This window comes from Amycolatopsis sp. NPDC051061 (genome assembly GCF_040682935.1).
GTDB lineage: Bacteria > Actinomycetota > Actinomycetes > Mycobacteriales > Pseudonocardiaceae > Amycolatopsis.
Map to the genome: position 1 here is coordinate 1 of NZ_JBFBBZ010000028.1, position 56,838 is coordinate 56,838.

The following is a 56,838-nucleotide window of genomic DNA, read 5'->3' on the forward strand; positions in this document are numbered from 1 at the left end:
ACCGGCATCGCCTACGACGAACACACTGCCTGGTCGCATCACGCCGAGAACGTCGCCGCTTGACATCTACGCTCCTGGGATGTCTTTCATGACGTCCCGCCCGGCAAACGCGACGTTGCCGGGGCCCTGTCGTCCGATGACATGGCCGAGTCGTTCATGTCATCCACAGCGGTGCGCGCCCCACTGGACCACCGCCCCGCCCTGCTCTGCCCCCGCCCCCGGCGCGGCTCAAGCCGGTGCCGTCACCCCGAACTCCACCTCCGAGGTCTGCACCGTCCCCGCCGTCCGGCCCGGCGCCGTGTGGAACTGCCAATACAGGTTCGTGTGCGCGATGACCGCGCCCGGCTCCGGATTCCCGTACGCCGACAAATCCTCCGTTGTGTGCGCGTCGGCCACCAATGTCGCGTCGTAGCCGCGGGTGATCGCGCCGTGGAGGGTGGACCTGATGCACGCGTCCGTCTGGGCTCCCGCCACCACCAGCTTGCCGATGCCGCGCGCCGCCAGCACCGCCTCCAGGTCGGTGTCCTCGAACGAGTCGCCGTAAGCCTTGTGCACCAACGGTTCCGGCTCGCGGCGCGCCAGCTCCGGCACGTACTCCCACACCTCGCTCCCGCGGGGGAGCTCCTCGCTCGTGTGCTGCACCCACACCACCTCGGCCCCGCCCGAACGCGCCTTTTCGACCAAGGCGACGAGGTTCGCGAGGACGGCCGAACGGTCGTGAGCCCCCTTCATCACGCCGTTCTGCACGTCGACGATCAGCAGAGCGGTGTTCGGGCGATCGGTCAATGTCGTCATGCCGCCCACCCTAAACGCGGGCACCGACAGTTTCCGCGACGTAGCATGACCCGCCATGGACTACGGGATGCTGCTGCTCGGGGTCGTCCTGCTCGTCGTGGTCGTCGGCTTGGGCTCGTCGGCCACCGAACGCAGGCTCAGCCGCCGGCTCGAGCGGATGGAACGGAAGCTGGACGCCATCGTCGCTCAGCTCGGCGTGACCGTCGAAGAGCCGGGGCTCGCCGAGGTCACCGCCCTGCTGCGCGACGGCAAGAAGATCCAGGCGATCAAGGCCTACCGCGAGAACACGGGCGCGGACCTCAAGGAAGCGCGCGACGCCGTGGAGCGGCTCGCTTAGGGCGCCCCGCCGACGTGCTTCGCCGACACCGCTTCCCACACGGAGTCGAAGTCGTCGTAGCGGTCGCCGTGGGGCAGGCCGCCGAGCGAGCCGAGCACGGAGTCGCCGCCGCCGGCCGCGGCCGCGCACCGCAGGAGCTCCGCGCGGTCGCACGGGTATTCGGTCTCGGCCAGGTGCTGTTCGAGGCTGGAACGGTCCGGTGCAGGCATGATCCTCGCGTACCCGCCGCGAACGGCCCGAAAACTCAGCCTACGACGATCGTGTGGTCCCCGCGCGGCACGAGCTCCCCGATCACCGGGTGGCCCGGCAGCTCCCCGGCGACCAGCAATCCGCCGGACGTCTGCGCGTCGGCCAGCAGCAACGCCTCGTCCTCGGAGATCCGGGACAGGTCGACGTGCGGGCGCACCCAGTCGAGGTTGCGGCGCGTGCCGCCGCTGACGTACCCGTCGCGCAGGGCCTCGCGCGCGCCGTCCAGGTAGGGCACGGCCGCCGGGTCCAGGCGGGCCGTGACGCCGCTGGCCCTGGCCAGCTTGTGCAGGTGGCCGAGCAGGCCGAAGCCGGTGACGTCGGTGGCGCAGACGGCCCCGGCGGCGAGTGCGGCGCGGGCAGCGTCGTCGTTCAACGTCGTCATGACGTCGATCGCCTGCGCGAACCGTTCGCCGGTGGCCTTGTGCCGCGAGTTCAGCACGCCGACGCCGAGCGGCTTGGTCAACGTCAGCGGCACGCCCGCGCGGCCGGCGTCGTTGCGCAGCAGCCGCGCGGGATCCGCGACGCCGGTGACGGCCAGCCCGTACTTCGGCTCCGGGTCGTCGATGCTGTGCCCGCCGGCCAGGTGGCAGCCCGCCTTGCCGCAGACGTCGAGGCCGCCGCGCAGCACCTCGCCCGCCAGCTCGAACGGCAGCGTCTCCCGCGGCCAGCCGAGCAGGTTGACCGCCACCACCGGCGTGCCACCCATGGCGTAGACGTCGGAAAGCGCGTTGGCCGCGGCGATCCGCCCCCAGTCGTAGGCGTCGTCGACGACCGGGGTGAAGAAGTCGGTGGTCGCGATGAGCGCGGTCGAGCCCGAGATCCGGACGACGGCCGCGTCGTCACCGGTGTCGAGGCCGACGAGCAGCTCGCCGGCCGGGTCGGTGGGGGAGCTGCCGGTGAGGCCGCGGACGGCCTCCTCCAGCTCGCCGGGCGGGATCTTGCACGCACAGCCACCGCCGTGCGCGAACTGCGTAAGTCGGAATTCCACGCTGTTCATCGTGCCCGCCGGGCGCAACCTTGGCAGGATGGCCGCATGGTGCAGGGAGGCGTATCCGGCCTGGTGACCGGCACGGTCTTCAAAACCGGTGAACGGCAGGTCCTGTCGTTGGCGGGTTCGATTCCCGTCCGCCTCCGCCATGCCTGACCCCCGCCGCGCGATCCCGCGGACCGACGCGGTGCTGGCCGAGCCCCGGATCGCCAAGGCAGCCGAGACACTCGGCCGGGACCTGGTCAAATCCGTCGTCACCGACGTGCAAAAGGCCGCGCGGGCCGGGGAGATCGGCCCGGCCGACGTCGTCGACGTCGTGCTCGCGCGGCTCCCGGCGAGCGCCGCGTCGCTGCGGCCGGTGGTCAACGCGACCGGCGTCGTCGTGCACACCAACCTCGGCCGGGCCCCGCTGTCGCCGGCCGCGCTCGACGCCCTGGTCGCGGCCGGCGGCGCCACCGACGTCGAGTTCGACCTGGCGACCGGCGAGCGGGCGCGGCGCGGGCGGGGCGCCCTCGCGGCGCTGGCCGCCGCCGTCCCGGACGCCGGGGGCGTGCACGTCGTCAACAACAACGCGGCCGCCCTGCTGCTCTGCGCGCTCGCGCTGGCCCCGGGCCGGGAGATCGTGGTCAGCCGGGGCGAGCTGGTCGAGATCGGCGACGGCTTCCGCATCCCCGACCTCCTGGCCTCGACCGGCGCCCGGCTCCGCGAGGTCGGCACGACGAACCGGACGTCCATCCGGGACTACGCCGGCGCCCTCGGCCCGGACACCGGGTTCGTGCTGAAGGTGCACCCGTCGAACTACCGGGTCACCGGCTTCACGTCGGAAGCGACGCTCGGCGAGCTGGCCGGCCTCGGGGTGCCCGTGGTCGCCGACATCGGGTCCGGCCTGCTGGCCCCCCACCCGCTCCTACCGGACGAGCCGGACGCCGCGAGCGCGCTGCGGGCGGGCGCCACGGTCGTCACGGCCAGCGGCGACAAGCTGCTCGGCGGCCCGCAGGCCGGCCTGCTGTTCGGCGCCGCGGACGTCGTCGAACGGTTGCGGCGGCACCCCGCCGCACGGGCGTTGCGCGTCGACAAGCTGACCCTCGCCGCGCTCGAAGCGACCCTTCGCGGGCCGCGGCCGCCGGTGCGCGCCGCTCTCGACGCGTCCGTCCCGCGTCTCCGAGAGCGGGCGGAGGCCCTGGTCGGGGCGCTGGACGGCGTCGACGCCCGGGTGGTCTCGGCCACCGCGGCCGTCGGCGGCGGGGGAGCACCCGGCGTCGAACTGCCCAGTGTCGCGGTGAGCTTGCCCGCGCGGTACGCCGTCGCGCTGCGGACGGGCGAGCCCGCGGTCGTCGGCCGGGTCGAGCGGGACCGGTGCCTGCTCGACCTGCGGACCGTGCGGCCGGAAGAGGACGCGAAGCTCCTGGAAGCCGTCCGCCGATGCGGGTGATCGTCACCGCCGGGCACGTCGACCACGGGAAGTCCACGCTGGTCCGCCGGCTGACCGGGATGGAGCCGGACCGGTGGGCCGAGGAGCGCCGCCGCGGGCTCACCATCGACCTCGGGTTCGCCTGGACGCGGATCGGCGGCGAGGACGTCGCGTTCGTGGACGTGCCGGGCCACGAACGGTTCGTGCCGAACATGCTGGCCGGCGCCGGACCCGCGCCGGCGGTGCTGTTCGTGGTCGCGGCCGACGAGGGCTGGATGCCGCAGTCGGCCGAGCACCTCGCCGCGCTCGACGCGTTCGGCGTCCGGCGCGGTCTGCTGGTCGTCACCAAGGCCGACCGGGCCGATCCGGCGGCCGCGACCGAAGCCGCCTTGCACGAGATCGGCGAGACGTCGCTGGGAGCCGTGCCGAGCGTCGCCGTCAGCGGGACCACCGGCGCGGGCTTCGACTCGCTGCGCGCGGCGATCGCCGCGCTGACCGGTGGTCTGCCGGCGCCCGACCCCGGCGCCGACGTGCGGTTGTGGATCGACCGGGCGTTCACCGTTTCGGGGGCGGGCACGGTCGTCACGGGCACCCTCGCCGCGGGGACGATCGCCGTCGGCGACGAGCTGCTGCTCGGGGACGCGCGGGTGAAGGTCCGCGGCCTGCAGGCGCTCGGCGAGCCGCACGATCGGGTGACGGCCGTGGCCCGGGTGGCGGTGAACCTGCGCGGTACCGCGCGCGCCGGCGTCGGCCGCGGCGATGTCCTGCTCACGCCGGGCCGGTGGCACGCGACGGCCGAGTTCGACGTCCGGCTGCGCGCCGCGGACGTCCACCGGAACCTGGTGCTGCACTTCGGTACCGCGGCGGTCCCGGTGCGCGTCCGTCCACTGGGGACGGACACCGCACGCCTCACGACGGCGTCCGCGCTGCCCCTGCGCGTCGGCGATCGCGGTCTGCTGCGCGACCCCGGCGAGCACCGGATCGCCGCCGGGTTCGACGTCCTGGACGTCCGGCCGCCGTCATTGGGCCGCCGTGGCGCGGCGCGGGCGCGGGGCGCTGAGCTGGCCTCGCCCGACCTCGCTCGGACTTACCTGCGTCGCCACGGTTTCGTGCCGGCCGCGGACTTCGCGGCGATGGGCCTGCCCGAGACGGGCGACCGGGTGAGCGGCTGGCGCGTCGACCCGCCGCGGTTCGCCGAGCTGCGCGTCGAGGCCGCGGCGATCGTGCGGGCCTGGGACGCCCTCGCCGCGGGCATGCCGGTGGAGGCGCTGCGGCAGCGGCTCGACTTGCCCGCCGCGGACCTGGTCGGCCCGCTGCTGGCGGGTAGCGGGTTCGAGGTGGCGGGCGGGCTCGTCCGGCGACCCGGCGCGGGCCTCGCCCCGGCCGTCGAGAAGGCCCTGGAGACGGTGGCGAAGAAGCTGGCCGAGCACCCGTTCCGCGCCCCGGAGGCCGACGAGCTGCGGGAGCTGGGCCTGGGCCGCCGCGAGCTGGCGGCGGCCGTCCGCCTCGGCCGGCTGACGGCGGTGGCCGACGGCGTGGTGCTGGGGCCGGACGCACCCGAGCGAGCGGTCGCCGAGCTGCGCGGGCTGCCCCAGCCGTTCACGGTTTCGGAGGCCCGGCGGGCGCTGGACAGCACGCGCCGGGTGATGATCCCGCTGCTGGAACGCCTCGACGCGGCCGGCTTGACGGAGCCCCTCGGCGACGGAACCCGCCGGATGCCGGACCGTCGCGAATGACTCATTCGCGGCATCTCGTCGGGCCCGGGCCGGGGTCGCTCCCGGCTGGAACGACATGAAAGGGTCGTTCATGTCGTCCGGCGCGGTGAACGACTCTTTCATGACGTCGCGGACCAGCAGCCGCCGCACGGGTGGTTGAACCTGCGTTTCGCGGGTATCGCTACTACCGTGCCAGGTATGAGCGTCCGGAAGTGGATCGAAGGCTGGCCGGTGTACCGGCAGCTGACCGGTCCCGACCGGACGGCGCGCGCGGCGGCGGCCAAATCGGATGGTTCGGAAAACTGGCACGCCCGCACCGAAGACGCCGACAAGGTGGTCAAGTCGATCTGCCCGTACTGCGCCGTCGGCTGTGGCCAGAAGGTCTACGTCAAGGACGGCCGCGTCACGCAGATCGAAGGCGATCCCGACTCGCCCATCTCCCGCGGCCGGCTGTGCCCGAAGGGGTCGGCCAGCAAGCAGCTCGTGACCAGCCCGAGCCGGGTCACCGAAGTCCTCTACCGCCGCCCGTACGGCACCGACTGGGAGCGCCTGCCCCTCGACCGGGCGATGGACATGATCGCCGACCGGGTCCTCAAGACCCGCGACGAGACGTGGCAGGACGCCGACGACCAGGGTCGCAAGCTCAACCGCACGCTCGGCTTCGCCAGCCTGGGCGGCGCGACGCTGGACAACGAAGAGAACTACCTGATGAAGAAGCTGTACACCGCGCTCGGCGCGATACAGATCGAAAACCAGGCTCGTATTTGACACTCCGCCACGGTTCCCGGTCTGGGGACCTCCTTCGGTCGTGGAGGCGCCACGACGTTCCAGCAGGACCTCGCCAACGCCGACTGCATCGTCATCCAGGGCTCGAACATGGCCGAGTGCCACCCGGTCGGGTTCCAGTGGGTGATGGAGGCGAAGGCCCGCGGCGCGAAGATCATCCACGTCGACCCGCGGTTCACCCGCACCAGCGCGGTTTCGCACGTCCACGCGGCGTTGCGCGCCGGGACGGACATCGCGTTCCTCGGCGGCCTGATCAACTACGTCCTGTCCGAAGAAAAGGACTTCCGGGAGTACGTGCTCGCCTACACGAACGCGGCCGCCATCCTGCGTGAGGACTTCGGAGACACCGAAGACCTCGACGGCGTCTTCTCGGGCTACGACCCCGAGCGCCGCCAGTACGACATGACGACGTGGGAGTACGAAGGCGCGGCGACGGTGCCGGCGGCCGGGTCGACCGACCCCGAGCAGCCGGGCGAGCCCGGCTCGGAGAGCCAGCACGGCGGCGAAGGCCACCAGAGCACAGCCCGGGCCGACACCTACGGCAGCGGCGGAGCGGCGGTCGGTGCCAAGCCGAAGACCGACGAGACCCTGCAGCACCCGCGGTGCGTCTTCCAGGTGCTCAAGCGTCACTTCGCCCGGTACACGCCGGAGATGGTCGCCGACGTCTGCGGCCTGCCGGTCGAGCAGTTCACCGAGATCGCCGAGGCGGTCACCGCGAACTCCGGCCGCGACCGGACGACGGCGTGGGTGTACTCGGTCGGCTGGACGCACCACACGGTCGGCGCGCAGTACATCCGCACGGCGTCGATCCTGCAGACGCTGCTCGGCAACATCGGCCGGCCCGGCGGCGGCATCCTCGCGCTGCGCGGCCACGCCAGCATCCAGGGCTCCACCGACATCCCGACGCTGTTCAACCTGCTGCCCGGCTACATCCCGATGCCGCACGCGCACCAGCACCAGAGCCTCGACGAGTTCGTCGCGGCCGACGCCGGCAAGACCGGGTTCTGGGGCAACATGCGCTCGTACACGGTCAGCCTGCTCAAGTCGTACTGGGGCGAGTCGGCGCAGCCGCACAACGACTTCCGGTTCGGCTACCTGCCGCGGCTGACCGGCGACCACGGCACGTACGCGACCGTGCAGAAGCAGATCGAGGGGGAGTGCAAGGGGTACTTCCTGGTCGGGGAGAACCCGGCGGTCGGCTCGGCCAACGGCAAGTTCCAGCGGCTCGGCCTGGCGAACCTCGACTGGCTGGTCGTCCGCGACCTGCAGATGATCGAGAGCGCCACGTTCTGGAAGGACGGCCCCGAGATCGAGACCGGCGAGCTGAAGCCGGACGAGATCGGCACGGAGGTCTTCTTCCTGCCCGCCGCCGCGCACACCGAGAAGGACGGCAGCTTCACCAACACCCAGCGGCTCCTGCAGTGGCACCACAAGGCCGTCGAGCCGCCCGGCGACGCCCGCAGCGACCTGTGGTTCTACTACCACCTGGGCCGGATCATCCGGGAACGGATCGGCGACGACCCGCGGGACGCGCCGATCCGCGACCTCACCTGGAACTACCCGGTCGAAGGCGAGACCGACGACCCCAGCGCCGAATCCGTGCTCGCCGAGATCAACGGCCACGGCCCGGACGGCCCGCTGTCGGCGTACACGCAGCTGAAGGACGACGGGTCGACCGCGTGCGGTTGCTGGATCTACTGCGGTGTCCGTGCCGACGGGAAGAACCAGGCCGCGAACCGGCAGCCGGGCAGCGAGCAGGACTGGGTCGCGAAGGGCTGGGCCTGGGCGTGGCCGGCGAACCGGCGGATCCTCTACAACCGCGCGTCGGCCGACCCGGACGGGAAGCCGTGGAGCGAGCGGAAGAAGCTGCTCAGCTGGGACGCCGAGCAGGGCAAGTGGGTCGGCCCGGACGTCCCGGACTTCGAGCCGACCAAGGCGCCGGACCACGTGCCGCCCGAGGGGGCGAAGGCACAGGACGCGCTCGGCGGGCGGGACCCGTTCATCATGCAGACCGACGGCAAGGCGTGGCTCTACGTCCCGGCGGGCCTGGCCGACGGCCCGCTGCCGGCGCACTACGAGCCGTTCGAGAGCCCGGTGGAGAACGCCCTGTACAGCCAGCAGGAGTCGCCGACGCGGCAGACCCTCGAGAGCCCGTCGAACCCGTACAACCCGGCGCGGAGCGCGGTCTACCCGTACGTGTTCACCACCTACCGGCTCACCGAGCACCACACGGCCGGCGGGATGAGCCGGACGCTGCCGTACCTGTCGGAGCTGCAGCCGGAGTTCTTCTGCGAGGTCTCCCCGGCCCTGGCCGCCGAACGCGGCCTCGAGAACGGCGGCTGGGCGACGATCGTCTCCGCGCGGACGGCGATCGAGGCCCGCGTCCTCGTGACCGACCGCGTGAAGCCGCTGAAGGTCCGCGGCCGGACGATCCACCAGATCGGCCTGCCGTATCACTGGGGCCCGAACGGCCTGTCCCGCGGCGACGCGGCCAACGACCTCCTCTCCATCGTGATGGACCCGAACGTGCACATCCAGGAATCCAAGGCGGCCACCTGCGACATCCGGCCGGGACGACGCCCGCGCGGCGCCGCGCTGCCGGAGTTCGTGGCCGAGTACCGGAAGCGAGCCGATGGCTGACTACGGCACCCAGCCCCGGATGGGGTTCTTCACCGACACGTCGGTGTGCATCGGCTGCAAGGCCTGCGAAGTGGCGTGCAAGGAGTGGAACGGCGTGCCCGAATCGGGCGGGCTCGACCTCCTGGGCATGTCCTACGACAACACCGGCGCGCTGGGTTCGAACACCTGGCGGCACGTGGCTTTCGTCGAGCAGCCGAAGCCGGTCGAATCCACTGAGCCCACCGAGTCCACAGTGGACCTCGGGATGCCGGACGTCGGCGCGCCGGGCCAGGACGACCCCGGCGTGCGCTGGCTGATGTCGAGCGACGTCTGCAAGCACTGCACCCACGCCGCCTGCCTCGACGTCTGCCCGACCGGCTCGCTGTTCCGCACCGAGTTCGGCACCGTCGTCGTGCAGCAGGACATCTGCAACGGCTGCGGCTACTGCGTCCCGGCGTGCCCCTACGGCGTCATCGAGAAACGCGAAAGTGACGGCCGCGCCTTCAAGTGCACGCTCTGCTACGACCGGCTCGGCGCGGGCATGGAACCGGCGTGCGCCAAGGCGTGCCCGACCGACTCCATCCAGTTCGGCGAGCTGGACGAGCTGCGCGAACGCGCCGACGAGCGGGTGAAGACGCTGCACGACTCGGGCGTGCCGGAGGCCCGGCTCTACGGCCGTGACCCGGACGACGGCGTCGGCGGCGACGGCGCGTTCTTCCTGCTGCTGGACGAACCCGAGGTCTACGGGCTGCCGCCGGACCCGGTGGTCACGACCCGGGACCTGCCCGCGATGTGGAAGCGGGCCGCGGTGACGGCGGCCGGCGTGGCCGTGGCGGTCGCGGCGTCGTTCCTGGGACGGCGTCGATGAGCCCGCGCCGTGAACGGACGATGGTCGAGCCCGCCGAATTCAAGTCCTACTACGGCCGGCCGATCCTCAAGGAGCCGGCCTGGAAGCAGCCGGACGTCCCGCTGTACCTGTTCCTCGGCGGCGCGGCGGGCACGTCGGCCATGCTGGCGGCGCTCGCCGACGTCACCGGGCGCCCGGGCCTGGCCCGCGTCGGCAAGCTGGTCGCATCCGGCGGGTCGATCGCGAGCGTCGGGGCGCTGGTCCACGACCTGGGGAAGCCGACGCGGTTCCTGCACATGCTGCGGGTGCTGAAGCCGACGTCGCCGCTGTCGGTGGGATCCTGGATCCTCTCGCCGTTCTCCGGGCTGGCCGCGGTGGCGGCGGCGTCCGAGGTGACCGGGCGCCTGCCGCGGATCGGCCGGCTGGCGGGGGCGGCCGCGGGCGTGCTCGGTCCGGCGATGTGCACGTACACGGCGGTCCTGCTGGCGGACACGGCGACGCCGTCGTGGCACGAGGCCCACGGCACGCTTCCGGTGCTGTTCGCGGGCAGCGCGCTGACGAGCGGCGCGGGTGCGGCCCTGCTGGCGGTTCCGGCCGGCGAGGTCGGCCCGGCGGTCCGGGCCGGTCTGGTGGGGGCGGTCGCGGAGCTGGTGGCCGAACACCACCTGGAGACCGGGCTGGGCCTGGTGTCGGAGCCGTACCGGACGGGCCGCGCGGGTAAGCTGCTGAAGGCGGCGAAGGCACTGACGGCGGCCGGGGCGGGTCTTTCCCTGCTGGCGCGGCGAAACCGGGCGGCGAGTGTCCTGGCGGGAGCGGCTTACCTGGCTTCCGGACTGTGCACGCGGTTCGGCGTCTACGCGGCGGGAGTGGAGTCCACAAAGGACCCAAAGTACGTGGTGATCCCGCAGCGGGAGCGGCTCGAACGCCGGTCCGAAGGGCGCTGAGACAAGAAACTGCCGCACCCCGGGTTCCGGGGTGCGGCAGCGGCAGGACTACGGATCAGTCCTTGTCCTTGACGCCCTTGACGGCGTCCTTGATCTTCTCGCCGGCCTGCTTGAGCGAGCCCTTGGCCTGGTCGGACTTGCCCTCGGCCTGCCACTGCTCGTTGCCCGTGGCGTCGCCGACGGTTTCCTTCGCCCGGCCCTTGAGCTCTTCGCCCTTGTTCTCGATCTTGTCGTTCATGGGTGCACCTTCCGTCATGGCGACATTTCCGGTTCGGCCAGTCGCCAAAAGGGCCTTGACCCTCGATTACCCACTTGCCGGGCGCGTACACATCACAACCGGACGAGCGCCGTGAGGACCGTCACCCCCACGAGGAGCCACGCGACGTAGTCCCCGACGTGGCCCGAATGGCCGCGGTGCAGGACATCGAGGGCCGCCCGGACCGGCCGCGGCCAGGACGGGAGCCGGTGCGGCCAGAGGGCCGCTGCGGCGATGCCGAGGGCCAGCAGCACCGTGATCCCGCTGAACAGCAGCCCGGACGACGTCCACTCCGCCGTCGCCGGTGGCAGCGACCCGGGTGACCCGGCGGCGGGCAGGACGTCGTGCAGGTACCCGGCGCGGTCCGCTTCCTGGCGCCCGGCCGTGACGGCGGCTCCTCGCAGCCAGGGGACGGCGAGTGCGGTGGCCAGCACCGCGACGATCGCGCCGGTCATCGTCGCCGGGGTGCGCTCGATGCGGCCGCCCGTCTCGGGCTCTTCGTCGGTCCCGTCGGTCCGCTCGCCGTCGTCCCGGCGCGGGGGCCGACCCAGTCCGAAGTAGACACCCAGGCCGGCGCGCAGCACCGCGGCCGCCGTCACCGCCGTGACGACCACGGACACCGCCACCAGCCAGCCGTACCCGGTGTGCTCGAGCGCGTGTTCCGCGACGTCGTTGCCGAACGCGACGCCGAACGGCGGCAACCCGGCCAGCACCAGCGCCGCGAGCACAAACAGCCCGCCTTCGAGGCGCGAATGCCCGCACTTGCCGAACAGCTCGTCCTCGTCGACGCTGCCGTAGCGGTCCTTGAGCACCCCGACGAGCAGGAACAGCGCCGCCTTGGCCCCGGCGTGCCCGGCCACCGCCAGCACGAACCCCGTGCCGGCCGCGCCGTCGGCGGCGGCCAGGCCGCAGAGGAACAGGCCGGTGTGCGCGATGGTCGAGTAGGCCAGCAGCCGTTTCAGGTGGCGCTGGGTGAAGCACAGGACGGCGCCGAGCAGCGCGCTGCCGATTCCGAGCACCAGCAGCACCCGGGCGAACGCGCCGTCGTCGAGCACGCCGCCGAACACCGTGCGCCGCACCCGCAGCACGCCGTAGACGCCCAGTTCGACCATCACACCGGAAAAGAGCACGCACACCGGCGTCGGCGCGACCGCGTGCGCGTCGGCGAGCCAGAAGTGGAACGGCACCGCGGCCGCCTTGACCAGCAGGCCGGTGCAGACGAGCACGAACGCGGCGAGCACCAGCGCGTCCGCGGGTTTCCCGTCGAGGGCGACGCCGAGCTGGGCCAGCCCGAGCTGCCCGCCGCGCGCGTAGAGCAGGCCGATGCCCATCAGCGTGAAGTACGCGCCGAGCGAGTTCACGACGCCGAAGTTCAGCGCGCCCTGGACGGAGTCGGCCTCCTCGACGCGGTACCCGGTCAGCGCGTAGGCGACGCCGCTCATCAGCTCGAAGAAGACGAACAGGGTGAACAGGTCCCCGGTGAGCAGGAAGCCGAGCATGCCGGTGAGGAACAGCAGCATCATCGCGTGGTAGCGGGCTTCGACCGCCTGGAAGTAGCGCCAGCTGTAGACGAGCGCGCACGTCGTCAGGAACGACGCCAGCAGGGCCAGCGTGGTGTTGAGACCGTCGGCGGCCATGACGATGCCGAGGGACCGGGCGCCGTCGGGCCGCTGGCCGCCGAGCCAGCTCACCACCCGGCCGTGCTGGACGCCCACGAGCAGCACCGCGGTCAGGACCGTGACGGCCAGCGCCGCGGTCGTCGCGATAGCGTCGGCCACCACCCGCGGCAGCTTCACGCCCAGTCCGAGCAGCACGCACGCGGCCAGCAGCGGCAGGGCGACGACGAGGGCCGGGAGCGCGGTCATCGCCTCAGCCGCGCAGCGCGCGCAGCTCGTCGGGATCGACCGTCCCGTGGCGCTGGGAGATCTGGATGGTCAGGCCGAGCAGGAGTGCGGTGATCGTCGCCGACACGACGATGTCGGTGAGCGTCATCGCCTGCACCATCGGGTCGACGACAGGCTGCCGCTGGTCCTGGACGACGATCGGCGCGCCGGCCCGGTCCTGGTAACCGATCCCGAGCAGCAGCACGTACGTCCCGGCTTGGGCCACCGAGAGCGAGACGACGGTGTGGACGAGGTGCCGGCTGCGCACGATGCCGATCGCGCCGATCAGCAGCAGCCAGCCGGCGACTCCATAACAGGCCATCCCCACCATCACGGGGTCTCCTCGCGGATCAGGCCCTGGCCGAGGAACTGCGCCAGCAGCACCACGAGCCCGGCGGCGACCTCGATCCCGATCAGGACGCTCAGGACCGGGACGGTGCCGGCCGACACCAGCGAGCCGAACTCGCCCTTCGGCAGGACGTTGGCGAGGAACGCGCCGCCGGCGACCAGCCCGGCGAGCCCGGCGACGACGTACAGGCCGGTCGCCGCCGCCTCGGCGTACTCGCACCAGTCGATCGGGCGCAGCCGCGCGAGCGCCGGGTAGCTGCCGGAGATGTAGAGCAGGTGCCAGCCGGTGGCCAGCACGACGCCGCCCTGGAAGCCACCACCCGGGGTGAGGTGGCCGTGCGCGACGACGTCGATGCCGAGCAGCAGGGTCACCGGCAGCATCAGGTAGCCGGCGAGCTTGACCACGGGCATGACGTAGCCGCGCTGGGGCCCGATCCGCTGTCGTTCCTCTTTGGACGGTTGCAGCAGCGAGAGCGTGCCCACGACCGCCGCGGCGACGATGGTCTCCTCACCGAGCGTGTCCAGCGCGCGCAGGTCGAAGTTGATCGACGACACGAGGTTCGGCGTCGCGCGCGCGATCGCGGCGGGCAGGGCGAGGTCGCGGTAGACGTGCAGGGTGCCGCCGAACTCCGGCATCCGCAGGAACGCCGTCACGAGCAGCACGGCCACGCCGAGCGCGCCGGCCGCGCACAGCCACGTCCGGGCCCGCAGCGTCATCGCCCGCCCACCTTCCGGATGGTGAGCAGCACGAGCAGCGGCACCACGGCCGACCCGATGGCCAGTTCGGACAGCGCGACGTCCGGGGCCTGGAGTGCGACGAACACCAGCGCCAGGCACAGGCTGAACAGCGAGAGCGTGATCGCCTGGCGCCGCGGGTCCGAGGTGGCCACCACCGCGAACCCGGCGACGGCGACGAACGCGAGGGCGACCAGCAGCACGACCGTCGTCACGACGGCAGGTCCTCGTCGATCGCACCCTGCCGCTGCGCCTCGACGCGCCCGGCCGCGGACTGCAGGACCGGGCCGGTCACCGCCAGCAGGACGATGGTGAGCAAGATGGCGCCCGACGTCAGGGTCCAGCCGTTCGCGAGCGTCAGCCCGATCCCGACCAGCGGTCCGCCCAGCGTGGTCACCGGGGCGAGCAGGTGCAGCCGGTCGAGCAGGGTCCGGGCCCGCAGCATCGCCAGCGCCGAGACCACGACGACGGCGACGCCGGCGAAGACCAGGACCTGCGCGACGACCGTCATTCCGTCGTCCCCAGCAGCCGGATGAACAGGAGCGTGCCGGCGAAGGCCAGCACCGTCAGCGTCAGCGGCAGGATCACCGCGCTCGACGGACCGTAGGCCTGCACGAGCAGCAGCAGCGTGAGGACGGTGACCGGGCCGGCGAGCTGCAGCCCGGCGAGGCGGCCGAGGGCGTCACCGCGCGCGGCGAGCCACAGCGCCGGGCCGAGCCCGCCCACCATGAGCAGCACGGCGGCGATCAGCCAGCCGGTCACCGGCGCACCTGGTCCAGCACGCGCGAGTCACCCTCGAGCAGGCGGTGGACGACCAGGTCACGGCCGTCCGGCGGAGTGGCGACGACCATCGTGCCGGGCGTGCTGCCGACGACGACAGCCGCGCAGGCCGCCCGGGCTTCGTGAACCGCGTCGGGTTCGCCGGGCAGGGTCACCGTGTCGAACCGGCCCGCACGCGGGTGCCGCGCCACCTTGACCATGGCCTGGACGGACTCGCGGACCGCGGCCGCGGGTACCGCGAGCAGCCAGCGGACCCAGCGCGCCCGGGGCCGCCAGGTGCCCTCGACGGCCTTGCGCGCGGCGCGGGCGGCGAAGGCGCACGGCACCGCCGCGACGGCCGCGGCCACCACCTCCGGCAGCGACGGCGTCGACAGCGTCAGGACCCACAGGCCGGTCAGGCCGAGCCACCAGGGCAGCACCTCGGATGTCACCCGCACGCCGGGCGGGGTACCCCGCGGCCGTCCTCGCCAACCGGGTTCAGTGGGCGGGCAGGTGGCCGCCCATGCGCTCGATCCGCTGGATGGCCGGTTCCGCGAGGACGCCGTGGACCACCACCGAGACGGCGACGGCGAGCGCGCCGACCCGCCACAGCACGTCCTGGTGGTCGACCGGCAGCCGGTTGATCGCGTACGCGAGGTAGTAGAGCGTGCCGATGCCGCGGACGCCGAAGAACGCGATCGCCAGCTTCGCCGGCCGGCCCGCCGAAGACCCGAGCAGTGTCACCCAGCCGACCAGGGGCCGGACCACCAGCACGGCGACCACCGCGATCACCACTTCGAGGGGGCGGAGGCCGAGGAGGAGGCCGTCCCCGATACCCAGCCCCAGCCCCAGCAGGGCCAGCGGCACGAAGAGCCGTTCGAGCTGGTGGCCGAAGGCGTGCAGGACGCCGTGGTAGTCGTGCTCCCGCTCCTGCTTGCGGACGCAGACCGCCGCGGTGAACACGGCGACGAAGCCGTTGCCGTGGGCCAGCTCCGCCAGCGCGTACGGCAGGAAGGCCAGGGCCAGCAGGACCAGACCGTCGCCGTACTCGGCGAGCCGCAGCCGGTCCGACGAGGTGTGGAAGATCGCCCAGCCGAGCCCGCGCCCGGCGAGCAGACCCAGCACCACGCCGGTCGCGACGGGCAGCAGCAGGTCCACGAGCACCCAGGAGAGGTCCAGGTTCGGCCTGCTGCCCGCCATCGCCAGCCCGAGCAGGACGAACGGCATCGCCAAGCCGTCGTTGAGCCCCGCTTCGGTGGTCAGCGTGAAGCGGATTTCGTTGTTCCGGGCCAGGTCCGGCTCGACGTCGGGGTGCGGCACGCCGATGTCGCCCGCCAGCACCGGGTCGGTCGGCGCCAGCGCCGCGGCCAGCAGCAGTGCCACGCCCGGCGCCAGCGCGAGCCACCAGTGTCCCAGCGCGGCGATCGCGAGGATCGACAGCGGCATGGTCAGCGCGAGCAGCCGCCACGTCGAGCCCCAGCGCTTCAGGCCGAACGGGCGGTCGACGGACAGGCCGGCCCCGGCGAGCGCGACGAGAATACCCAGCTGGGTGAAGGACTCGACGCCTTCCAGGTGGGCGGCGGGATCGCTCCAGCCGTTGCCGTAGGGCGCGGGCAGCGGCAACAGACCCAGCACGATCCCGGCGACCAGCATCACCAGCGGCACCGAGAACGGCCGGTCGGCCACGAGCTTCGGCACGATCGCCGCGGCCAGGGCGAGCAGGCCGGCCACGCCGAACAGCACCGTCAACGACGACAAAGGGTCCTCCTGCCCGCTCGTGCCGTGCCGCCCGGGCGGGAGGTCCGTGAGCGGGACCCGGCCGAGCGTGAGCCGGGTTCCGCCGACGCCGCCCAGCCGGTGCGGATGCGGGTAGCGTGACCGGCAGGTGGCGTCGCGCCTCGGGTTCCCGGTGTGCGCGCGGCGAAACCGGGAGGAGGTGCCGTGACGGCGGCGAACGGGGCCGGGCGGCCCTGCCGGTTCTGTGGCACGGTGCGCGGCCCGCGGGTCCCCGGCAAGGCCGGGCCGATCTGCGTGGACTGCGTGCGCGCCGGGCTGCGGGTGGCGCGCGACGGCGCCGACCGGGAGACCCCGGGCGGGAACGTGCTGGCGGCGGTGACGTCGCCGCTGGCCGCGGTCTGCGAGTTCTGCGGTCGCCGCGAACGCCGGACGTTCCTCGGCCTGCGCCGTCCGCTGCTGCGCGTCACCTGCGCCCAGCGGGATGCCGTGATCTGCGTCGACTGCCTGGACCACGCCGGTGACGTCCTGAACCTCGCGCTGCGTCACTGACGGCGTTTCCGCCCCGGCGATCACGGGTAGCCGGACGCCCATGACGTCCACTCGGAAAAAGCTCGCGCGCCCGGCGACCGCTTCGGTGGCCGAGACCCTCCAGGTCGCGCTCCAGGTGGCGTTGCCCACGCTGGCCGGCGGGGTGATCAAACGTCGTCCTTCGGCGATGGCCCTGATGGGCAAGCTGCGGGCGGACCGTGCGGGCGTGAAGCTGCTGACACGGCTGCGCGAGAAACACGACGGGCGTCCGTTGAAGCTGCGCGTCCCCGGCCGGTCGGTCGGGATGGCCCTCGCACGCGAAGACGTGGAGAAACTGCTCGCCGGCGCGCCGACGCCGTTCAGTCCGTCCACAGTGGAGAAACGAGCCGCACTGGGCCACTTCCAGCCGCACGGCGTGCTCATCTCCGACGCGCACGACCGCCGGCTGCGGCGCAGTTTCACCGAGGCCGTCCTCGAGCCGGGACGCCCGCTGCACGAGCTGGCGACACCGTTCGCGCGCGCGATCGCGGAGGAGTCCGCCGCGCTGCTCGGCGAAGTCACGCACGAGCTGACCTGGGACACCTTCAACGTCGCCTGGTGGCGGCTCGTGCGGCGCATCGTGCTCGGTTCGGGCGCCCGAACCGACGAAACGCTCACCGACCTGCTGGAACGCCTGCGGCTGGACGCGAACTGGGCGTACCTGCACCCGCGGCGCAAGCAGGCGCGGGAGCAGTTCCGCGCCCGGCTCAGCGCCCACCTCGGCCGCGCCGAGCCGGGCAGCCTGGCAGCGGCGATCGCGTCCGTGGGCGACGACGGCACGGCCGTGGACCAGGTGGCGCACTGGCTGTTCGCGTTCGACGCGGCGGGCATGGCGACCTTCCGGGCCCTGGCCCTGCTGGCGACCCACCCGGCCGAGCTGGAGCGCGTCCGCACCGACGTGTCCGGCCTGGACCTCGCCGAGCCGCACCAGCTGCGCTTCCTGCGCGCGTGCGTGCTGGAGTCGGTCCGGCTGTGGCCGACGACGCCGATGCTGCTGCGCGAAACGACGGAGGAGACGTCGTGGGGCCCGGCGGGGACGACGGTGCTGGTCTTCACGCCGTTCTTCCACCGCAACGCGGGGCTGTCCTACGCCGACCGCTTCGACCCGGACCTCTGGCTCGACGGCCGGGCGGCGGAGAACCCGGCGCTGGTGCCGTTCAGCGCGGGCCCGGCCGTCTGCCCGGGCCGTGACCTGGTCCTGTTCTGCGCGAGCACGATGCTCGCGAACCTGGTGCGACAGCACGGTTTCGAGCAGGCGTCGGGGCCGGTACTGGCCCCCGAACGCCCGCTTCCGGCCGGCCTGGACAACTTCCACCTGAAGTTCAGGCTCCTCCCGGACTGAAGCGCCCCAATGTGGCCTTCGGTGCGTTCAACGCACCCAAGGCGGCCTTCGGTGCGTCGAACGCACCCAAGGCCGCCTTGGGGCGCTCGTCACCTCATGCCGAAGCCGTGAAGACGTACGACCCGGCGGGCACGAAGTACGACCTCGCCGCCGACGGTACCGCTTCCGGCGGCGCTACCACCGAACCCGGCTGCGACGTCGGCACCTGCACCGTCGCCGATGAACCGGCCGGGACCGTCACGCGCAGCGTCAGCTTCCCGGCCGAGACCGACCAGTCGCTGACCGCGCCGCCGTAGGGCGTCTCGTACGCCGACTTCGCCGACGTCAACCCGCCACCCGGCCGCGGCGCCACCAGCAGCGACGCGTACCCCGGGGACGCCGGCGAGAGCCCGCCGACCGAGCGGTACAGGAAGTCGCCCACCGAGCCGAGGCCGTAGTGGTTGAACGAGTTCATCCCCGGATCGTTGAACGAGCCGTCCGGCTTGATCCCGTCCCAGCGCTCCCAGATGGTCGTCGCGCCGTGGCCGATCATGTAGCCCCAGCCGGGGAAGTCCGGCTGCAGCAACACCTGGTACGCGACGTCCGCGTGCCCGTGCGCGGCCAGCACCGGCAGCAGGTTCTCCACGCCGAGGAAGCCGACGCTGAGATGACCGCCGGACGCCGCGACCTTCGCGGCCAGCTTGTCCGCCGCCGGCTGGACGCGTGCCGCGGGCAGCAGCCCGAACGCCAGCGCCAGGACGTACCCGGTCTGCGTGTTCGCCCCCACCGTGCCGTCCGCCTGGACGAACCGGTTCGTGAACGCCGCCCCGATCTGGTCGGCCAGGGTCCCGTACTTCGTCGCTTCGGCGGTGTGCCCGGTGGCCGCGGCCATCCGCGACACCAGCCGTGACGACCACGCGAAGAACGCCGTCGAGATCAGGTCCTGCGCGGTGTTGTCGTTGACGTTGAGCCAGTCGCCGTACGTCTGGTGGTCGCGGATCAGGTCCGCACCCGACGTCGAGCGCAGGTACTCGACCCACTTGACCATCGCGGCGAAGTGCTCGTTGATCACGCCGGTGTCGCCGTAGCGCTGCCACAGGGTGTAAGGCACGATGACGCCCGCGTCACCCCAGCCCGCCGTGCCCGAGCCGCTCAGCACGCCCGGCGCGACGTCGGTGAAGGACCCGTCGTCGTGCTGGGCGTCGACCAGGTCGTCGCTGAACTTGCCGAGGAAGTTCGCGACGTCGAGGTTGAACGTCGAGGTGCCGGCGAAGATCCCGATGTCGCCGGTCCAGCCGAGCCGCTCGTCGCGCTGCGGGCAGTCGCTCGGCACGGACAGCATGTTCGAGCGCTCACCCCACAGGATGTTGTGCTGCAGCTGGTTCACCAGCGCGTTCGACGTCGTGAACGTGCCGGTCTGCGCCCCGGAGGTCCACATCGCCCGGCCGGTCAACGTCGCTGCCGTCGGCGCCGCGGGCAGGCCGGTGAGCTCGACGTACCGGTAGCCGTGCACGGTGAACCGCGGCTCGTACGTCTCCGCGCCGCCGGTGCCCGCCAGGGTGAACCGGTCGGTCGCCTGCGCCGCGCGCAGGTTCGTCGTGTAGATCGTGCCGTCCGGGTTGAGCACCTCGGCGTGCCGCATGGTGACCGTGGTGCCGGCCGGGCCGGTCACCGAAAGCCGGTTCCAGCCGCTGAAGTTCTGGCCGAGGTCGGCCACCCAGACCCCCGGCTTCGGCTGGGTCCAGGAGACGGGCTTGAACTCCTGCTGCACCGTGACGCCGTTGTCCACTTGGGACACCAGATTCGGCTTCGCACCGGTCTTGACCCGGGGCGCCGCCCACGCACGGTCGTCGAAGCCGGGCCGGTCCCAGCCGTTCGCGAGCCGGGCGTCGTACGTTTCGCCCTGGTAGAGGTCGTCGGCGCGGATCGCGCCGTCGCCGGTCTTCCAGGTGCCGTCGGTCGCGACCGTGGTGGACGTGCCGTCGGTGAAGGTCAGCTTCAGCTGCGCGGAGTACCACGGCTCGGTGCCGTACTTCTGGCTGCCGGCGATGCCGATGCTGCCGGAGTACCAGCCGTTGCCGACCAGCGCGCCGAGGACGTTCTCGCCTTGGCGAACCTGCCCGGTGACGTCGGAAACGCGGTACTGCAGGCGTTTCGCGTAGTCCGTCCACCCGGGAGCGAGGACCTCGCCGCCGACCTTGGCGCCGTTGAGGTGGGTCTCCTGCAGGCCGAGCGCGGTGGTGAGCAGCCGTGCGTCCGCGACCGGCTTCGAGACCGTGAAGCTCTTGCGCAGCAGGGGAGCGGGGGCGCTCACGGCGACGTTCGCGCCCCACGGGCCGGTGCCGTACGCGGTCAAGGCCCGCGCCGCCACCCAGGACGCGTCGTCGAACCCGCGCTGCTGCCAGCCGTCCGGGCCGGTCTGGCTCGCTTTCCACGTGCCGTCCGTGCTCACCGTGGGTCCACCTTGGACGGTCAGCTTGGCGATCATCCCGGCCGGGCTCTGCGTGGTGTTCTCCGCGCGGACGGCGATGGTGTTCGTCCCGGCGGTCAGCAGGCTGCCGACGTCGATGACGGCAGCGGTCTTCCACGAGTCGGTGGCGCGCGGGGAGTCGCTGACCTGGGTGCCGTTGACCCAGACCGTGGCGGTGTCGTCGCCGGTCACGACGAGGGTGGCCTTCGACGGCGCCGCGGTCAGGTCGACGTTCTTCCGGAAGAACCGCGTGGCCGGGGGCACGCCGCCGACCGGATCGCCTTCGGGGTACCAGACCCAGCTGGCGCCGGCGAGGTCCGGACCGGCCGTGGCGCGGCCGAGGAAGGCGCCGGTCCATTCGGTGCCCGCGTCGCGCAGCGCCGTTTCGAAGCGCTGCACCGGGCTCCAGTCGCTCATCCGGCCTTCGCCGTCCCAGACGCGGACCTTCCAGGTGTAGGCGGTCAGCGACGCGAGGGCCGGGCCGCCGTAGGCGACGTCGGCCTGCTGCGCGGAGGCGACGCGGCCGCTGTCCCAGACGTCCTGACCGCCGGCGGACACCACGAGCTGGTAGGCCGACTGCCGTTGCTGCGCGGCCGAAGACGCCAGCTTCCAGCCGAACCGGGCTTGGGCCGGGTCGACGCCGAGAGGGTTGATCCGCTGCGCGGTCGTGGCGCTCGCGACCGAAAGCGGCGTCTTCGCCGAGCCGTTCGGGGTGCTGACGCCGCTGCCCCACGGCGCGGCGCCGTAAGTGCCGAGATCCGCGGCCGCGGCCCAGGTCCCGTCGGCGAAACCGGGTTGCTCCCAGCCGTCCGCCGCGGTGGTGGCGCTTTTCCAGCCGGCGCCGGTGGTCAGGTCGGTGGTGCCCGAGGAGGTCGTCACCCGCAGCCGCCCGAGCAAGCCGGCCGGGCCGCCGGCGTTGCGGACGGCGACGGCGAGGGTGTTGACGCCGGGAGCCAACGCGGGCCGCAGGTCCACGGGCAGCGCCGTCCGCCACGAGTCCGTGGTGCGGGCGGACGAGGCGAGGGGCTTGCCGTTGAGCCAGACGTCGGCGGTGTCGTCGCCGGTCACGACGAACTGGGCGTCGCTGACCGCGCCGGCGGGCGCGGTGAACGTCGTGCGGAAGTAGCGGGTCGCGGCCGGTGCGCTCACCCGGGCGTCGCCTTCCGGGTACCAGATCCAGTGCGCGCCGGCCAGGTCGACCGGTGGAGCCGCGCCGGCCGGGGGAACCGAGGCGGCGGACAGGACGAGGATCGCGGCGAGCGTGGTGGTGGTCGCGCGCCAGAGCTTCGAGGGCAGCATGCGGGCTCCCTTACGGCGGGGATGGGGGCGACGATATTTAAACGTTTCAATACAGCGTGATACGTGACTGTAATCACGTACTCACACGTTGGCAATACTCCACCGGGACGCATACCTGGTGAATCGCTTCGACGACTTGGGAATTCCTAAATCGTTTTAGGGGCGCCGAACGCCCCGATTCGCCGGGAATCGGGGCGTCCCCGCTCAGCCCTGGCGCCGCTTCCGCACCCGCACGGCCACGGTGACCGCCGCCGCGCCCAGCAGGATCAGCACTACCGGGAGCGCCGTGGGTAGCCACGGCCAGGCCCGGCCTTCGAAGGCGACGCGGTCGGTGGGCAGCTCCAGGACCTTCGCGGTCCAGCGCGCGGTCGCGACGTCCGTGCGGCGCGAGAGCGCGTTCACCGCGGTGTCGTAGGCGAAGCCGGGCCGGTCGTGGACGTATTCCGGGGCCGGGCCGCCGGGCGGAGGAGTGACCCCGCGCGTCGCGCCCGGCACGATCAGCCGGTCGAGGTCAGCCGACGCGAGGGACGCATGCGGCACGAAGGTCAGGCCGTGCCGCGACCGGATCGGGGCACCGTCGGCGCTCACGGCGAGTGTGCGCGAAGACAGCGACTGGCCTTCGGTGTCGAACACCGACGCGAGCTCGAGCTCGCCGACACCGTCGGCGAGCAGCACCCCGATCTCGTCCGGGTTCCAGCGGAAGGCGGCGTTGACGATCGCGGCCGCGTCCGGCATCGACGCCGGCGGGTGCACCGGCACCGTGGTGCCGTAGCGCGTCCAGCCGACCGCCTTCGCGGCGTCGGCCGCCACGTCGCGACCGGCCAGCCGCTCGACCCAGTGCAGCGTCCCGTCGATGCCGGACAGGATCCCGGCGGTGGTGACGACGTCGCCGTCGTCGACGAACCGCTGCCCGGGCACCCAGTGCACGGCCGGGTAGTCGCCGGCGAAGGCGTCGAGCTTCAGCCAGTGGGCGGTGGCCGGCCGGCCGTCGAGCAGACCGGTGGAGGCGAGCACGCCGCCGCCGTTGCAGACGCTCAGCAGCTTCGCGCCGTGGGTGGCCTGCGCGCGCAGCCAGCGCTTGACCGGCTCGGTGCTCGGCTCGCCGACGTCCGGGAGCGCGGGCACGACGACGAGGTCCGGCGCCTTCGGGCCGAGCCGGGCGGCGAGGTCGTCGAAGCTCAGGTCGGGGACGAGGTCGAGGCCGCCGGTCAGCGGCTTCGGTTCCCGCTTCGACGCGACGGTGTAGACGTTGAACCGGCCGGTCGCGGCGAGGATTTCGTATGGCGCGAGGGTGTCGGAGACGACGGCCCCCCGATCGCCGACGACGATTACCGCGGTGGGCTTGGCCGGGTCGTGGACCGGCGGCGTCGCGGCGGGCAGAGGCCGGTCCGGGCCGGGGGAGTAGAGAGCCCCGAACGCCGAGAGCGCGGCGATGGTCGCGCCGACGGCGGGGACGGCGAGCACGGCGACTACCAGGGCGAACCACTTCAGGACGGTTCGCATGTCAGTGCCAGTACTCGGCGCGGCGCCACACCATGGCGGCCAGCATCAGCGGGAACATGATCACGTGCCCGGCGACCATCAGGGTGGCGCCGTCGATCGCCTCGAGCCAGAACGGCACGAGCAGCAGGACGAACGGCAGGTACATGGCGGCGGCCATCTCGGCGATCCGCGGCCACGAGTGCCGGCGCAGCACCATGGCCGCGGTCATGGCGACGGTCATGTTCGTGGCCATGACGAGCGCGTCGACGTCCGCGCGCTCCAGCCAGGACGACGGCCAGAGCGGGTGGAGCGCCACCATGCCGATGAGCATGGCGGCGACCATCTCGACGTAGTGCCCGGTGAACCGGGCGAGTTTGCGGGTGGTGGTCCGGGGTGGGGCGGCGGTGGTCATCTCGGGTTCCCTCCAGTGCGGTTTCGCTCCTGGACGAGAATCCCGGGTGCCGGCCGGATCGGGACGTGCCGGAAGTCATGACCCGGGTCAGGTGACTCCTCAGAGCAAGCCGAGATCCCGGGCGCGCAGCGCGGCTTGGGTGCGGTCGCGGGCGCCGAGCTTCCCCAGCAGGTTCGTCACGTGGTTCTTCACGGTGCCCTCGGCGAGGAACAGCTTCGCGGCGATCTCGCGGTTGCTGCGGCCGTCCGCGAGCAGGCGCAATACTTCCTGCTCTCGCTCCGACAGCGGCACCACCAGCGACTGGGGAGCCGGCTCGGGCAGCTGCGCGAACCGCGCGACGACCTTCGCGGCGACCGACGGCTGCAGCACCGACTCGCCCCGCGCGGCCGCCAGCACCGCCTCGATCAACCGGGCCGACGAGACGTCCTTGAGCAGGTACCCGACCGCGCCCGCGCGCAGGGCCGCGAAGACGTCTTCGTCGTCGTCGAAGGTGGTCAGAGCGATGACCTGGACGTCCGGGTGCGCCAGCCGCAGCCGCCGGGTCGCGGCGATGCCGTCGAGCACCGGCATGCGCAGGTCCATCAGGACGACGTCCGGGGTCAGCTCCTGCGCACGGCTCAGCGCTTCCTCGCCGTTGCCCGCCTCGCCGACGACGTCGATGCCATTGTGAGTCGCCAGTAGCGTGGCGAGGGCTTCGCGGAACAGCGCCTGGTCGTCGACGAGCAGGACGCGGACCGGTGTCATCCCGGGACCTCCATGCTCAGCGCGCTGCCCTCGCCCGGCGCCGAGGTGAAGTCGAGCTTGCCACCCAGCTGCTCGGCGCGTTCCCGCAGCCCCAGCAGCCCGAAGCCGGAGGACGCGCCACCGTCGCTGCCGGCGCCGTCGTCGCGCACGACCACCCGGACCGACGCGTCGGCGTAGTCCAGGACCAGCTCGACGCGGTCCGCGCCGGCGTGCTTGCGGACGTTCGTCAACCCTTCCTGCGCCGTCCGGAACAGGGCCTCGCGGTGTTGTTCCGGCAACGGCCGCTCGGTCCCCGAGACCGTGATCTCGGCCGGGACTCCGGCTTCCGAGGCCAGCGCCCGCACCGCGTCCGCCAACGGCGTCGACCGCGGTTCGCGCAACGCCTTCACCGAGCGACGTACCTCGGAAAGCGCGTTCTCGGCCTGTTCCTGAGCCTTCGCGAGGACTTCGTCGGCCTTGTCCGGGTCGGTCGGCAGCACCGCTCGCGCGGCCTTGACCTGCATCTGGACGACGGTGAGCGAGTGCCCGAGCCCGTCGTGGATGTCGCGCGCGACGCGGTTGCGTTCCTGCGCCGTCGCCAGCCGTTCGGCCTGGGTGGCGTAGTCGCGCAGCTTTTCGTGTGCCTCGGCGAGTTCGCCGCGCGAGCGCTGTTCGCGCAGCAGCAGCTCGGTGATGACGGCCGCGAACAGCACCGACACCAGCGTCCCGAGCCCTTCCCGCAGGCCTTCGCCCAGCGACATCCCGAGGTGCACGAGCGGCACCACCGCGATGACGAGCGCGATCACCGGTAGCGGCAGGCGCAGCAGCACGCACTGGCTGACCAGCACGACGAGGAACAGCGTCGCCCCGACGCCGGCGCTGATCGTGAACGTCACGAAGGCCAGCGGCAGCTGGACACCGACGTACGCGGCCGGCCACGCCCACCCGCCGCGGGTGCGCACCCAGCCGAAGCCCGCCGTCGCGAGCACGAGGAAGATCGCGCCGAAGACCAGCGAGAGCACGGGCTCCCCGGATCCGAGGACCCCGAGCACGATCGAGAGGAAGGCGCCGCAGGTCAGCACCCCGAGGGCCCGGTTCACGGTGCCACTCTGCGGGGTCGGGCGTCCGCGGTCAACCACTCGCTCACGCGGCCGCCCGGAGCGCCGCCGCTTACGCTGGGAATGACGGCGAAGCCGAGACGGGAGTCCGACATCGATGTCAGTCCTCTGGGGTGTGTCCTTCGACGCCACTCCGCTCTCCGGCGTCGTGGTCGAGTTCCTCAAGACGGCGCGCCGGTTCGCCGGGCACCGCGTCCACCTCGACCTCGGCTACGACATCAAGGCGGACAAGGGCGCCTTCTTCCGGCGCTACCGCGACGAAGCCGGGCTGCTGCCCGGGTGGGTCACGCTCGACCGCGTCGAAGGCGTCGACGGGATTCGCGGCTACGACCGGGACTTCGTCGAACGGACCTTGCGCGAAGTCGTCCAGCACGGCGACGAGACCCTGCGTCCGGAGATCGACCGGATCGCCAGCGAGCTGGCCGGGAAGATCGTGGCCACCTGGGAACGCCTCGGCGTCACGCTGGTGCTGGTCGAGAACGGCACGCTGCCCGAGAACATCGCCTACACCGAGGCGCTCTACCGCGCGATCGACCGCTACGGCGCCCGCCACCGCCTCGGCCGGTTCGTGTTCTGGCGCGACCACGACCTCATGTGGCAGAGCGAACCGGGCATCGCGAAGTACGGCCGCTTCCCGTACCCCGGCGTCCCCGCGCCGCGGAACTCCCCGCACATCCACTACTTCGCGCTGCACGAGCAGGCGAAGGCGAAGACCCTCGAGTGGGTGCCGGACCTGCGGGCCATCGACGTCCTGCCCAACGCGTTCGCCATCGCGCCCGCGCGGGTCGACGAGCGCAACGCGGGATTCCGGCGGGACCACGGCATTCCCGACGGCGTTGCGCTGCTCGCCCGGATCACGCGGATCATCCCGCAGAAGCGCATCGACCGGGACCTGCACCTCCTCGTGCTGCTGCCGGACGCGTGGCTGTTCGTCGCCGGCGACGTCGACGAGACCCCGGCCGAGCACGCGCGGCTCACGGACCTCGCGACGCGGCTCGGCGTCCGCGACCGCGTCGTGTTCGGTGGCTGGCTGACGCCGTACGACACGGCCCTGCCCGGCCGGTACTCGGTGCGAGACCTGCTGGCGCACGCGACGGTCGTGTCGTTCCTGACCTCCTACGACTACGAGAGCTACGGCAACCCGGTCAGCGAGGCGATCGCTTCCGGGACGCCGTACGTCACGAGCGGCTACGAGCTGTACGACGTCGTCTACGGCCGCAAGGGATTCCGGGCGCCGGTGCTCGACATCCGGGCCCGCGACCTGCCGGACGCGGCGTTCGCGCGCGAAGTGGCCGAGCTGATCACCGACGAAGGGAAACGGGCGGACGTGGTGCGGGCGAACTCCGAACTCGGCCAGGCGCACTTCGGCACGCGGGTCGTCGACGACCTCGTCGACCGGCTCTACCCGCCGCCGATGGGGGCCGGCACCCGGCTTTCCGTCGTCCTGCCGGTCTACAACGAGGCCGCGAACCTCCCGGAAGTCCTGCGGACGCTGCACGACCAGCGCGACGGCGACGCAGCCCTCGACAAGAGCCGGTACGAGGTCGTGCTGGTCGACAACAACTCGACCGACGACACCGTGGCCGTCGCGCGCGCCTTCGCGGCTTCGCACCCCGAACTCGCGCTGCACGTCATCCACGAACCCGAGCAGGGCGTGTCGTGCGCGCGGCGGGCGGGCATGGACTTCGCCGCGGCGCGCAGCCGGAACCGGCCGGAAACCGACCCGGGGGAGCGGTTCTACCTCGTGTCGGCCGACGCGGACTGCCGCGTCGACCCGCACTGGCTGAGCGAGCTGTTCGCCGCGATGGAGTCGAGCAAGGCCGCGATCGGCGTCTGCGACTACTACTACCGTGCAGAGCACTTCACCGGCCGGCCTCGGCTGTGGGACGCGATCCAGCGGACGCTGCGGTGCCGCGCGGTCACGTTCTCGCTGTTCGGTGGTTTCCCCGACGGCAAGGGTTTCGCGGGCGAACGCGACGCCTACGAGCGCGCCGGCGGCATCGAGATCTTCTACCAGCTGCAGGACGGCAAGTTCGTCAGTCACCTGTCCGACGACTGGGACTTCGGCATCAAGGTCGCCAGTGGTGGCGACGCGATCACGTACGCGCCGCGCTCGCGCGTCGAGATCAACCCGCGGCGCGTCGACCACGCCATCGACGAGGTCATCGCCGGCCGGGCTTACGGCTCCGACGGCATCATCGTCATGCGCGACATCCGGCCGTCGATGCCCGCTGCCGCTTCGGATCTGACGGAGGCCGAAGCGCGGCAGGCGTGGGAGTTCTCGATCAAGGACTTCACGCCCAAGAACACGATCCTGCCGGTGCTGCTGACGCCCACGCTCCTCGAGGACGACGCCGTCATCGCGTTCTTAGGCGCCGGCTTGGCGTCCCGGCTCGCGCGGCGGATCGCCGAGATCCGCGCCGAGATGCACGTCGTCGACTTCACGCCGATCCACGCGTACAAGACGCCGTCGTACCGGCTGTACTTCGAGTTCGCCGACGAGCTGTTCGCCTGCCTGCGGCGGCACGTCGGCGAGGACATCGGGTTCCCGCCGCCGCTGCCGCCGTGCCTGGCGGAGATCCCGGCGGAGCGCTTCGCGGAGTTCGTCCACTACTACTGCGAGGACCGGGAATCCGGAGAGGCCCACAACTACTTCGGCAACGGAGGGGTGTTCTGATGACCCTCGCCTACGAAGAGGCGATCGGCTCGCTGCACACGCTCGACCCGGCGTGGCCGCGGCCCACCGTGCTCGATGTCCTCGAGGCGCCGGAGAACCGGCACCTCCTCGATTTTGTGCAGGAGGATCCGTTCGGGGCGCACGTCTTCCCGGGCAACGTGCCCGGGTCGCCGTCGGAGTTCCTGCGCGATCTCGACGCGCAGCTGGCTTCGTCCGGGCCCATTCATCTCTGGTCCTACATCCCGACGTGCGCTTATCGCTGCCGGTTCTGCCAGTACCCGGTGGTGCTGGTCAAGGGAAAACCCGAAGTGGCGTACGAGAAAGCGAAGCACTGGGTCGACCTCAACATCGCCGAAGCGCGGCTGTGGCTCGACGCCGTGCCCCACCTGGCCGGCGCCGAAGTGGGGGAGTTCAACGTCTTCGGCGGCACGCCGTCGCTGCTGCCGGAGCCGGAGATCCGCCGCTTGCTGGAGTTCTACCGCGCGCACTTCGGGTTCACCGCGGACACGACGATCCGCTTCGAAGGTGACCCGAGCACGTTCACCCCGGCCAAGCTGGAACTGTTGCGGGACCTGGGCTGCACCAAGCTGTCCAGCGGTGTCCAATCGTTCGACGACCACGTCCTGGAGCTGTGCGGCCGCGAACACAGCGCCGAAATGTGCGTCGACTTCGTCCGCAACGCCCGGTCGCTGGGCTTCGAGTGGGTCAGCATCGACCTGATGTACGGCCTGCTCGACCAGACCCTGGACAGCGTCCGCCGCGATCTGGACATCGTGCTGGAGAACGAAGTCACGGCCGTGGTGTGCACGAAGCTGCACCTGGCGTCCTACAGCGACACGCGCACCGGCGTCACCGGCGAGAAGCCGGCGGCGTGGCAGCTGCCGGCGTACCGGGACAAGCTGGTGCGCGACGGCCACCGCTGGCCGACGCTCGGCGAGCAGTACCAGATGCGCGAGCTGCTCACCGACGGCCTGCGCGCCGCGGGCTACACCGAGCACCCGACGATGTACTTCGCGCGCGCCGGTCTCGGGCCCGAGAAGTGGAAGGCCATCATGGTCGACCAGGACAAGCAGGAAGCCGAAGTCGCGATCGGCCTCGGCGGCAGCTCGAGCTGCCGCGCGTCCGAGGCGATCACCGACGTCAACTCCCGCCGCTACATCGAAACCGTTTCGGACGGCCGCATTCCCCTGGGTTCGGCGACGCGGTTCACGCCGGAGGCGCAGGAGGCGCGGGCGGTGAAGATGGCCTTGACGACGTTGCAGCCGTTACGGGATTCGCTGCACGCATCGCGGTTCCCGGGGCGTTCGCTGTTCGCGGAACCGTGGCTGGGGAAGTTCCGGTCGCTGGCCGCGCGAGGGCTCGTCGAGCTGCGACCCGACGACGGAGTGATCCAGCTGACCCGGTCGGGCGAAGTGCTGGTCGAGGCCATCATCACCACCGAGCTCTGACGGCCAAGATCACTACATCGGGTGACAGAAGGCTCGCGGAACGCGACCACGCGAGGCAGCATGGGAGCCGGACGTGCCCGTACCGAGATCGGAGCCCCGATGAGCCGAACCGTTGCCGGACACGACGAACGGCGGTGGCGGCCGAGGCTCGCCGCGGCGGGCGCGCTGGCCGCGTTCGCCTCGGTGGTCGCCGCCGCGCCCGCCGAAGCCGCGCCCGACTACTCCCTCGCGGCCACGAACTTCGCCGGCACGCAGATCGCGCTGCACGAAGGCGTGCTGGGAACCGCCCGCGTCGACCCGGCCGGGCAGACGCTCGGCCACGACGTCAGCGGGCACCAGGGGCCGGTCGACTGGGCCGCCGCGGCCGGCGCCGGCGCGAAGTTCACCTACGTCAAGGCGACCGAGGGCACCGGGTTCCTCAACCCGCAGTTCATCGGGCAGTACAACGGCGCGCACACGGCCGGCCTGATCCGCGGCGCGTACCACTTCGCGCGCCCGGACATCTCCGGCGGCGCGGAGCAGGCGGAGTACTTCATCGCCCACGGCGGCGGCTGGGGCCCGGACGGCAAGACGCTGCCCGGCGCGCTCGACATCGAGTACAACCCGTACGGCGACGTCTGCTACGGCAAGAGCGCGGCCGACATGACGGCGTGGATCACGGACTTCACGCGCACGTACCTGGCGAAGGCGAAGCGCAGCGCGCTGATCTACACGAGCACGTCCTGGTGGAAGCGCTGCACCGGCAACACGAACCGGTTCGGGAACACCGATCCGCTGTGGCTGGCCCGCTACGCTCCGGAGATCGGCGAGCTGCCCGCGGGCTGGGACAAGCAGAGCATCTGGCAGTTCGCGCGCGGTGGCGGGCTGCCGGGGGACCAGAACTACTACAACGGCCCGATCGGCCGCGTCGAGGCGCTGGCGAAGGGCTGACGCAGGATGCGCGAACACCCGGGCGGGCTGGTCACGGTGATCACCCTCGTGCCGTCCGGCGTTTCGTACGGTTCGCCGAACGAAAACCCCCGGCGCTGACAAGATCGGACAAGCTGCTTGCCGCTTTCGTGACCGGCTCCCTACCATCGATCGAATGCGAGTAGCCCATCGGATCGGTGTACTGGCCACGATTTCCGCGTTGGTCGTCGCCTCGGCGCCGAGCGCGGACGGCGCGGGACACGCGTGGTTCACCTCCTGGGCGCAGTCGCAGGACGGGCACGCGGACGCGCCCGTGTCCGGCCGGTCGCTGCGGATGCTCACCCACCTCAGCCAGGGCGGCGACGCCGTGCGCGTCCGGCTCCAGAACACCTTCGGCACCGGCCCGCTGACCATCGGGCACGCCACCGCCGGGCTCAGCACCGGCGGCGCCGGTGTTTCGGACGTGCGCGACCTGACTTTCGCCGGCCGTCCGGCCGTCACGATCCCGGTGGGCGGCGACGTCTGGAGCGACGAAACCCGGCTCGTGACGAGCCCGGACACGAACCTCGCGGTGAGCATGTTCGTCGCGGGCACGGCCACTCCCGGCCGCCACGGCGCGGCTTTGCGGGACAACTACCTGACCGCGCCGGGGTCGGGGGACCACGCGGCCGATGGCTCCGGCGGAGCCTTCACTTCCACCGTCGGCTCGACGTACGTCGTGAGCGCCGTCGACGTGCACAACACGTCCTTGCGGGGCACGGTCGTCCCGTTCGGCAGCTCGGTCGTCGACGGCATCGGCAGCACCAACTGCGGCCCCGGCTGCACCCAGCTCGGCGCGGACCGCCGCTGGCCCGACGACCTGGCGCGGCGGATCGTCGCCCAGGCGCCCCCGTCGGCCCAGCTGGCGGTGGCCAACGCGGGCGTCTCGGGGACGACGAGCGCGCCCTCGTGCCCGGGGATGCCGCCGTCGGTTGCCGGCCTGGACGCGGGGAGCCGCCTCGACCGCGACGTCCTGGCCCTGCACGGCGTGACGTCGGTGATCTACTACTACGGCACGAACGACCTCGCGTACGGCTGCGACGGCGAGACGATCCTGGCGAGCTACCGCTCGGTGTTCCAGCGGCTGCGGGCGGCGGGGATCGCGGTCTACGTGACGCCGAGCACGCCCCGGCCCGGATACGACGACGCGGCGAACCTCGCGCGCCACGAGATCGGGTTGTTCGTCTCCCGCTGGTCCTCCTGCGGCGGCACGTGTTCCGGCGTGGTGAACTTCGACGAGGTGCTGAAGGACCCGCTGAAGCCGAACACGATCTTGCCGGTGTACGAGAACGGCGACGGCATCCACGCCAACGCGGCGGGGCAGCAGGCCTTGGCGGACTTCGTGTCGCTGCCGATGCTGGCCGGCTCCGCGCGTCGATGACCCGATCCGGGGCGGTTATTCACACGATCGCGTGACTCCGCGAGTCGGAACGGCCGGACTGTGCCCAGGGGTCCCCAAAGTACGTCCGGTGATGAACACCTCGATGGACGACGCCGGCTGCTGCCTGCTGTCCGTGGCCTGGAACGTCGCCCCGCTGACCGAAGGGCGGCCGGACTCCCGGCGCGGTGACCTCCGGCGCACGGTGGTGGCGGTGTGCCGCACCGCGGGGCACGGCGCCCGCGACTGGGCCACGCGCAACGGTACCGGCACCGAAGCCGAGTACCGACCGTTCCTGCAGCTCGCCGACGTCGCCTACGAGATCGCCACGTTGCTGCAGCTGGTCGAGGATTTCCTGGTACCGGACCTGGAGCGTGAGCACCGCCGCTGGGCCGAGATCGAAGAGCTGAAGTCGCGGCTGACGGAGCTCGCCGAATGGACGTCGTCGTTCTTGAGCTTGTCAGGGTCCGCCTTACGCGCGTAAGGTCGCCCCTGACAAAGGAGGCCGGATGGCGGTGATCGTACAATGTTCCTTCTGCGCGAAGCCGAACACGGAAGTGGACACGCTCGTCGGCGGTCCGGGGGTGTTCATCTGCGACGGGTGCGTCCAGCTGTGCGTCTCGGTGATCGAGGGCAAGCCGTCGGACGCACCGATGATCGCCCCGTGGGAGCACGACCTGCCGCTCGAGCAGGTGCTGCAGAACCTCGCCCCGATCGCGGCGGCGACCGCGCAGGTGCAGCAGAACCTGGCCGCGTGGGTCGGCAAGGCGCGCGCCCTGGGCGGCACGTGGGCGCAGATCGGCGACGCGCTGGGGATGACCCGCCAGTCGGCGTGGGAACGCTTCTCCACCGAGCCTTAAGGTTTGACGCCCACGCCGGCGTAGAGGCCGTCCTCTTCGGGGTCGACGACGGCGGCGAGCCGATCGGGCCGCCAATTCGCGGAGGTGGTCAGCCCGGGTTCGACGAGCTCGAAGCCGTCGAAGAGAGCGAGCACCTCGTCGCGCGAGCGCGGGTAGATGCGGTCTTGCGTCGACTTCATGGTCTCGGCGATCTTGGGGTCGCGCAGGACGGCGAAGTCGTTGGTCAGGTGGGTGAGCGCGAGGTGGCTGCCGGGCGCGAGCGCGTCCCGGTAGGTCCCGAAGACCCCCCGGACGTCCGGCAGGTAGTGCCCGAGCGTGATGGCCAGCAGTCCGACGGGCTGCTCGAGATCGATCAGCTTCCGCACGGACTCGGAGCCGAGAACGGTTTCCGTATCGGTGGCATCGGCCTCGAAGGCCTCGGCGTTCGGGTTGTCCTTGAGCAGCATGAGGCTGTGCGCGACGGCGACGGGTTCGTAGTCGACGTAGACGACCTTGGCGCGGGGATCGACGGCTTGGGCGACTTCGTGCACGTTGCCGACCGTCGGGATGCCGGAGCCGAGGTCGAGGAACTGCCGGATGCCCTGGTCGAGCATGTACCGCACGACGCGCCTCAGGAAGGCCCGGTTGCGCCGGGCCACGGTGGCCACCTGGGGCTGGATGGCTTCGAGCCGTTGCGCGACGGCCCGGTCGGCGGCGAGGTTGTGGGCCCCGCCGAGCAGGTAGTCGTAGATGCGGGCAGCACTGGGCCGGGAAAGGTCGGCATCGGGCGGGATCCAGTCCGCGCCCTCCTGATCGGTCACCCTCGTCCCCTTCGAATCTGCTCGGCCTACTGTAGCGCTTGCAGGTGGATGACCGTCAGGACTTGCGGGATAACTGGGCGGCATAGGCTCGAAGGGCGCGGTGGTGGTCCGCCGGCCTTATTGGGTCCATCTCGATCTTCACGCTGAAGGTGAGATCCACGTTCTCGCCGGCGAGAAGCCGCGCGGTGAGTCCGTCCATCTGCTGCAAGAAGTCTTCGACGAACCTGCGAAGCTGCTGGATCGGCATGTCGGCGAGCCGCGCTTCGACGACGGCGATGTGTCGGATCGCGTCGTCCTCGAAGCCGGTTGCCCGGATCCCGGCGGCCCAGTCGAGTAGTTCTTCGTAGATGCCAGTGAGCCGGTTCGCCAGGTGGATGATCCGCTCGGGATCACCGGCTTCGCCGGGCTTTCCGAACGCCGCGGTCTGTGCGTCGTCCGACAGCACACGGTCGAGATTGGCGACGATCGTGCTGACCGAGGTCAGCTTGTTGCCCAGCCACGAAAGTCCGTCTTCGCCGGCGATTACCTTGCCGTTGTGTGCAGCGAACTCGATGACGTGGTCCAGGTAATTGTCTTCCAGATCGGCGATTCCTCGGTGGAGGAGGCCGCCGTAGAGAAGGAACTCCCATCCGGGAGGCCGTTCGCTGAGCACCAGGGCGACAGCTTCTGGTGTCCGCGGCGCTCTACCGTCGAACTTCGGAGCGCGAGTCCGGCCGTGATCGCCGAGCTTGCGAAGGACGGCATCGACGATGCCTCGCACGCCGGCGAAGTCGGCGTCGATGTAACCGACGGTGGACAAGAGCCCGGGAAGGTCCGAATCGTCGATACGCACCGGAAGGATGTGGGAAGCGGTCTGTTGGAAGGCCCGGTCCTGGGCTGCTTGCCGTTCGTAGGTGGTCCACTTCTTGGCGACGTAGTGGCTCGAGATGAAGAGAACGGCATAGCGAGCCCGACGGCCGTAGATCGCCTTGAGGAGGTTTTCACCCCACGTCTCGGCGGTGCTGTCTTCGTCGAAGAAGACCTTGACGTCGTGTTCCTTGAGTCCGGTCACGACGTCCCTGACAAGCTCCCGATCTTCTGCGGCGAACGACACGGCGATGTCGTAGTCGTAGGTCTCATCCTCCGTCATGGTCGCTGCGAACCTCCCGTAGAGGCGCACACCCTAACCGGGCATCGCAGGGCGGCGCTGGAGGCAAGCCGGAGCCCGGCGCTGCGCGGGGCAAAGGCCCGGGCGACATAAACGAGCGAGTGCGGTTGTCGCAGTCGACCCGGATACGACGAAAGCCACGTCCACCTGCGTGAACGTGGCTTGTCCGTCGGGCTGACAGGATTTGAACCTGCGACCCCTTGACCCCCAGTCAAGTGCGCTACCAAACTGCGCCACAGCCCGGACCCGCACTCGCTGAGTGCGTGAGAAGTACTTTAGCGCGCCCGCCGAACGGCCCTGCGCGCGGGGTCGCCATCCGCCTGACCTGCGGAAACGCGAGTCAGGCGGATGGGGCAAGATCAAGCGGCGTTGCCGGCGTGGGTCAGCGTCTGCCACGCCACGAACAGGTTGTTCGAGCCCGCCGGGCGCTGGCGCTCCGTCAACGTCTGCGTGTTCGTCATCGCGATGCCCAGGCGGGTGTTCAACGCGTTGAACCCCACCTCCGTCACCGGGCCCAACCCGAGGTTCAGGTGACCGCCGCACAGCCATGATGGCACCGCCGTGCCCAGCTGGTATTTCGACTGGAACCCCAGCGCCTGGCGCAGGCGCTCGCCCACGTCCGTTCCGTACACGTCCTGGCCCTGGATGCGCAGCGTCTCCGCTACGTCGGCGATCGAGGCGATGCCGTAGCCCGTGTGGGTGAAGTCGCGGCAGGTCTCCTGGGTCAGGCCGTCCGCGAACGTTCCCTGGCCCTGCCAGTAGCCCACGATCTGGTCGCGCGTGGACAGTCCCCTGCCGGGGACCGTCTTCGGTAGCGCGCCGTCGGAAGACAGGTAGACATACGCGGCGACGCGGTTTCGGTAGCGGGTCACGGCCTTGTCGAAGTTCGTCTTGTCCTCCAGGAACACCGAGATTCCTACCGCGGCCTCCATCATGGACAGTTCCCAGTTGCCGTTGCTGTTGCTGCCGTTGATGATTTTGTTCAGGTACACATTCCGCAGCATCGTGCCGAAGCGGCCCGAGTTCGGCCAGCTCGTGTACGTGTACTTGATGATCTCCGCCGCGCGGGGCCAGGATGAGCCCGCCCAGCCCGTCTGCAGGGGTGCGTTGCTGTTGGTGTGACTCGTGATCGTCGCCGACCACGCGTCCATCAACGCTATCGCCTTCTGCGCGTAACGGGCGTCGCCGGAGATGTACCAGATCAGGGCGGCCGTGTACGCCGCGATCGCGTCTTCCCGCTCGTCGGTACAGCCGTAGTTCGGGTTCGAATACGAGCCGCATTCGACGACCGCGCGGGGTTTCGGGGTGCGGGAGAGTGATGCGTAAGAAAGACTTTTCTCAAGCAGGACATGGCTCTCCTCCAGACGGCGTTGTCACTCCAGAGCGCGCTGTCCCGCCAGTTTCATGGTCCAGACCATCGAGAGTCAAGACCCGTCGAAGCCCTTTCTTCGGCTCCTGAAGAAAAGAACCGGAAAATGTTCAGCCCGCTGAACGGAAGGCGTTTTCCGTTCAGCGGGCTGAATCGCTGTACCGTCAGCCGAGACCGTCGCTGACCGCGTTCATCAACGTCCCGGTGTCACCCGACATCTCCCACGCCATCACGCCGAGCAGGCCGCGCTGCTTCACCCACGCCGTCTTCAGCCCGATCGACCAGGCGTCGTCGAACGTCCACCACTGGCCGCCATTGCCCGTGTAACACGACGTCGCCACCGCGGCCGTGTCGTGGTGGACCGCGCACCCCGGCACGCTCGCCACCAGGTTCGCGTAACCGCGCGTCCCCGCTTCCTCGGCGAACTGCCCCGGAGCCGCGCCGGTCGCCGACTGCCACTCGCCGCTCTTCCCGCCGTCCGCGACGCCCTGCCAGCCGCGCCCGTAGAACGCCAACCCCAAAGTCAGCCGGCGCGGATCCACGCCGGCATTCGTGTAGGCGTTGATCGCCGCTTCCGCGCTGAAGTGGAAGTTGTACGGGTCGTCCGCGTCCGCGTACAGGTTGCCCTGGTGCCCGGTGCGGTTCGGCTCCCACGAGTTGTCGCTGCCCGAACCGTGGAAGTCGTACCCCTGCACGTTCGCCACGTCCAGGTAGTCGAACACCTTCGACAGATCCCACCCGGACGCGACCTTGGCCGGGTCCGCCGGGGTGAAGGCGTGCAGCTGGTACCGCTTGCCGGTCGTCGCGCCGTACGCGTCCAGCTGCGTGCGGAACTCCGCCAGCAGCGCCGTCAGGTTGTTCTTGTCGTTCGGGCTCCAGTGGTTGCCCGGGTGGCCATCGGCGCTCGCGGGCCACTCCCAGTCGAGGTCGATGCCGTCGAAGAGGCCGGCCGCCGTGCCCGGGCCGCCCGCGCCGCCGTAGGACGCGATGTTGCCCTTGATCCACGTGTCGATGCACGACGAGACGAACTTCTTGCGCGACGCGTCCGTGGCCGCGACGTCCGAGAAGTACTTCGAATACGTCCAGCCGCCCAGCGAGACCAGCACCTTCAGGTTCGGGTGCTTCGCCTTGAGCTTCGTGAGCTGGTTGAAGTTGCCGCGCAGCGACTCCCAGCCCGTGTCGGCCACGCCGTCCACCGACTGCGCCGCCGAGAACGGCCGCGAGTAGTCGGCTTCGGCGTCCCCCGCGCCGTCACCCTGGTTGGGATCCTGCGGGTTCGCCGTCGTACCCTTCGTGACGCCGGAAAGGCACGTCAGGTTCACGGGATCGATGTTCTCGAACGCGTACAGCAGGTGCGTCAGCTTCGCCGCCGCGCCCGACGTCTCGAGGTTCTTCACGAAGTACTGGCGCCCGTAGATTCCCCATTGCACGAAGTAGCCGACCTTCGCGTAGCCCGACACGATGTCGCCGGTCTTCACGGAGACCGCGTTGCCGGCGGCGGAAACATTGTCGTAGCCGTCCCGGGCACGCACCGTGAAGGTGTACGAAGTGGACGGTGCCAGCCCGGTCACGACCGCGCCCGTCGTCGTCACCGTGGTGGCGAGGGTGGAACCGCGGTAGACGTCGTAGCTGACGACGCCGGTGTTGTCGCTCGACGCGGTCCACGTGAGCGATACCGAAGTCGCGTCGGCGGCGGTCGAACGGAGGGAACCGGGAGCCGAGGGTGCCTGCGTGTCGTCGGCCGGGTTGTTCGTCGTGACGGCCAAAGCGGTGCTCGCGGGCGAAGTCGTCCCCTTCGAGTCCTTGGCCTTCACCGTGAACGAGTACGCGGTACCCGGCGTGAGCCCGCTGATCGTCGCGCTCGTCCCGGTCGCCGACGCGGCCAGGGAAGTTCCTTGGTAGACGTCGTAGCCGGTCACCGGCAGCGAGCCGGCGGCCGAGGCGTTCCAGGCCAGCGCGACCGTCTTGGTCGTCTTCGCGACCAGCCGCAGGTTCGTGGGCGCGCCCGGGGGAGTGTCGGGTGAACCGTCGCAGTTCGCGTTGTCGACGCGGCACTGCGCCGGCGTCGCCGCCGTGCTGAGCCGGAAGGTCGGGCTGTACGGGTAGGTGGTGCGGCCCGGCGCCAGCGTCGCGATGTAGTACGCGGGGGTGAGCGTGACCTGGGTGCCGTTCTGCGTCACCGTGCCGTTTTCGCCGGTACTGGCGGTGACGCCGGCGGGCAGCGTGAAGGTGATCGCCCAGTTGCTCACCGACGCGGTGCCGGTGTTGGCGACGGTGTAGGTGCCGGTCGTGCCGCTCATCGCCAGGGTGGCGGTCAGCGAACCGGCCGCGGCGGCGGGTGGCGCGAGCGCCGCGACGCCGCCGGTTGCTATCAGTACGGCGGCGAGCGCGGAGCGTAGTCGTGCGGGAGTGCGTCTCATGGCGGTTCTCCAAGCGGCACGCGGGGGACGACGACGTGGTCTAGACCACATCGAATGTAACCCGGTGCCGGGAGATCCGCGCCCGCCCGAACGGCGGCAACCGTTGTCCGAACGGACTGTTAACGGCCGGAGAAGGTCGCTTTCCCGGGCCCGTCGGCGAGGAACGACTTCACGGCGTTGCGGAGGTCCTCGGTCTCGAAGAGCGCCGCGGCGATCGAAGTGATGTGCGCGTTCGCCTCCGGGACGCCGCCGGCGGAGAAGTGGTCGAGGACCTGCTTGGTCGCCGCGTGAGCGCGCGTCGGGCCCTCGGCCAGCCGCGAAGCGAAGGACCGCGCCGCGTCGTCGAAGCCGTCGTCGGCCAGGACGCGGTTGACGACGTTCCAACGCTCCAGGGTCGCGGCGTCGTAGGTGTCGCCGGTCATCACGAACTCCTTGGCGCGACCCACGCCGGCGCGGGCCGCGAGCCGCTGGGTGCCGCCCATGGTCGGCGTCAGCCCGACGACCTTCTCGACCAGCCCGAACTTCGCGCGGGAGGCGGCGAGGACGATGTCGCACGCCACCGCCACCTCGAACGCCCAGGTCAGGCACAAGCCGTGGGCGGCGAACACGGTCGGGAACGGCAGCGCCGCGATCCGGTCCGGCACCGCGAGCATCTCGTCGAAGAGCACCTTCGCCTCGGCGGGCGAGCCCTGCGCGTCGAACAGCGAGACGTCCACGCCGCCGCTGACGACCTTGCCCTCGGCGCGGATCAGCAGCGCTCGCGCGGGCGATGATTCCAGCGCGCCGATGGCGTCGGACAGGTCCGATTGCAGGGAAGCCGTGTAGAGGTTCAACGGCGGAGCGTCGATCGTCAAGACGGCGAGCCCGCCGTCACGGTCGAGGCGGGCCTGGTCGGTCATGTTCACCCTGCTTCTTCGGCGGCGACGATGTCGTCCCAATACTGCTGGGCCTCCGGGCGCCAGTCGACGTGTTTGTGATGGAACAGTTCCGCCGCTTTCGTCCCGCTCCACTTCGCCGGCAGGAGCTCGGCGGGCAGCTGCGGGTCGAGGAACGGGAACCGCCGCCACTCGTGCACCAGCTCGGTCTGCGCCCGCAGCACCGCCCGGCCGCCGGTCGGGTGCAGCCCGGTGAACCGGTCGATGAAGTCCTCGTAGCGGTCCTTCAGCTCGGTGAGGTCCCAGGACCGGGCGACCATGGTCTCCTGCTCGCCGACCTCGCCGTAGGTGGCGGTGAAGGACATCGCCTGGGCGTCCAGGCCGAGCTCGTCGACGATCTGCTGGGCCTCCCGCTGGCGGCTCAGGTCCGGGCTGACCCACACGCCGGCCACGGGCGAGCCGAAGCCCGCCCAGGTCAGCCGCGTGCGCAGGCGGTGCCGCAGGTCGCGCTTCGCCTCCGGCACGGAAACGATGAGCATCAGCCACTGGCCGTTCCAGGGGCGCTCTTCGCGGCCGAACGCGTAGATCCGCTCGGCGCCCTCGGTCAGGAGCCGGCGGCCCGGCGGCGTCAGCGACCAGCGCACCCGGCGCCCGACGCGCTCGGAGACCATCCAGCCCTCGGCCGCGGAGCGGGCCAGCGCCTGCCGCGCCGACTTCTCCTCGATGTCGAGGATGCCGAGCACCTCGACCAGCATCGACGTCCAGACCGGCGTGTCACGAGGCAGCGTGTACTCGCCGAGCACGGTCATCAGCAGTGACCGCGCGCTGGCGTGGCTGACCTCGCGGCGCCGGCTCATCGTGGGCCGGGGCGCGGATGGGCGGCCTTCCCTCGGTTTCGGCCTTCGGCCGAGGGTGACCGGGGGAGCGGATTCGCCCATGCTGTTTCACCTCACTGTGCGGGGGTATCGACAACCGAACAGATTACCCACACTGAGTGATCAAAGCGCCACCGGACACACACCGTCGGTGCCTTTGACCAAGATCTGACAGTTCAGCACGGGGCCGTAGACTTGGCCACCTCATGAGCGCAACTCTCGTCGCGAAGGACCTGGCCGCGGGCCACGGTGACCGCATCCTCTTCTCCGGCCTCGATCTCGTGGTCGCGCCCGGCGACGTCGTCGGCCTGGTCGGCGTCAACGGCGCCGGCAAGTCGACGCTCCTGCGGACGCTGGCCGGGCTCGCGAAACCCGACGACGGCGAGATCCGGCTGAACCCGCCGACCGCGACCGTCGGGCACCTGCCCCAGGAGCCCGAGCGGCGCGAGGGCGAGTCGGTGCGCGCGTTCCTGGCGCGGCGCACCGGCGTGTCGGCCGCGCAGGCGGACCTCGATTCGACGACCGAAGCCCTCACCGCGGGCGAGGCCGGCGCGGACGACCGCTACGCCGTGGCCCTGGACCGGTGGCTCGACCTGGGCGGCGCCGACCTCGACGAACGGGCTGCCGAAGTCGCGTCCGACCTGGGGCTCGCCGTCGACCTCGACCAGCCGATGACGTCGCTGTCGGGCGGGCAGGCCGCCCGTGCCGGACTCGCGTCGCTGCTGCTGAGCCGCTACGACGTCTTCCTGCTCGACGAGCCGACCAACGACCTCGACCTGGACGGGCTCGCCCGGCTGGAGCGGTTCGTGTCCGGGCTGCGGGCGGCGACCGTCCTGGTCAGCCACGACCGCGAGTTCCTGGCCCGGACCGTCGACCGCGTCGTCGAGCTCGACCTGGCGCAGCAGCAGGTCAACGTCTTCGGCGGTGGGTACGAGGCCTACCTCGAAGAACGCGAGGTCGCGCGCCGGCACGCGCGTGAGGAGTACGACGAGTACGCCGACACGAAGTCCTCCCTCGAAGCGCGCGGGCGGATGCAGCGGGCGTGGATGGAGAAGGGCGTCAAGAACGCGCGCCGGAAGCAGCCCGACAACGACAAGGCCGCCCGCAAGTTCCGCACCGAAGCCACCGAGAAGCAGGCGTCGAAAGCCCGGCAGACCGATCGGATGATCGAGCGCCTGGACGTGGTCGAGGAGCCGCGCAAGGAGTGGGAGCTGCGGATGGAGATCTCCGCGGCCCCGCGGGCGGGCGCGGTGGTCGCGACCCTGCGCGGCGCGGTCGTCCGGCGCGGCGGGTTCACGCTCGGGCCGGTCGACCTGCAGATCGACTGGGCGGACAAGGTCGCCATCACCGGCGCGAACGGCGCGGGCAAGTCGACGCTGCTCGCGGCGATGCTCGGCCGGATCGACCCGGACGAAGGCAGCGCGACGCTCGGGCCCGGCGTCGTCGTCGGCGAGGTCGACCAGGCGCGGCGGTTGTTCCTCGGTGACGTCCCGCTCGCGGAGGCGTTCGCGCGGGAGGTGCCGGAGCTGCCGGATGCCGACGTGCGGACGCTGCTGGCCAAGTTCGGGCTCAAGGCCGCCCACGTGCTGCGGTCCGCCGCGACGCTCTCGCCGGGCGAACGGACGCGCGCCGCGCTGGCCCTGCTGCAGGCCCGCGGGGTGAACCTGCTGGTGCTGGACGAGCCGACCAACCACCTCGACCTGCCGGCGATCGAGCAGCTCGAGGCGGCGCTGGACAGGTACCCGGGCACACTCCTGCTGGTGACGCACGATCGGCGGATGCTCGACGCCGTGCACGTCGGCCGCCGGCTCGAGGTCGATGGCGGGAAGGTCCGCGAGCTTTGACTGCCGGCGGTCGCCGGCGCCGGTGAGCGCGCTCTCGGTCGGTTGGTGAGCGGTGCTCTCGGTTGGGAGCGTCGCGCTGGAAGTGCCCGCGAGCAGTGCTCTCGACTCTGAACGGTGCACGCCGCCGTACGTGAGCGGTGCTCTCGGTCGAGAGCACGCCGGCGCAAGTATTCGCGAGCAGCGCTCTCGACCCTGGGCGGCGGACGCCGCTCAGCGTGAGCACTGCTCTCGAGACTGAGCACTGACGGCCGCCGGGGGTGAGCACTGCTCTCGACTCCGAGCAGTGCACCCGAGCGCCCGTGAGCAGTGCTCTCGAAACTGAGCGCCGCCTACTTTCGCAGGTGATCGGGGCTCTCGGTTGGGAGCGGCGCTCACCCCTTCGTCGCGCCGCCGGTCAAGCCCTTCACGAACTGCTTCTGCAGCGCCAGGTAAAAGATCAGCACCGGCAGCGTGGCCAGGAACATCAGCGCGAACACGCTCCCGAGATCCGCCTGGTACTGCCCGATCGAGCGGTAGATGCCGGTCGTGATCGTCGTCCCCTGGCTCGGGCCCAGGATGATCAGCGGGTCGATGAAGTCGTTCCAGATCCACACGCCGAGGAAGATCAGCACCGACGCCGTCGCCGGGCGCAGCAGCGGGAACACCACGCGCCAGAACACCTGCATGCGGCTCGCGCCGTCCAGCCGGGCCGCCTCCTCCAGCTCCACCGGCACCCCGCGGATGAACCCGGTGAACACGAACACGCCGAATGGCACGTAGTACCCGACGTTGAACAGGATCAGCCCCTGCAGCGTCGCCATCAGGTGCGTGACCCGCAGGACGTCGGTGATCGGGATGAGGATGACCTGCGGCGGGATCATCAGCCCGGCGAGCAGCACGAGCGTCAGGACCTTCGTCCACCGCTTGCCCGAGCGCGCGAGGTAGTGACCGAGCATCGCCGACAGCACCGTCAGCACCAGGATCGACAGCACCGTGACGACGACGCTGTTGGTCAGGCTCACCCAGAACAGGCCGTCCGGGCGGGTCAGCACCGCGTGGATGTTGGCCAGCGTCGGTGGCAGGGGGAGCGACGCCGGTTCCGCGGCGATCCGGTCACCGTGCTTGATGACGTTGGTCAGCACCAGGTAGAGCGGCACGAAGAACACCGCACCCACCACGAGCGCGACCGTGGGCCGCAGCCAGGCCCGGGTCACAGGTCCACCTCCCGGCGGCGCAGGAACCCGAGCACGACGGTCGTCACGACCGCGACGATCACCAGCATCGACACGGCCATCGCCGACGCGTAGCCGACGTGGTTGGAGTCGAAGCCGGTCTGCAGGACGTCGAACGCGATGGTCGCGGTGGCGCCGGACCCCGGGCCGCCGTTGGTGATCACCTTGACGTAGTCGTAGGTCTTGAACGCCGAGATCAGCAGCACGACCGTGTTGATCGTCAGCGACGGCGCGAGCAGCGGCCAGGTCACGGCGCGGAACCGCCGCAGCGGCCCGGCGCCGTCGATCTCGGCCGCCTCCAGCAGTTCGGTGGGCACGCCCTGCAGCCCGGCGAGGTACACGACGACGCAGAACCCGAGCATCTGCCAGCACACGATCGACGCGACCGAGTACAGCGCGACGTCCGGATCGGACAGCCAGCCCGGCGGGTGCTCGATCCCGGCCGCCCGCAGCAGGTTGTTCACCGGGCCCTGGTCGTCGAGCAGCCGCGACCAGACGATCGACACGACGACCGAGCTGAGGATCACCGGAGTGAAGAACACGCTGCGCAAAGCGTTGTAGAGCCAGCCTTTCCGGTCCAGCAGCAAAGCCACGCCCAGCCCCAGCACGTTCGGCACGATCACCACGATCAGCGTCAAGATCGTGGTGACCTTCAACGCGGTCAAGAACTGCTCGTCGGTGAAGAGCAGCTGGTAGTTGTCGAAGCCGACGAACTTCACCGGCGGGTTGAACGGGTTGTAGTTCGTCAGGCTGTAGCCGAAGCTGATCAGGATCGGCGCCATCACGAAGCACAGGTAGACGAGCACGCCCGGCGCGCCGAACGACGCGAAGTGCCACAGCCGCGGCAGGATCGGCTTGCGCCGCCGGCCTCGGGCGGGCGCTCGGCGGGCCGCGGGGGGAGCGGGAGGACTGACGACGGCGGACAAGTGCGTCAGCCCGCCTTCGCCCACTCGGTGTCCAGGAACGCGCACGCGTCGGCCACGGACTTGCGGCCGGTGATGACGTCCTGGGCGGCCTGGTCGACCTTGTCCTTCATGCCGGGCAGCAGCCCGTCGTCGGCGGTCTCCCAGCGGAAGGCGTGCACGACGGCGTTCTGCTGCACGGCCTGGGTGTAGAGGTCGTAGCCGGCCTTGAAGGTCGGGCCGACGTCCGCCGGCGGGGTGTAGCCCTTGATCGCCGGGAACAGGCCGTCGGCCTTGACCGAGGCGTCGAGCTGGTCCTTGTCGAGCTGGAAGCCGAGGGCGAACTTCTTGGCGGCGTCGAGGTTCGCGGCCTTGGCGTTCACGATCATGCCGCCGCCGGTGTAGGCCGGGACGACGAGCTTGCCGTCCTCGGTGGGGAAGTTGAAGACACCGACCTCGAAGTCGTGCTTCTTGGTGTCGGCGTTGGCGGCGAACCAGTTGCCCATCGGGTACATCGCGCCCTTGCCGTCGAGGAAGGCCTGCTCGGTCGCCGCGTAGTCGCGGGACACGCTGGTCTTGTCCACGTACCCCTTCGCGGCGAGGTCGGCGAGCTTCGAGAACGCCGTCTGGAACGCGGGGTCGGTGAACTTGACCTTGTCGTCGCGGCGCTGGGTCAGCCAGTCGGGGGTCGTGGTGTAGACCTCCGTGCTGACCAGTCCGGAAAGGATCATCGACGACGGGAAGCCGTCCTTGCCGCCGCCGATCGTGAACGGCGCGATGCCCTTATCCTTCAGCTTGCCGGCGTCGGTTTCCAGCTCGGCCCAGGTCTTCGGCGTCGACGCAATGCCCGCGTCGGCGAACAGCTTCTTGTTGTAGTAGACCGGCGGGATGGTCTGGGTGTTCGCCGGCAGCTGGAAGTACTTGCCCCGCACCGGGTTGGCGTCGGGGAACTGGAAGTCCTTGAGCTCGTCGGGTGTCCAGGCGTAGAGGTTGCCCGCCTCGGCGAAGCCCGCCGAATCGACGGCGATCAGCACGTCCGGGAACTGGCCGGACTGCAGGAGCTGCTTCGCGTACGACGTCCGTCCGTCGGCCGTCGGGGCGACGAGCTTCTTGACCTTGATCCCCGGGTTCTTGTCGGTGACGCGCTTGATGGCGGCGTCCCAGTAGGCGGGGGTGAGGTTCGGCGTTTCGAAGGTGAGGAAGGTGATCTCCTCGCCGCCGCTGCCGCCGGTGTTCGAGCCGACCGAGCATCCGCTCACGGCCAGGAGCACTACCGCTCCGAGTGCCAGGGACCGCCTCATCATTCCTCCCGCATGCCACCCACCATATGTGATGTACGAGGCATTTGATCGGACCTCTGTTGCGGTGTCAAGCGTCGAATCCCGTCGAATCCCCGGATGATCCGGTGAGAGATCAGATCTTTCGGCGCAATCGGATGACCACGCTCGCGAAGTCGCCGGTCGGTAGGCCGAGCGGCAGCCCGCGGGCGAGCAGCACGGCGCCGCTGTGCGTGGTGCCGGAGTCCGCATCGACGTACCGGTCACCGGGATCGAGACCGTCGAGCCGCAGCGGGCGCTCCGGCGCGTTGAAGTGCGAAGCCTGCCGATAGGCGAAGACGACCGCCCGATCCTCGTGGACGTACTGGACGGCGACGACGCCGTCGTCGACGGGCGGCCGCAGCCGGTACAGCGCGCCGTGCTGGACCACGGGCCGGATGTCCTTGTAGAGCGCGATCGATTCGCGGGCGAGCGCGAGGTCGTCATCGGGCCACTGGACGATGTCGCCGCCGACACCGAGCACGCCGGCCATGGCGACGTGGAACCGGAACCGTGGCGGCACCGAGCGGCCCGTGACGAAGTTCGGGTTGTCGGTGACCCAGGCCGACATCGTGTGGGCCGGGTAGAGCTGGCTGTAGCCGTGCTGGATCCGCAGCCGGTCGAGGGCGTCGGTGTTGTCCGACGTCCAGACCTGGTCGGCGCGGGCGAGCACGCCGAGGTCGATCCGGCCGCCCCCGCCGCCGCACGCCTCGATCCGCAGGCCGGGGTGATCGGTCCGGAGGCGGTCCATGAGGGCGTAGACGGCTCGGGTGTGCTCGACCCACAGGCGGTCCGGGTCCGCGTCGCCCGGCCAGCCCGCTTCGCTGAACGGGCGGTTCATGTCCCACTTGAGGAAGTCGACGCCGTGGTCGCCGACGAGCGCGTCGAGCCAGTCGTGCGCCCACTCGCCCACGTCCGGCCGGGCGAAGTTGAGGACGAGCTGGTTGCGCAGCTGCGACCGGCGCCGGTGCGGGTGGTGCAGGACCCAGCCCGGGTGGGCGCGGTAGAGGTCGCTGTCGGGGTTGACCATCTCGGGTTCGACCCAGATGCCGAACTTCATGCCGAGCCCGTGCACGGCGGCGACCAGGGGCTCGAGGCCGTCGGGGAAGCGGTCGCGGTTGACGTGCCAGTCGCCGAGCCCGGCGTGGTCACCGGTGCGGGCGCCGAACCAGCCGTCGTCCATCACGAACAGCTCGACCCCGAGCGCGGCGGCGCGCTCGGCGAGGGTGCGTTGTTGTTCTGCGGAGACGTCGAATCCCGTTGCCTCCCAAGAGTTGTAGAGCACCGGGCGCAGTTCTCGCGGATGTACGAGGACGTGAGTGCGGATGTAGTCGTGCCACGCGCGGCTGGCGGCACCGAACCCGCCGTCGGTGTAGAGGCCTGCCAGCACGGGCGTTATCAGCGGCCGGCCGGGCCCGACGCGGTGCACGACGCCGTCCTGGCCGAAGCCGCCGCTGACGGTCAGCCGCCCGGTGGAGGAGCGGGTGACGGTGAGGCGCCAGGACCCGCTCCAGGCGAGGGCGACGCCGTAGACCTCGCCGTGGCGCTCGGTCGCCGTGCCGTCGTCGACCATGACCCACGGGTTGGCGTGGTGCCCGGTGATCCCGCGCCGGCTCGCGAAGGTCGTCTCACCGTGGGGCGCGGTCGTCCGGTGGAGTTGCGTCTCAGCGGCCCAGCGGCCGGTGACGTGGCTGAGCCGGTAGTCATCCAGCACGGGCAGCGCCCAGGTGGCGGAGTCGGCCCGGATGACGTCGACGTCGGTGTCGGCGGCCAGTTCGAGCCACCGCTCGAGGACGTCGGTGCGCCGGCGGTAGTGGAGGGTGATCCGGAGGGGGTAGTGGCGGTCGGCGAAGTGGATCTTCAGGTGGTCGTGGTCGATCTCGTGGGTGCGGTAGCGCCATTCGAGGGCGCGGGTGCCGTCGGCGAAGCGGATTTGCAGGGCGGGGGTCCAGTACTTGGTCCCGCCGTCGGCGGCGAGTTCGTCGAGACCTTCGCCGGGGTCGTTGAAGCCGTCCCACCAGGGGAGGGTTTTCCCGATGAGGTCCGGAATGTCTTCGGCCGGCAGCTTCGGGCCCCAGTAGACGTGGGCCGGGACGTCGTTCTCGTCGAGCCGCAGGGCGTAGGTGCTCGATGCGCCGGTGAGCACCCAGGTGCGGTGGTCTTCGAGGAAGCTGATCTCGGCCATGGGGCCATCCTGGCGCGGCCGCGGCCCGCGGCCAAGGAATGCCCCGGTCACCGGGCACGGCCCGACTGTGACGCCGACGCAGCCGACGCGTTATTTTCTGCGGCCGTTCGAGTGGCCTTGAATCAATGACATTGGTGCCTCCGGGTGGCTGCCGTAACAATGGGTGATATCGGAGGGATTTGAGGGGTGGCGACGTGGCGGCGACGCCTCAGTCGTCGACGAGGGGAGATCGCCGTGGTGGTCAGCAGCAGGAAAATAGGAGTACTGGCGGAACCGGAGCCCGGAACCCGGGTCACGTGTCCGTCCTTGCACGACCTGATCGAGGCCTACCGGAAAAACGGGCGTCCGCGGTTCGCGGAGTTGCGGGCGCTGTACGAAGCCGGCCAGGGAAAGATCGTCGAGGAGTATTGCGCTCTCCATTTCGAGGCGGCTCTTCTGCTCGTCGCCGAAGATCAGGCCGGGACGGACGGCGAAGTCGTCTACAAGTTGCGGCTTTACTACGACCCGGTCGAGGGCACTTCGGACGTCGACGACGTGTTCCGGTCGGTCCGCCGGGTGGAACGGAAGTACTCGGTGCTGCTCGGCGGTCAGTCGCAGGAAATCCTGGTGCGCGGCCTCTACACCGCGGCCGTCGCGCTCCTGGGTCTGCTGGACGCGATGGTGGATTCCGGGCAGAAGAGCGCGCGAGTGGCCGCCGCGGTCCTTTCGGCCCGCAAGGAGATTCGCCAAATCGAGCAGAACGCTCGCGAGGCGGCGCTCGACCGGGCGCTCGTCCGGTACCTCGGCGGTCTCGCCGTCGGGGTGTTCGCGGCCGCCGCCGTCGCCATCGCCGTCTATTTCCTGCCGTTGCCGGGTGAGCTCCGCTGGCAGTTGCTCATCTGCGTGGTGTGCGGTGCCATCGGGGCGGTGCTCAGTGTCATGACGCGCACGGCGAACCGGGAAAGAGTGCGCGTGAGTCTCGACCAGGGCCGGCTCGTGATCATTTTTTCCGGGTGTTTCCGGCTCGTCATCGGCGCGGTTTTCGGGGCGGCGATGCTGGTGCTCGTCCGGGCCGGGCTGCTCCCGCTCGCCGTTCCGGATTCGCCGGAACAGGTCACGTTGTTCTTCGCCGGTCTCGCTTTCCTCGCCGGGTTCAGCGAACGGCGGGCACAGGACACGATCGTCCGTACCTTGCCCGGCGCCGTGGAGCAGAACGTCGCCGAACCGGCGCGGGGCAAGGACGGCTGAGGGGTCAGGGGCGGTCGGTCAGGTACCCGCCCATGGTCTTGAAGTACTCGGCCGCGGGCAGGTCCGTGCCGTCCGCGGTGCGGACCCGCTCCACCACGAGCCCCGGCGACCGACCGCGTCGGGCGTCCGGCCCGGCGACGATCACCACGCCGTCGCCCTCCCGGATGAAGATCCGGCCCGGCGTGCCGCCGTAATGGCCCGTCGACACCGACGCCTTCGTGATCCGCAGTTCGTGGCCGCGGTGGTGGGTGTACGCGTTCGGGTACGGGTCGGACAGCGCGCGCACGAAGCGCTCGATGTCCTCCGGCGGCGACGTCCAGTCGATCAGGCTGTCGCGCGCCGCGCGCTTGTGGAAGAAGCTCGCCTTGGCGCGGTCCTGCGGCACCGGCGTGTAGCCCGTCTCGATCTTCGCGATCGCCTCGGCGGTGATCGGCGCGATCAGGTCCACCGTGCGGTGGAACAGGTCGGTCGTCGTGTCCGCGGGCCCGACCGCGATTGCCCGCTGCAGGACGATGTCCCCCGCGTCGAGCTCGCCGTCCATCATGTGGGCGGTGACGCCGACCTCCGGCTCGCCGTTGATCATCGCCCAGATCAGCGGCGAGAAGCCCGCGTAGGACGGCAGGAGCGAGTCGTGGATGTTCAGGGTGCCGTGGCGCGGCAGCTCGAAGATCTCCGGCGGCAGCCACGTGCGCCAGTTGTTCGCCACGATCAGGTCGAGGTCCGCCGCCTTCAGCTCGGCGAGCAGCTCGGCGTCGTCAGGGCGGTTGCGCAGCAGTACGCGGATGTCGTGGGCTTCGGCGAGGTCGGCGACCGAGTCGGCCCAGATCCGCTCGTAGGCGTGGTCGCTCTTCGGGTGCGTGACCACAAGGGCGACCTCGTGACCGGCGTCGATGAGCGCCTGGAGGGTCCGGTGCCCCCAGGTCTGGTAGCCGAACATCGCCACGCGCATTCGAGAGTGCCCTTTCGTGATCGGGGGACGAACATCACCACGAACGTACTAGGCGAGGCTCGCCTAAGTTAGGTTAGGGTTCCCTGAACCGTACCGGAGCGCGCAAGGGAGCACCATGACTGCAGAGGCCGGCGAACAGATCCCGATCTACGACGTCGTCGGGGTGGGCTTCGGCCCGTCGAACCTGGCCCTCGCCATCGCTCTCGCCGAGCACAACACCGGCCCGGGGGAGCCGGTGACCGCGCACTTCCTCGAGCGGCAGCCGCGCTTCGGCTGGCACCGCGGGATGCTGATCGACACCGCGACCATGCAGGTGTCGTTCCTCAAGGACCTGGTCACCATGCGGAACCCGAGCAGCGAGTTCAGCTTCCTCAACTACCTCCATTCGGTGGGCAGGCTGGTCGACTTCATCAACCACAAGAACCTGTTCCCGCTGCGCGTCGAGTTCCACGACTACTTCGAGTGGGCGGCCGCGAAGGTCGACGACGTCGTCTCCTACGGCACCGAGGTCGTCGCGGTGAAGCCGGTGTACGACGGTTCGGAAGTCGCCTACTTCGACGTCGAGGCTTCGGACGGCTCGTCGCTGCGCGCCCGGAACCTGGTGGTGGGCACGGGCTTGCGGCCCCGGCTGCCCGAAGGCGTCACCGCCGGCGAGCGGATCTGGCACAACAGCGAGCTGCTGTTCCGCGTGGACGCCTTGCGCGCCACCGATCCGGAGCGGTTCGTCGTGGTCGGCGCCGGGCAGAGCGCGGCCGAGGTCGCGGCGCTGCTGCACGACGAGTTCCCGCGCGCCGAGGTGTGCGCGGTGTTCGCGCGCTACGGCTACAGCCCGGCCGACGACAGCTCGTTCGCGAACCGGATCTTCGACCCCGACGCCGTCGACCAGTTCTACCGCGCGGGTGAGCCGGTCAAGGACCGTCTGATGCGCTACCACGGCGCGACGAACTACTCGGCCGTCGACATCGACCTGATCGACGAGCTGTACCGCCGCGTCTACCGCGAGAAGGTGCTCGGGGTCGAAAGGTTGCGCCTGTTCAACGTCTCCCGCCCGGTTGAGGTGACCGACGCGGGAACGGTGACCATCGAATCGCTGACGACGGGCTCGCAGACGGTACTGGAGGCCGACGCGGTCGTGTACGCGACGGGCTACCGGCCCGCGGACCCGACGCCGCTGCTGGGCGAGCTGGGCGCGCGCTGCTTGCGCGACGAGTCGGGCCGGCTGCGGATTTCGCGGGACTACCGGCTCGCGACGGATTCGCCGCTGCGGGGCGGGATCTACCTGCAGGGCGGCACCGAGCACACGCACGGCATCACGTCGTCGCTGCTGTCGAACACCGCGGTGCGGGTGGGGGAGATCCTGCAGTCCATTGTGGACCGGCGCGTGGTGGGGGCGCCCGAGGGGGAGTACGCGGTCAGCGCGCGGTGAGCTGCTCCCGGAGGATGTCGCCGTGCCCCGCGTGGCGGGCGAAGTCCTCGATCAGGAGCAGGTAGACGAACCGGAGGTTGACCTCGCCGAGGACGTCGTGCGTCCAGGTGTCGTCGAGTTCGAAGCGGGCCGCGATCTCGCGTGAGCGCGCGCTCGCCCGCTCGAACTCGGCGATCACGTCGGCCGGCGTTTCGCTTTCGGTGACGACGAAACTGGCGTCACCCGGGGTCGTGGGGCCGTCGCACTCGGACTCGTCGAGGCCGAGCAGGAGGCACTGGAACCAGCGGCGTTCGGCCATCGCGGCGTGCTTGACGAGGCCGATCGGCGTGGTCAGGGACGCGACCAGGCGCCGCCGGACGTCGGCGTCGGACAGGCCGCGCGCGGTGTCGGCGACCGCGCGGCGGTTGCGGTCCATCATCGCCTCCAGCAGGAGACGCTCGGGTCCGGTGGTGATTTCGGGCAGCACGAACATGGCAGTCGGCTTTCTGGAGTGGGAGAGCGGCCGAAGAGCCTCGGGGAACACGGTCCTGAGCCGAGGCGGCCGACCCCAGGATAGCGCTAGTTCACCGGTGCCGGGTGGTGGCGGCTGATCGGGATCACCATCGGCGTGCCGCTGACCGGATCCGGCGTCACCTGGCAGCGGACGTCGAAGACCTCGTCGACGAGGTCCTCCGTGATCACCTCGACCGGCTTGCCCGACGCCACGACCCGCCCGGACTTCATCGCGATCACGTGGTCGGCGTAGCGGCACGCCTGCGGCAGGTCGTGCAGCACCATGACCACTGTCCGGCCGTCGCCGCGGTTGAGGTCGACCACCAGGTCGAGCACGTCGATCTGGTGCGCCAGGTCGAGGTACGTCGTGGGCTCGTCCAGCAGCAGCACCGGCGTGTCCTGCGCGACCGCCATCGCGATCCACGCGCGCTGGCGCTGACCGCCGGAAAGCTCGTCCACCGGGCGGTCCGCGAGATCGGTCATCGACGTCGCCTCCAGCGCCGCCCGGACCGCACCTTCGTCCGATGTGGACCACTGCCGCCACCAGCTCTGGTGCGGGGCGCGGCCGCGGCCGACGAGGTCCGCCACCGTCATGCCCTCGGGTGCCACCGGGGACTGCGGCAGGATCCCGAGGCGCTGGGCGACCTGGCGGGTCGGCAGGTCGTGGATCGAGTGGCCGTCGAGGTACACCCCGCCCGACTTCGGCGTGAGCAGCCGGGCGAGCGTGCGCAGCAGCGTCGACTTCCCGCACGCGTTCGGCCCGACGATCGCGGTGATCTGCTCCGGGGGGATGTCGAGGTCGAGGCCGTCGATGACGACCCGGTCGTCGTAGGCGACGCGGAGGTCCTGCACGCGCAGGGACGGTGTCATGGGGGTCAGCCTCCGGAGCCGGATCGGTTGGCCCTGGCCAGCAGCCAAAGCAGCAGGGGAGCGCCGAGCACGCCGGTCACGATGCCGACCGGGAGCGCCGACGCCGTCAGCGAGCGCGCGATGATGTCGCTGCCCAGCACCACGACCGCGCCGGTGAGCGCGGACGCCGTGATCGGCGGCGACGAGAGCCGGGCGAGCCGCTGCGCGATCTGCGGTGCGGTCAGCGCGACGAACGAGATCGGGCCCGCCGACGCCGTCGCGAACGCGACCAGGCCGGCGCCGGCCAGCAGCAGGCCGAGCCGGACCGGCTGCACCGGTGTGCCGAGCCCGGCGGCCACGTCGTCGCCGAGCAGCAGCGTCTGCATCCACCGGGACAGCGCCAGCACCAACGGGAACAGCACGACCAGTGCGAAGAACAGCGGGACGACGTGCTCCCAGCCGCGGTTGGCGAGGTTGCCGACCAGCCAGCCGATCGCCGCCTGCGCCTCGGTGATCTGCGCCTTGCTCAGCAGGTAGTCGGTGAGGCTGGTGCACATCGCGAAGATCCCGATGCCCACCAGCAGGATCCGGTACCCGGTGGTGCCGCGCCGCCACGCCAGCGCGTAGACGAGCAGCGCGGTGACCAGGCCGCCGAGGAGGCCGAGCGTCGTGGTGCCGAGCCCGCCGCCGAAGCCGAACGCGATCCCGGCGACCACGGCCGTCGCCGCGCCCGCGTTGATGCCGATCATGTCCGGGCCGGCCAGCGGGTTGCGGGTGATCGTCTGGAACACCGCGCCGGACGCGCCGAACGCGAGCCCGGCCAGCAGCCCGGTCAGCGCCCGGGGCAGCCGCAGTTCCTGCACGATGTAGCCGTTCCCGCTGTCGCTGCTGCCGAAGAGGCCGGACAGCACGTCGGAGACGGTCATCGGGACGTCGCCGATCGTCATGCCCACGCAGAACAGGACGAACGCGAGCACCGCGAGGATCACCGACACGAGCAGCAGCCGGGGCCGGACGCGGCCGGACACCGCGCCGGCGCGGAAGGTGACCCGGTCGGTTCGGATCTGTAGCAGGCTCATCTCAGGACTCCACGAGCTTGCGGCGGCGGACCAGGTAGATGAAGAACGGCGCGCCGAGGAACGCGACGATCACGCCGGCGCGGATCTCGCTCGGCCGCGCCATGATCCGCCCGAGGATGTCGGCGGCCAGTAGCAGGCACGGCGCGAGCACGGCGGTGTAGGGCAGCAGCCAGCGGTGGTCCGGGCCGAGCACGAACCGCACCGCGTGCGGGACGATCAGGCCGAGGAACACGATCGGCCCGGCGACGGCGACGGCCGCGCCGGTCAGCAGGGTGATCGCCAGCGCGCCGCGCAGCCGCAGCGGGCCGAGCTTCCGGCCGAGCGCGATCGCGACGTCGTCGCCGAGGGCGAGGCTGTTCAACGCCGGGCCGCTCGCGATCGCCAGCACCACTCCGATCACGAGGAACGGCAGGACCTGCAGCAACGCGTTCGCGTCGACGCCGGACAGCGAGCCGGCCGACCAGAAGCGGTAGCGGTTGAGCGCCACCGGGTCCGAGAGCACCATCGCACTGGTGAACGAGGAGAGCAGCGCCGTGACGGCGGCGCCGGCGAGCGCGAGCTTGACCGGGCTCGACCCCGCCCGCCCGCGCGTGCCGAGGTAGTAGACGACGGCGGTGGCCAGGAGCGCGCCGGCGAAGGCGAACCAGACGTAGCCGTAGAGCGAGCTGATCCCCAGCACGGTGATCGAGAAGACGATCGCGAACGCGGCCCCGGCGCTGACGCCGAGCAGGCCCGGGTCGGCCAGCGGGTTCCGGGTCAGCGCCTGCATCACCGTGCCGGCGAGCCCGAGGCCGGCGCCGACGAGGACCGCGAGCAGTGTCCGCGGCATCCGGACACTGTGGATGATCACGGCGTCGGCGGAGCCGTCGTTGTGCCACAGCACCTGCCAGACGGCACCGAACGAGATCTCCTTGGACCCCAGCCAGACGCTCAGCAGGCACAGGAGGACGAGGACACCGAGGGCGGCCAGGAGGCCGAGGGCGCGGCCCGTGTGTGGCGGGCGTCGCGTGAGAGCGATCCCTCCGGGGTCTGTTCGCACCGCACCTCCGACTGGTACTGCTTTTAGGTAAGGCTAACCGATGGTACAGGAGTGCATCCTCACCATCTGTTTGTTAGGGTCACCTAAGTTCGCGCTCCGATCGGGGCGCCGTGAGCAGCGGGAGGCTGGTCTACCGGTGAGCAACGGTGACGCTGTGCAGCAGGTGGCGGAGCTCGGATTCTGGCGTGACCGCCTCGCCTCGGCGCCGAAGGAGCTCGCGCTGCCGGTCGACCGGCCGTACCCGGCGGAGCCCGTCCCGGCCCGGCTGACCCGGCCGCGGCCGGCGGCTGACGAGCTGACCCTCCTCGCCGCCTTCACGGTGCTGCTGTCCCGGTACGCGGGAACCGCCGATGTGCTGCTCGGCATCGGCTCGCTGGTACCCCTGCGGGTCGACCTCGGTGGCTCGCCCGGTTTCGCGGACGTTGTCGCGCGCGTGCGTATGGCGCGCGAAGAGGCACTGACCCACCGAGTCCCCTTCGATGAGCTGGTCGCCGAACTGGAGCCCGAGCGCGGGCGCGGGGGATCGGTGCTCGTCAACGTCGGCTTCGGTGCCGAAACGGACCTGCCGTTGGATCTGAACCTGAGTGTCGAGGGCGAAACTCTCGTCGTCGACTACCGCGCCGACGTCCTCGACGAGTCCACAGCGGGCCGCATGCTCGGCCACGTCGAGCACCTGCTGGCCGATGCGCTAGATCGTCCACAGTGGCCGGTCGAGCGCCTGGACCTGGTGCCGGAGCCGGAACTGCGCCGGATCCTCGAAGACTGGAACGACACCGGCCTCGACACGCCGCTGTCGACCCTGCCGGAGCTGTTCGCCCTCCGCGTCCGGGAAGCGCCGGACGCCGTCGCGCTCGTCTTCGAAGACGAGGAACTGACCTACGCCGAGCTGGACGCGCGCGCGAACCGGCTCGCCCACGTCCTGATCGGGCGCGGAGCCGGGCCGGAACGGGTGGTCGCGCTCGCCGTGCCCCGCTCGGTCGAGATGATCGTGGCCGAGCTGGCTGTGCTCAAGGCCGGGGCCGCGTACCTGCCGCTGGACCCGGACTACCCGGCCGAGCGGATCGCGTTCATGGTCACCGACGCCCGCCCGGTGTGCGTGCTGACCACGACCGACCTCGCCGAGCGCTTCGACAGCGACGTCCTGCTCCTCGACGAACTCGACCTCGGCGCGGGACTGGACACGGACCCGGCCGCGGCGATCGTCCCGGCGAACGCGGCCTACGTCATCTACACGTCCGGCTCCACCGGCCGGCCCAAGGGCGTCGTGGTGTCCCACGCCGGTGTCGCGAAGCTCGTCGCGACACAGTCGGAACGCTTCGGCGTCGGCCCGCACAGCCGGGTGCTGCAGTTCGCGTCGCCGAGCTTCGACGTCGCGTTCTGGGACCTGTGCCTCGGCCTGCTTTCCGGTGGGCGCCTGGTGGTCGTCCCCGCCGGGCGGCGGGTGCCCGGCCCGGAGCTGGCCGATTACGCGCACGCCAAGGGCGTCGACTTCATGATCCTGCCGCCCGCGCTGCTCGCGGAGTTCCCCGACGACTGCGACCTGCCGCGTGACAGCGTGCTGCTGGCCGGCACCGAGCGGGTGTCGCCGGAGCTGGTGCGCCGATGGGCGCCGGGGCGCCGGATGTTCAACGCCTACGGCCCGACCGAGGCCACGACCAACTCGACGCTCGGGCTCTGCGACCCGGAGATCGCGCCCGGTTCGGCCGTGCCGATCGGCGTCC

49 protein-coding genes, 2 tRNA genes and 1 pseudogene (1 of these 52 only partly in view) are annotated in these 56,838 nt (G+C 71.0%); 19 read left to right on the plus strand and 33 right to left on the minus strand.

Annotated elements, in window-relative coordinates; translation table 11 throughout:
• Positions 1-228: 228 nt before the first annotated feature.
• On the minus strand, positions 229-795 hold the full coding sequence (locus tag AB0N03_RS32230) for an isochorismatase family protein (RefSeq protein WP_364379423.1): 567 nt from the start codon (positions 793-795) through the stop codon (positions 229-231).
• A gap of 55 nt (positions 796-850) precedes the next feature.
• Here AB0N03_RS32230 and AB0N03_RS32235 point away from each other — a divergent pair, with 55 nt between their 5' ends.
• Positions 851-1,132: a ribosomal protein L7/L12 gene (locus AB0N03_RS32235; RefSeq protein WP_364379426.1), complete on the plus strand. Its 282-nt coding sequence runs from the start codon at positions 851-853 to the stop codon at positions 1,130-1,132.
• On the opposite strand, the gene AB0N03_RS32240 is transcribed toward AB0N03_RS32235, so the two are convergent.
• Positions 1,129-1,341, minus strand: coding sequence for a DUF2795 domain-containing protein (locus AB0N03_RS32240; protein WP_364379429.1), 213 nt, complete (start codon positions 1,339-1,341; stop codon positions 1,129-1,131). The genes AB0N03_RS32235 and AB0N03_RS32240 overlap by 4 nt on opposite strands.
• Before the next feature lie 35 nt (positions 1,342-1,376).
• Positions 1,377-2,369, minus strand: coding sequence for a selenide, water dikinase SelD (gene selD / locus AB0N03_RS32245; protein ID WP_364379431.1), 993 nt, complete (start codon positions 2,367-2,369; stop codon positions 1,377-1,379).
• Positions 2,370-2,423: 54 nt separating this feature from the next.
• Here selD and AB0N03_RS32250 point away from each other — a divergent pair.
• From AB0N03_RS32250 to nrfD, 6 genes are all read left to right on the plus strand, one after another.
• Positions 2,424-2,518 (plus strand) — tRNA-Sec (locus AB0N03_RS32250).
• Complete coding sequence (gene selA / locus AB0N03_RS32255) at positions 2,518-3,801, plus strand: L-seryl-tRNA(Sec) selenium transferase (RefSeq protein WP_364379434.1); 1,284 nt, start codon at positions 2,518-2,520, stop codon at positions 3,799-3,801. Before AB0N03_RS32250 ends, selA begins: the two co-directional genes overlap by 1 nt.
• Complete coding sequence (gene selB / locus AB0N03_RS32260; RefSeq protein ID WP_364379437.1) at positions 3,792-5,516, plus strand: selenocysteine-specific translation elongation factor; 1,725 nt, start codon at positions 3,792-3,794, stop codon at positions 5,514-5,516. Before selA ends, selB begins: the two co-directional genes overlap by 10 nt.
• A gap of 177 nt (positions 5,517-5,693) precedes the next feature.
• Positions 5,694-8,921 (plus strand): formate dehydrogenase, encoded by a 3,228-nt coding sequence (gene fdh / locus AB0N03_RS32265; protein WP_364379440.1) that lies wholly within the window; start codon positions 5,694-5,696, stop codon positions 8,919-8,921.
• The gene (locus AB0N03_RS32270) at positions 8,914-9,768 is read left to right on the plus strand and encodes a 4Fe-4S dicluster domain-containing protein (protein WP_364379443.1); all 855 of its coding nucleotides are present in this window, start codon (positions 8,914-8,916) and stop codon (positions 9,766-9,768) included. The genes fdh and AB0N03_RS32270 overlap by 8 nt, the downstream gene beginning before the upstream one ends.
• Positions 9,765-10,691: an NrfD/PsrC family molybdoenzyme membrane anchor subunit gene (gene nrfD / locus AB0N03_RS32275; RefSeq protein ID WP_364379446.1), complete on the plus strand. Its 927-nt coding sequence runs from the start codon at positions 9,765-9,767 to the stop codon at positions 10,689-10,691. The genes AB0N03_RS32270 and nrfD overlap by 4 nt, the downstream gene beginning before the upstream one ends.
• Before the next feature lie 55 nt (positions 10,692-10,746).
• On the opposite strand, the gene AB0N03_RS32280 is transcribed toward nrfD, so the two are convergent.
• From AB0N03_RS32280 to AB0N03_RS32320, 9 genes are all read right to left on the minus strand, one after another.
• Positions 10,747-10,929, minus strand: a complete 183-nt coding sequence (locus AB0N03_RS32280; protein WP_364379449.1) for a CsbD family protein — start codon at positions 10,927-10,929, stop codon at positions 10,747-10,749.
• Positions 10,930-11,021: 92 nt separating this feature from the next.
• Positions 11,022-12,812, minus strand: coding sequence for a complex I subunit 5 family protein (locus AB0N03_RS32285; protein WP_364379452.1), 1,791 nt, complete (start codon positions 12,810-12,812; stop codon positions 11,022-11,024).
• A 4-nt stretch (positions 12,813-12,816) separates the two neighbouring features.
• Positions 12,817-13,161: a cation:proton antiporter subunit C gene (locus tag AB0N03_RS32290; protein ID WP_364379740.1), complete on the minus strand. Its 345-nt coding sequence runs from the start codon at positions 13,159-13,161 to the stop codon at positions 12,817-12,819.
• Positions 13,161-13,895, minus strand: coding sequence for an MnhB domain-containing protein (locus AB0N03_RS32295; RefSeq protein WP_364379455.1), 735 nt, complete (start codon positions 13,893-13,895; stop codon positions 13,161-13,163). Before AB0N03_RS32295 ends, AB0N03_RS32290 begins: the two co-directional genes overlap by 1 nt.
• Positions 13,892-14,128: a hydrogenase subunit MbhD domain-containing protein gene (locus AB0N03_RS32300; RefSeq protein ID WP_364379458.1), complete on the minus strand. Its 237-nt coding sequence runs from the start codon at positions 14,126-14,128 to the stop codon at positions 13,892-13,894. The genes AB0N03_RS32295 and AB0N03_RS32300 overlap by 4 nt, the downstream gene beginning before the upstream one ends.
• Entirely contained in the window at positions 14,125-14,424 is a 300-nt protein-coding gene (locus tag AB0N03_RS32305; protein ID WP_364379461.1) for a monovalent cation/H(+) antiporter subunit G, read from the minus strand. The genes AB0N03_RS32300 and AB0N03_RS32305 overlap by 4 nt, the downstream gene beginning before the upstream one ends.
• On the minus strand, positions 14,421-14,675 hold the full coding sequence (locus AB0N03_RS32310; protein WP_364379464.1) for a hypothetical protein: 255 nt from the start codon (positions 14,673-14,675) through the stop codon (positions 14,421-14,423). Before AB0N03_RS32310 ends, AB0N03_RS32305 begins: the two co-directional genes overlap by 4 nt.
• The gene (locus AB0N03_RS32315; protein ID WP_364379467.1) at positions 14,672-15,130 is read right to left on the minus strand and encodes a Na+/H+ antiporter subunit E; all 459 of its coding nucleotides are present in this window, start codon (positions 15,128-15,130) and stop codon (positions 14,672-14,674) included. Before AB0N03_RS32315 ends, AB0N03_RS32310 begins: the two co-directional genes overlap by 4 nt.
• A gap of 40 nt (positions 15,131-15,170) precedes the next feature.
• Complete coding sequence (locus tag AB0N03_RS32320) at positions 15,171-16,430, minus strand: cation:proton antiporter (protein ID WP_364379470.1); 1,260 nt, start codon at positions 16,428-16,430, stop codon at positions 15,171-15,173.
• A gap of 183 nt (positions 16,431-16,613) precedes the next feature.
• Here AB0N03_RS32320 and AB0N03_RS32325 point away from each other — a divergent pair, with 183 nt between their 5' ends.
• Complete coding sequence (locus AB0N03_RS32325) at positions 16,614-16,958, plus strand: hypothetical protein (RefSeq protein ID WP_364379473.1); 345 nt, start codon at positions 16,614-16,616, stop codon at positions 16,956-16,958.
• Positions 16,959-16,998: 40 nt separating this feature from the next.
• Complete coding sequence (locus AB0N03_RS32330; RefSeq protein ID WP_364379476.1) at positions 16,999-18,318, plus strand: cytochrome P450; 1,320 nt, start codon at positions 16,999-17,001, stop codon at positions 18,316-18,318.
• A gap of 94 nt (positions 18,319-18,412) precedes the next feature.
• Here the strand turns inward: AB0N03_RS32330 and AB0N03_RS32335 are convergent, their stop codons facing one another.
• The 5 genes from AB0N03_RS32335 to AB0N03_RS32355 all read right to left on the minus strand — a co-directional run bounded on the left by AB0N03_RS32335 (position 18,413) and on the right by AB0N03_RS32355 (position 25,783).
• Complete coding sequence (locus tag AB0N03_RS32335) at positions 18,413-22,066, minus strand: family 78 glycoside hydrolase catalytic domain (RefSeq protein ID WP_364379479.1); 3,654 nt, start codon at positions 22,064-22,066, stop codon at positions 18,413-18,415.
• Positions 22,067-22,270: 204 nt separating this feature from the next.
• Positions 22,271-23,569, minus strand: coding sequence for a DJ-1/PfpI family protein (locus AB0N03_RS32340; protein WP_364379482.1), 1,299 nt, complete (start codon positions 23,567-23,569; stop codon positions 22,271-22,273).
• Position 23,570: 1 nt separating this feature from the next.
• Positions 23,571-23,960, minus strand: coding sequence for a hypothetical protein (locus AB0N03_RS32345; RefSeq protein WP_364379485.1), 390 nt, complete (start codon positions 23,958-23,960; stop codon positions 23,571-23,573).
• A 99-nt stretch (positions 23,961-24,059) separates the two neighbouring features.
• The gene (locus AB0N03_RS32350) at positions 24,060-24,704 is read right to left on the minus strand and encodes a response regulator transcription factor (protein WP_364379488.1); all 645 of its coding nucleotides are present in this window, start codon (positions 24,702-24,704) and stop codon (positions 24,060-24,062) included.
• On the minus strand, positions 24,701-25,783 hold the full coding sequence (locus tag AB0N03_RS32355) for a sensor histidine kinase (RefSeq protein WP_364379491.1): 1,083 nt from the start codon (positions 25,781-25,783) through the stop codon (positions 24,701-24,703). Before AB0N03_RS32355 ends, AB0N03_RS32350 begins: the two co-directional genes overlap by 4 nt.
• Before the next feature lie 115 nt (positions 25,784-25,898).
• Here AB0N03_RS32355 and AB0N03_RS32360 point away from each other — a divergent pair, with 115 nt between their 5' ends.
• The 6 genes from AB0N03_RS32360 (at position 25,899) to AB0N03_RS32385 (ending at position 33,112) form a co-directional block, all read left to right on the plus strand.
• Positions 25,899-28,478: a glycosyltransferase gene (locus tag AB0N03_RS32360; protein WP_364379494.1), complete on the plus strand. Its 2,580-nt coding sequence runs from the start codon at positions 25,899-25,901 to the stop codon at positions 28,476-28,478.
• Positions 28,478-29,926 carry a radical SAM protein gene (locus AB0N03_RS32365; protein WP_364379497.1) on the plus strand — a complete coding sequence of 483 codons (1,449 nt, stop codon included), beginning with the start codon at positions 28,478-28,480 and terminating at the stop codon, positions 29,924-29,926. Before AB0N03_RS32360 ends, AB0N03_RS32365 begins: the two co-directional genes overlap by 1 nt.
• A gap of 99 nt (positions 29,927-30,025) precedes the next feature.
• The gene (locus tag AB0N03_RS32370; protein WP_364379500.1) at positions 30,026-30,856 is read left to right on the plus strand and encodes a GH25 family lysozyme; all 831 of its coding nucleotides are present in this window, start codon (positions 30,026-30,028) and stop codon (positions 30,854-30,856) included.
• A gap of 154 nt (positions 30,857-31,010) precedes the next feature.
• On the plus strand, positions 31,011-32,255 hold the full coding sequence (locus AB0N03_RS32375; protein ID WP_364379503.1) for a GDSL-type esterase/lipase family protein: 1,245 nt from the start codon (positions 31,011-31,013) through the stop codon (positions 32,253-32,255).
• Positions 32,256-32,346: 91 nt separating this feature from the next.
• Entirely contained in the window at positions 32,347-32,736 is a 390-nt protein-coding gene (locus tag AB0N03_RS32380; RefSeq protein ID WP_364379743.1) for a hypothetical protein, read from the plus strand.
• 25 nt (positions 32,737-32,761) lie between these two features.
• Positions 32,762-33,112 carry a ClpX C4-type zinc finger protein gene (locus AB0N03_RS32385; protein ID WP_364379506.1) on the plus strand — a complete coding sequence of 117 codons (351 nt, stop codon included), beginning with the start codon at positions 32,762-32,764 and terminating at the stop codon, positions 33,110-33,112.
• Here AB0N03_RS32385 and AB0N03_RS32390 read toward each other — a convergent pair.
• The 7 genes and pseudogenes from AB0N03_RS32390 to AB0N03_RS32420 form a co-directional block, all read right to left on the minus strand.
• A complete protein-coding gene (locus AB0N03_RS32390; RefSeq protein WP_364379509.1) occupies positions 33,109-33,912 on the minus strand; it encodes an SAM-dependent methyltransferase in 804 nt (267 codons plus the stop codon). The two genes, AB0N03_RS32385 and AB0N03_RS32390, sit on opposite strands and share 4 nt — an antisense overlap.
• Positions 33,913-33,967: 55 nt before the next feature.
• Positions 33,968-35,041, minus strand: coding sequence for a TIR domain-containing protein (locus AB0N03_RS32395; protein WP_364379512.1), 1,074 nt, complete (start codon positions 35,039-35,041; stop codon positions 33,968-33,970).
• 187 nt (positions 35,042-35,228) lie between these two features.
• Positions 35,229-35,302, minus strand: a tRNA-Pro gene (locus tag AB0N03_RS32400).
• Between the two features lie 116 nt (positions 35,303-35,418).
• A pseudogene (locus AB0N03_RS32405) lies at positions 35,419-36,387 on the minus strand (alginate lyase family protein); the annotation flags it as partial.
• Between the two features lie 205 nt (positions 36,388-36,592).
• Positions 36,593-38,848 carry a glycosyl hydrolase family 18 protein gene (locus AB0N03_RS32410; protein ID WP_364379515.1) on the minus strand — a complete coding sequence of 752 codons (2,256 nt, stop codon included), beginning with the start codon at positions 38,846-38,848 and terminating at the stop codon, positions 36,593-36,595.
• Between the two features lie 119 nt (positions 38,849-38,967).
• Complete coding sequence (locus tag AB0N03_RS32415; RefSeq protein WP_364379517.1) at positions 38,968-39,747, minus strand: enoyl-CoA hydratase/isomerase family protein; 780 nt, start codon at positions 39,745-39,747, stop codon at positions 38,968-38,970.
• Positions 39,748-39,749: 2 nt separating this feature from the next.
• Positions 39,750-40,580 carry a PaaX family transcriptional regulator C-terminal domain-containing protein gene (locus tag AB0N03_RS32420; protein ID WP_364379746.1) on the minus strand — a complete coding sequence of 277 codons (831 nt, stop codon included), beginning with the start codon at positions 40,578-40,580 and terminating at the stop codon, positions 39,750-39,752.
• A gap of 224 nt (positions 40,581-40,804) precedes the next feature.
• Here AB0N03_RS32420 and AB0N03_RS32425 point away from each other — a divergent pair, with 224 nt between their 5' ends.
• Positions 40,805-42,442, plus strand: coding sequence for an ABC-F family ATP-binding cassette domain-containing protein (locus AB0N03_RS32425; RefSeq protein ID WP_364379520.1), 1,638 nt, complete (start codon positions 40,805-40,807; stop codon positions 42,440-42,442).
• Between the two features lie 371 nt (positions 42,443-42,813).
• Here the strand turns inward: AB0N03_RS32425 and AB0N03_RS32430 are convergent, their stop codons facing one another.
• The 4 genes from AB0N03_RS32430 to AB0N03_RS32445 form a co-directional block, all read right to left on the minus strand.
• Positions 42,814-43,635, minus strand: a complete 822-nt coding sequence (locus tag AB0N03_RS32430) for a carbohydrate ABC transporter permease (protein ID WP_364379523.1) — start codon at positions 43,633-43,635, stop codon at positions 42,814-42,816.
• Positions 43,632-44,603, minus strand: a complete 972-nt coding sequence (locus tag AB0N03_RS32435) for a sugar ABC transporter permease (RefSeq protein ID WP_364379526.1) — start codon at positions 44,601-44,603, stop codon at positions 43,632-43,634. The genes AB0N03_RS32430 and AB0N03_RS32435 overlap by 4 nt, the downstream gene beginning before the upstream one ends.
• On the minus strand, positions 44,585-45,856 hold the full coding sequence (locus AB0N03_RS32440) for an extracellular solute-binding protein (RefSeq protein ID WP_364379528.1): 1,272 nt from the start codon (positions 45,854-45,856) through the stop codon (positions 44,585-44,587). The genes AB0N03_RS32435 and AB0N03_RS32440 overlap by 19 nt, the downstream gene beginning before the upstream one ends.
• A 112-nt stretch (positions 45,857-45,968) precedes the next feature.
• Positions 45,969-48,056, minus strand: a complete 2,088-nt coding sequence (locus AB0N03_RS32445; protein ID WP_364379531.1) for an alpha-galactosidase — start codon at positions 48,054-48,056, stop codon at positions 45,969-45,971.
• A 306-nt stretch (positions 48,057-48,362) separates the two neighbouring features.
• Between AB0N03_RS32445 and AB0N03_RS32450 the strand changes: the two genes are divergently transcribed.
• Positions 48,363-49,283, plus strand: coding sequence for a hypothetical protein (locus AB0N03_RS32450; protein WP_364379534.1), 921 nt, complete (start codon positions 48,363-48,365; stop codon positions 49,281-49,283).
• 4 nt (positions 49,284-49,287) lie between these two features.
• Here AB0N03_RS32450 and AB0N03_RS32455 read toward each other — a convergent pair whose 3' ends face one another.
• On the minus strand, positions 49,288-50,232 hold the full coding sequence (locus AB0N03_RS32455) for a methionyl-tRNA formyltransferase (protein WP_364379537.1): 945 nt from the start codon (positions 50,230-50,232) through the stop codon (positions 49,288-49,290).
• 115 nt (positions 50,233-50,347) lie between these two features.
• On the opposite strand from AB0N03_RS32455, the gene AB0N03_RS32460 reads away from it, so the two are divergent.
• Positions 50,348-51,658: a lysine N(6)-hydroxylase/L-ornithine N(5)-oxygenase family protein gene (locus tag AB0N03_RS32460; protein WP_364379540.1), complete on the plus strand. Its 1,311-nt coding sequence runs from the start codon at positions 50,348-50,350 to the stop codon at positions 51,656-51,658.
• On the opposite strand, the gene AB0N03_RS32465 is transcribed toward AB0N03_RS32460, so the two are convergent.
• From AB0N03_RS32465 to AB0N03_RS32480, 4 genes are all read right to left on the minus strand, one after another.
• Positions 51,645-52,130, minus strand: coding sequence for a DinB family protein (locus tag AB0N03_RS32465; protein ID WP_364379543.1), 486 nt, complete (start codon positions 52,128-52,130; stop codon positions 51,645-51,647). The genes AB0N03_RS32460 and AB0N03_RS32465 overlap by 14 nt on opposite strands.
• Positions 52,131-52,216: 86 nt before the next feature.
• The gene (locus tag AB0N03_RS32470) at positions 52,217-53,020 is read right to left on the minus strand and encodes an ABC transporter ATP-binding protein (protein WP_364379545.1); all 804 of its coding nucleotides are present in this window, start codon (positions 53,018-53,020) and stop codon (positions 52,217-52,219) included.
• Between the two features lie 5 nt (positions 53,021-53,025).
• The gene (locus AB0N03_RS32475) at positions 53,026-54,078 is read right to left on the minus strand and encodes an iron chelate uptake ABC transporter family permease subunit (protein ID WP_364379547.1); all 1,053 of its coding nucleotides are present in this window, start codon (positions 54,076-54,078) and stop codon (positions 53,026-53,028) included.
• A gap of 1 nt (position 54,079) precedes the next feature.
• Positions 54,080-55,117, minus strand: coding sequence for an iron chelate uptake ABC transporter family permease subunit (locus AB0N03_RS32480; protein ID WP_364379550.1), 1,038 nt, complete (start codon positions 55,115-55,117; stop codon positions 54,080-54,082).
• Positions 55,118-55,253: 136 nt separating this feature from the next.
• Here AB0N03_RS32480 and AB0N03_RS32485 point away from each other — a divergent pair, with 136 nt between their 5' ends.
• On the plus strand, positions 55,254-56,838 hold the 5' portion of the coding sequence (locus AB0N03_RS32485; protein ID WP_364379553.1) for an amino acid adenylation domain-containing protein. Its footprint extends 16,493 nt past the window's final position; only the first 1,585 of its 18,078 coding nucleotides appear in the window; its start codon is at positions 55,254-55,256; the stop codon falls past the right edge of the window.

What these genes read in the sequence shown, in the direction of transcription:
- AB0N03_RS32465 (WP_364379543.1), bottom strand. Translation starts at nt 52,130, where the DNA reads ATGTTCGTGCTGCCCGAAATCACCACCGGACCCGAGCGTCTCCTGCTG.
- AB0N03_RS32335 (WP_364379479.1), bottom strand. Translation starts at nt 22,066, where the DNA reads ATGCTGCCCTCGAAGCTCTGGCGCGCGACCACCACCACGCTCGCCGCG.
- AB0N03_RS32470 (WP_364379545.1), bottom strand. Translation starts at nt 53,020, where the DNA reads ATGACACCGTCCCTGCGCGTGCAGGACCTCCGCGTCGCCTACGACGAC.
- AB0N03_RS32410 (WP_364379515.1), bottom strand. Translation starts at nt 38,848, where the DNA reads ATGAGACGCACTCCCGCACGACTACGCTCCGCGCTCGCCGCCGTACTG.
- AB0N03_RS32375 (WP_364379503.1), top strand. Translation starts at nt 31,011, where the DNA reads ATGCGAGTAGCCCATCGGATCGGTGTACTGGCCACGATTTCCGCGTTG.
- AB0N03_RS32350 (WP_364379488.1), bottom strand. Translation starts at nt 24,704, where the DNA reads ATGACACCGGTCCGCGTCCTGCTCGTCGACGACCAGGCGCTGTTCCGC.
- AB0N03_RS32330 (WP_364379476.1), top strand. Translation starts at nt 16,999, where the DNA reads ATGACGTCCACTCGGAAAAAGCTCGCGCGCCCGGCGACCGCTTCGGTG.
- AB0N03_RS32385 (WP_364379506.1), top strand. Translation starts at nt 32,762, where the DNA reads ATGGCGGTGATCGTACAATGTTCCTTCTGCGCGAAGCCGAACACGGAA.
- AB0N03_RS32420 (WP_364379746.1), bottom strand. Translation starts at nt 40,580, where the DNA reads ATGAGCCGGCGCCGCGAGGTCAGCCACGCCAGCGCGCGGTCACTGCTG.
- AB0N03_RS32425 (WP_364379520.1), top strand. Translation starts at nt 40,805, where the DNA reads ATGAGCGCAACTCTCGTCGCGAAGGACCTGGCCGCGGGCCACGGTGAC.
- AB0N03_RS32395 (WP_364379512.1), bottom strand. Translation starts at nt 35,041, where the DNA reads ATGACGGAGGATGAGACCTACGACTACGACATCGCCGTGTCGTTCGCC.
- AB0N03_RS32285 (WP_364379452.1), bottom strand. Translation starts at nt 12,812, where the DNA reads ATGACCGCGCTCCCGGCCCTCGTCGTCGCCCTGCCGCTGCTGGCCGCG.
- selA (WP_364379434.1), top strand. Translation starts at nt 2,518, where the DNA reads ATGCCTGACCCCCGCCGCGCGATCCCGCGGACCGACGCGGTGCTGGCC.
- AB0N03_RS32305 (WP_364379461.1), bottom strand. Translation starts at nt 14,424, where the DNA reads ATGACGGTCGTCGCGCAGGTCCTGGTCTTCGCCGGCGTCGCCGTCGTC.
- AB0N03_RS32295 (WP_364379455.1), bottom strand. Translation starts at nt 13,895, where the DNA reads ATGACGCTGCGGGCCCGGACGTGGCTGTGCGCGGCCGGCGCGCTCGGC.
- AB0N03_RS32455 (WP_364379537.1), bottom strand. Translation starts at nt 50,232, where the DNA reads ATGCGCGTGGCGATGTTCGGCTACCAGACCTGGGGGCACCGGACCCTC.
- nrfD (WP_364379446.1), top strand. Translation starts at nt 9,765, where the DNA reads ATGAGCCCGCGCCGTGAACGGACGATGGTCGAGCCCGCCGAATTCAAG.
- AB0N03_RS32230 (WP_364379423.1), bottom strand. Translation starts at nt 795, where the DNA reads ATGACGACATTGACCGATCGCCCGAACACCGCTCTGCTGATCGTCGAC.
- AB0N03_RS32240 (WP_364379429.1), bottom strand. Translation starts at nt 1,341, where the DNA reads ATGCCTGCACCGGACCGTTCCAGCCTCGAACAGCACCTGGCCGAGACC.
- AB0N03_RS32370 (WP_364379500.1), top strand. Translation starts at nt 30,026, where the DNA reads ATGAGCCGAACCGTTGCCGGACACGACGAACGGCGGTGGCGGCCGAGG.
- AB0N03_RS32415 (WP_364379517.1), bottom strand. Translation starts at nt 39,747, where the DNA reads ATGACCGACCAGGCCCGCCTCGACCGTGACGGCGGGCTCGCCGTCTTG.
- selB (WP_364379437.1), top strand. Translation starts at nt 3,792, where the DNA reads ATGCGGGTGATCGTCACCGCCGGGCACGTCGACCACGGGAAGTCCACG.
- AB0N03_RS32290 (WP_364379740.1), bottom strand. Translation starts at nt 13,161, where the DNA reads ATGGTGGGGATGGCCTGTTATGGAGTCGCCGGCTGGCTGCTGCTGATC.
- AB0N03_RS32440 (WP_364379528.1), bottom strand. Translation starts at nt 45,856, where the DNA reads ATGAGGCGGTCCCTGGCACTCGGAGCGGTAGTGCTCCTGGCCGTGAGC.
- AB0N03_RS32360 (WP_364379494.1), top strand. Translation starts at nt 25,899, where the DNA reads ATGTCAGTCCTCTGGGGTGTGTCCTTCGACGCCACTCCGCTCTCCGGC.
- AB0N03_RS32445 (WP_364379531.1), bottom strand. Translation starts at nt 48,056, where the DNA reads ATGGCCGAGATCAGCTTCCTCGAAGACCACCGCACCTGGGTGCTCACC.
- AB0N03_RS32475 (WP_364379547.1), bottom strand. Translation starts at nt 54,078, where the DNA reads ATGAGCCTGCTACAGATCCGAACCGACCGGGTCACCTTCCGCGCCGGC.
- AB0N03_RS32280 (WP_364379449.1), bottom strand. Translation starts at nt 10,929, where the DNA reads ATGAACGACAAGATCGAGAACAAGGGCGAAGAGCTCAAGGGCCGGGCG.
- AB0N03_RS32365 (WP_364379497.1), top strand. Translation starts at nt 28,478, where the DNA reads ATGACCCTCGCCTACGAAGAGGCGATCGGCTCGCTGCACACGCTCGAC.
- AB0N03_RS32270 (WP_364379443.1), top strand. Translation starts at nt 8,914, where the DNA reads ATGGCTGACTACGGCACCCAGCCCCGGATGGGGTTCTTCACCGACACG.
- AB0N03_RS32345 (WP_364379485.1), bottom strand. Translation starts at nt 23,960, where the DNA reads ATGACCACCGCCGCCCCACCCCGGACCACCACCCGCAAACTCGCCCGG.
- AB0N03_RS32235 (WP_364379426.1), top strand. Translation starts at nt 851, where the DNA reads ATGGACTACGGGATGCTGCTGCTCGGGGTCGTCCTGCTCGTCGTGGTC.
- AB0N03_RS32460 (WP_364379540.1), top strand. Translation starts at nt 50,348, where the DNA reads ATGACTGCAGAGGCCGGCGAACAGATCCCGATCTACGACGTCGTCGGG.
- AB0N03_RS32380 (WP_364379743.1), top strand. Translation starts at nt 32,347, where the DNA reads ATGAACACCTCGATGGACGACGCCGGCTGCTGCCTGCTGTCCGTGGCC.
- AB0N03_RS32340 (WP_364379482.1), bottom strand. Translation starts at nt 23,569, where the DNA reads ATGCGAACCGTCCTGAAGTGGTTCGCCCTGGTAGTCGCCGTGCTCGCC.